This is a genomic window from Stenotrophomonas aracearum, assembly GCF_031834615.1.
Lineage (GTDB): Bacteria > Pseudomonadota > Gammaproteobacteria > Xanthomonadales > Xanthomonadaceae > Stenotrophomonas > Stenotrophomonas aracearum.
In genome coordinates, this window is record NZ_CP115543.1 from 4142914 (window position 1) to 4198944 (window position 56031).

The 56031-nt window shown below is 68.9% G+C and carries 53 protein-coding genes (2 of these 53 cut by a window edge); 9 read left to right on the forward strand and 44 right to left on the reverse strand.

The features are described 5' to 3' along the window. Positions 1-1018: the 3' portion of a monovalent cation:proton antiporter-2 (CPA2) family protein gene (locus tag PDM28_RS18535; protein WP_311183184.1), read on the forward strand. It extends 785 nt beyond the left edge of the window; the window shows 1018 of its 1803 coding nt (coding positions 786-1803); its start codon lies off the left edge, out of view; it ends in the stop codon at positions 1016-1018. Here the strand turns inward: PDM28_RS18535 and PDM28_RS18540 are convergent, their stop codons facing one another. From PDM28_RS18540 to PDM28_RS18640, 21 genes are all read right to left on the reverse strand, one after another. After that, positions 1019-4360: an ankyrin repeat domain-containing protein gene (locus tag PDM28_RS18540; protein ID WP_311183185.1), complete on the reverse strand. Its 3342-nt coding sequence runs from the start codon at positions 4358-4360 to the stop codon at positions 1019-1021. Continuing rightward, the gene (locus tag PDM28_RS18545; RefSeq protein ID WP_070207160.1) at positions 4357-4629 is read right to left on the reverse strand and encodes a YcgL domain-containing protein; all 273 of its coding nucleotides are present in this window, start codon (positions 4627-4629) and stop codon (positions 4357-4359) included. The genes PDM28_RS18540 and PDM28_RS18545 overlap by 4 nt, the downstream gene beginning before the upstream one ends. Positions 4630-4872: 243 nt before the next feature. Then, entirely contained in the window at positions 4873-5310 is a 438-nt protein-coding gene (locus PDM28_RS18550; RefSeq protein ID WP_102946227.1) for an excinuclease ATPase subunit, read from the reverse strand. 35 nt (positions 5311-5345) lie between these two features. Beyond that, the gene (locus tag PDM28_RS18555; protein WP_311183187.1) at positions 5346-6587 is read right to left on the reverse strand and encodes a beta-ketoacyl-ACP synthase; all 1242 of its coding nucleotides are present in this window, start codon (positions 6585-6587) and stop codon (positions 5346-5348) included. Then, positions 6587-7318 (reverse strand): 3-oxoacyl-ACP reductase FabG, encoded by a 732-nt coding sequence (fabG, locus tag PDM28_RS18560; protein WP_102946225.1) that lies wholly within the window; start codon positions 7316-7318, stop codon positions 6587-6589. Before fabG ends, PDM28_RS18555 begins: the two co-directional genes overlap by 1 nt. Next, the gene (locus PDM28_RS18565) at positions 7315-7770 is read right to left on the reverse strand and encodes a hotdog family protein (protein WP_102946224.1); all 456 of its coding nucleotides are present in this window, start codon (positions 7768-7770) and stop codon (positions 7315-7317) included. Before PDM28_RS18565 ends, fabG begins: the two co-directional genes overlap by 4 nt. 2 nt (positions 7771-7772) lie before the next feature. Continuing rightward, positions 7773-8960, reverse strand: coding sequence for a beta-ketoacyl-[acyl-carrier-protein] synthase family protein (locus PDM28_RS18570; protein ID WP_311183188.1), 1188 nt, complete (start codon positions 8958-8960; stop codon positions 7773-7775). Further along, positions 8957-9508 (reverse strand): DUF3261 domain-containing protein, encoded by a 552-nt coding sequence (locus PDM28_RS18575; RefSeq protein WP_311183189.1) that lies wholly within the window; start codon positions 9506-9508, stop codon positions 8957-8959. The genes PDM28_RS18570 and PDM28_RS18575 overlap by 4 nt, the downstream gene beginning before the upstream one ends. Further along, on the reverse strand, positions 9496-10737 hold the full coding sequence (locus tag PDM28_RS18580) for an NAD(P)/FAD-dependent oxidoreductase (RefSeq protein WP_425507615.1): 1242 nt from the start codon (positions 10735-10737) through the stop codon (positions 9496-9498). The genes PDM28_RS18575 and PDM28_RS18580 overlap by 13 nt, the downstream gene beginning before the upstream one ends. A 43-nt stretch (positions 10738-10780) precedes the next feature. After that, a complete protein-coding gene (locus PDM28_RS18585) occupies positions 10781-13150 on the reverse strand; it encodes an MMPL family transporter (protein WP_311183191.1) in 2370 nt (789 codons plus the stop codon). Continuing rightward, entirely contained in the window at positions 13143-13769 is a 627-nt protein-coding gene (locus PDM28_RS18590; RefSeq protein WP_311183192.1) for an outer membrane lipoprotein carrier protein LolA, read from the reverse strand. Before PDM28_RS18590 ends, PDM28_RS18585 begins: the two co-directional genes overlap by 8 nt. Further along, entirely contained in the window at positions 13766-14188 is a 423-nt protein-coding gene (locus PDM28_RS18595) for an acyl-CoA thioesterase (RefSeq protein ID WP_102946218.1), read from the reverse strand. The genes PDM28_RS18590 and PDM28_RS18595 overlap by 4 nt, the downstream gene beginning before the upstream one ends. Next, on the reverse strand, positions 14175-15737 hold the full coding sequence (locus PDM28_RS18600; RefSeq protein ID WP_102946217.1) for an HAL/PAL/TAL family ammonia-lyase: 1563 nt from the start codon (positions 15735-15737) through the stop codon (positions 14175-14177). The genes PDM28_RS18595 and PDM28_RS18600 overlap by 14 nt, the downstream gene beginning before the upstream one ends. Next, a complete protein-coding gene (locus tag PDM28_RS18605) occupies positions 15727-16674 on the reverse strand; it encodes a lysophospholipid acyltransferase family protein (protein ID WP_311183193.1) in 948 nt (315 codons plus the stop codon). The genes PDM28_RS18600 and PDM28_RS18605 overlap by 11 nt, the downstream gene beginning before the upstream one ends. Further along, complete coding sequence (locus tag PDM28_RS18610) at positions 16671-17426, reverse strand: glycosyltransferase family 2 protein (RefSeq protein WP_102946216.1); 756 nt, start codon at positions 17424-17426, stop codon at positions 16671-16673. The genes PDM28_RS18605 and PDM28_RS18610 overlap by 4 nt, the downstream gene beginning before the upstream one ends. Then, positions 17419-19107, reverse strand: a complete 1689-nt coding sequence (locus PDM28_RS18615) for an ApeI family dehydratase (protein ID WP_311183194.1) — start codon at positions 19105-19107, stop codon at positions 17419-17421. The genes PDM28_RS18610 and PDM28_RS18615 overlap by 8 nt, the downstream gene beginning before the upstream one ends. After that, the gene (locus PDM28_RS18620; RefSeq protein WP_311183195.1) at positions 19100-19651 is read right to left on the reverse strand and encodes a COG4648 family protein; all 552 of its coding nucleotides are present in this window, start codon (positions 19649-19651) and stop codon (positions 19100-19102) included. Before PDM28_RS18620 ends, PDM28_RS18615 begins: the two co-directional genes overlap by 8 nt. 22 nt (positions 19652-19673) lie before the next feature. Beyond that, complete coding sequence (locus PDM28_RS18625; RefSeq protein ID WP_311183196.1) at positions 19674-19931, reverse strand: acyl carrier protein; 258 nt, start codon at positions 19929-19931, stop codon at positions 19674-19676. Positions 19932-19950: 19 nt separating this feature from the next. After that, positions 19951-20211 (reverse strand): phosphopantetheine-binding protein, encoded by a 261-nt coding sequence (locus tag PDM28_RS18630; protein ID WP_102946212.1) that lies wholly within the window; start codon positions 20209-20211, stop codon positions 19951-19953. Continuing rightward, positions 20198-20995, reverse strand: coding sequence for a lysophospholipid acyltransferase family protein (locus tag PDM28_RS18635; RefSeq protein ID WP_311183197.1), 798 nt, complete (start codon positions 20993-20995; stop codon positions 20198-20200). The genes PDM28_RS18630 and PDM28_RS18635 overlap by 14 nt, the downstream gene beginning before the upstream one ends. Continuing rightward, positions 20988-21737, reverse strand: a complete 750-nt coding sequence (locus PDM28_RS18640) for a beta-ketoacyl synthase chain length factor (protein ID WP_102946210.1) — start codon at positions 21735-21737, stop codon at positions 20988-20990. Before PDM28_RS18640 ends, PDM28_RS18635 begins: the two co-directional genes overlap by 8 nt. A 96-nt stretch (positions 21738-21833) precedes the next feature. Here PDM28_RS18640 and PDM28_RS18645 point away from each other — a divergent pair, with 96 nt between their 5' ends. Further along, positions 21834-22856 carry a chorismate transformation FkbO/Hyg5 family protein gene (locus PDM28_RS18645; RefSeq protein WP_311183198.1) on the forward strand — a complete coding sequence of 341 codons (1023 nt, stop codon included), beginning with the start codon at positions 21834-21836 and terminating at the stop codon, positions 22854-22856. Between the two features lie 131 nt (positions 22857-22987). On the opposite strand, the gene cydB is transcribed toward PDM28_RS18645, so the two are convergent. Beyond that, entirely contained in the window at positions 22988-24001 is a 1014-nt protein-coding gene (cydB, locus tag PDM28_RS18650) for a cytochrome d ubiquinol oxidase subunit II (protein WP_311183199.1), read from the reverse strand. Between the two features lies 1 nt (position 24002). Next, entirely contained in the window at positions 24003-25400 is a 1398-nt protein-coding gene (locus PDM28_RS18655) for a cytochrome ubiquinol oxidase subunit I (RefSeq protein WP_311183200.1), read from the reverse strand. A 217-nt stretch (positions 25401-25617) separates the two neighbouring features. Here PDM28_RS18655 and PDM28_RS18660 point away from each other — a divergent pair, with 217 nt between their 5' ends. From PDM28_RS18660 to hemF, 4 genes are read left to right on the forward strand one after another with little or no spacing between them, the layout of a single operon-like run. Further along, the gene (locus tag PDM28_RS18660; RefSeq protein WP_311183201.1) at positions 25618-27984 is read left to right on the forward strand and encodes a S9 family peptidase; all 2367 of its coding nucleotides are present in this window, start codon (positions 25618-25620) and stop codon (positions 27982-27984) included. Then, complete coding sequence (locus tag PDM28_RS18665; protein WP_102946206.1) at positions 27981-28400, forward strand: NUDIX hydrolase; 420 nt, start codon at positions 27981-27983, stop codon at positions 28398-28400. The genes PDM28_RS18660 and PDM28_RS18665 overlap by 4 nt, the downstream gene beginning before the upstream one ends. 27 nt (positions 28401-28427) lie before the next feature. Beyond that, positions 28428-29051, forward strand: a complete 624-nt coding sequence (locus PDM28_RS18670) for a hypothetical protein (protein ID WP_311183202.1) — start codon at positions 28428-28430, stop codon at positions 29049-29051. Positions 29052-29088: 37 nt separating this feature from the next. After that, entirely contained in the window at positions 29089-29994 is a 906-nt protein-coding gene (gene hemF / locus PDM28_RS18675; protein ID WP_311183203.1) for an oxygen-dependent coproporphyrinogen oxidase, read from the forward strand. 16 nt (positions 29995-30010) lie between these two features. Here hemF and PDM28_RS18680 read toward each other — a convergent pair whose 3' ends face one another. From PDM28_RS18680 to polA, 3 genes are all read right to left on the reverse strand, one after another. Next, positions 30011-30523: a hypothetical protein gene (locus PDM28_RS18680; RefSeq protein WP_311183204.1), complete on the reverse strand. Its 513-nt coding sequence runs from the start codon at positions 30521-30523 to the stop codon at positions 30011-30013. A 161-nt stretch (positions 30524-30684) separates the two neighbouring features. After that, positions 30685-31167, reverse strand: coding sequence for a DUF421 domain-containing protein (locus PDM28_RS18685; RefSeq protein ID WP_311183205.1), 483 nt, complete (start codon positions 31165-31167; stop codon positions 30685-30687). Between the two features lie 326 nt (positions 31168-31493). Then, positions 31494-34265 (reverse strand): DNA polymerase I, encoded by a 2772-nt coding sequence (polA, locus tag PDM28_RS18690; RefSeq protein WP_311183206.1) that lies wholly within the window; start codon positions 34263-34265, stop codon positions 31494-31496. A 99-nt stretch (positions 34266-34364) separates the two neighbouring features. On the opposite strand from polA, the gene PDM28_RS18695 reads away from it, so the two are divergent. Beyond that, a complete protein-coding gene (locus PDM28_RS18695; RefSeq protein ID WP_070207170.1) occupies positions 34365-34649 on the forward strand; it encodes a DUF2782 domain-containing protein in 285 nt (94 codons plus the stop codon). A 19-nt stretch (positions 34650-34668) separates the two neighbouring features. Beyond that, positions 34669-34908 (forward strand): hypothetical protein, encoded by a 240-nt coding sequence (locus tag PDM28_RS18700; protein WP_311183208.1) that lies wholly within the window; start codon positions 34669-34671, stop codon positions 34906-34908. A 29-nt stretch (positions 34909-34937) separates the two neighbouring features. Here the strand turns inward: PDM28_RS18700 and PDM28_RS18705 are convergent, their stop codons facing one another. The 9 genes from PDM28_RS18705 to rpmB all read right to left on the reverse strand — a co-directional run bounded on the left by PDM28_RS18705 (position 34938) and on the right by rpmB (position 43576). After that, a complete protein-coding gene (locus tag PDM28_RS18705; protein WP_070207184.1) occupies positions 34938-35384 on the reverse strand; it encodes a universal stress protein in 447 nt (148 codons plus the stop codon). A 71-nt stretch (positions 35385-35455) separates the two neighbouring features. After that, complete coding sequence (locus PDM28_RS18710; RefSeq protein ID WP_311183209.1) at positions 35456-36817, reverse strand: hypothetical protein; 1362 nt, start codon at positions 36815-36817, stop codon at positions 35456-35458. Positions 36818-36902: 85 nt separating this feature from the next. Next, entirely contained in the window at positions 36903-37184 is a 282-nt protein-coding gene (locus PDM28_RS18715) for a hypothetical protein (protein WP_102946198.1), read from the reverse strand. Between the two features lie 155 nt (positions 37185-37339). Further along, complete coding sequence (locus PDM28_RS18720) at positions 37340-37894, reverse strand: hypothetical protein (RefSeq protein ID WP_311183210.1); 555 nt, start codon at positions 37892-37894, stop codon at positions 37340-37342. Positions 37895-37963: 69 nt separating this feature from the next. After that, complete coding sequence (gene uvrD, locus PDM28_RS18725; protein WP_102946196.1) at positions 37964-40156, reverse strand: DNA helicase II; 2193 nt, start codon at positions 40154-40156, stop codon at positions 37964-37966. Between the two features lie 60 nt (positions 40157-40216). Continuing rightward, entirely contained in the window at positions 40217-41593 is a 1377-nt protein-coding gene (locus PDM28_RS18730) for an FAD/NAD(P)-binding protein (protein ID WP_311183212.1), read from the reverse strand. 39 nt (positions 41594-41632) lie between these two features. After that, positions 41633-43051 (reverse strand): cardiolipin synthase, encoded by a 1419-nt coding sequence (gene cls, locus PDM28_RS18735; protein WP_102946194.1) that lies wholly within the window; start codon positions 43049-43051, stop codon positions 41633-41635. 110 nt (positions 43052-43161) lie between these two features. After that, positions 43162-43329 carry a 50S ribosomal protein L33 gene (gene rpmG, locus PDM28_RS18740; protein WP_170272460.1) on the reverse strand — a complete coding sequence of 56 codons (168 nt, stop codon included), beginning with the start codon at positions 43327-43329 and terminating at the stop codon, positions 43162-43164. Positions 43330-43339: 10 nt separating this feature from the next. After that, positions 43340-43576, reverse strand: a complete 237-nt coding sequence (rpmB, locus tag PDM28_RS18745; RefSeq protein WP_005411638.1) for a 50S ribosomal protein L28 — start codon at positions 43574-43576, stop codon at positions 43340-43342. A 298-nt stretch (positions 43577-43874) separates the two neighbouring features. Between rpmB and PDM28_RS18750 the strand changes: the two genes are divergently transcribed. After that, on the forward strand, positions 43875-45086 hold the full coding sequence (locus tag PDM28_RS18750) for a glycosyltransferase (RefSeq protein WP_311184733.1): 1212 nt from the start codon (positions 43875-43877) through the stop codon (positions 45084-45086). 192 nt (positions 45087-45278) lie between these two features. Here the strand turns inward: PDM28_RS18750 and PDM28_RS18755 are convergent, their stop codons facing one another. From PDM28_RS18755 to PDM28_RS18795, 9 genes are all read right to left on the reverse strand, one after another. Further along, a complete protein-coding gene (locus PDM28_RS18755; RefSeq protein ID WP_425507616.1) occupies positions 45279-48470 on the reverse strand; it encodes an efflux RND transporter permease subunit in 3192 nt (1063 codons plus the stop codon). Continuing rightward, positions 48460-49452: an efflux RND transporter periplasmic adaptor subunit gene (locus tag PDM28_RS18760; protein ID WP_311183213.1), complete on the reverse strand. Its 993-nt coding sequence runs from the start codon at positions 49450-49452 to the stop codon at positions 48460-48462. Before PDM28_RS18760 ends, PDM28_RS18755 begins: the two co-directional genes overlap by 11 nt. Then, the gene (locus PDM28_RS18765; RefSeq protein ID WP_311183214.1) at positions 49449-50765 is read right to left on the reverse strand and encodes a TolC family protein; all 1317 of its coding nucleotides are present in this window, start codon (positions 50763-50765) and stop codon (positions 49449-49451) included. Before PDM28_RS18765 ends, PDM28_RS18760 begins: the two co-directional genes overlap by 4 nt. Before the next feature lie 56 nt (positions 50766-50821). Next, on the reverse strand, positions 50822-51229 hold the full coding sequence (locus PDM28_RS18770; protein ID WP_311183215.1) for a CopL family metal-binding regulatory protein: 408 nt from the start codon (positions 51227-51229) through the stop codon (positions 50822-50824). A 58-nt stretch (positions 51230-51287) separates the two neighbouring features. Then, positions 51288-52508, reverse strand: coding sequence for a membrane-targeted effector domain-containing toxin (locus PDM28_RS18775; RefSeq protein ID WP_311183216.1), 1221 nt, complete (start codon positions 52506-52508; stop codon positions 51288-51290). A 141-nt stretch (positions 52509-52649) separates the two neighbouring features. Next, positions 52650-54428, reverse strand: a complete 1779-nt coding sequence (locus PDM28_RS18780; RefSeq protein ID WP_311183217.1) for a DUF885 domain-containing protein — start codon at positions 54426-54428, stop codon at positions 52650-52652. An 80-nt stretch (positions 54429-54508) separates the two neighbouring features. Beyond that, a complete protein-coding gene (locus tag PDM28_RS18785) occupies positions 54509-54850 on the reverse strand; it encodes a lipid-A-disaccharide synthase N-terminal domain-containing protein (RefSeq protein WP_070209275.1) in 342 nt (113 codons plus the stop codon). A gap of 2 nt (positions 54851-54852) precedes the next feature. Continuing rightward, positions 54853-55575: a glycosyltransferase family 2 protein gene (locus PDM28_RS18790; protein WP_311183218.1), complete on the reverse strand. Its 723-nt coding sequence runs from the start codon at positions 55573-55575 to the stop codon at positions 54853-54855. A gap of 86 nt (positions 55576-55661) precedes the next feature. Beyond that, positions 55662-56031, reverse strand: the 3' end of a protein-coding gene (locus tag PDM28_RS18795; RefSeq protein ID WP_311183220.1) for an SDR family NAD(P)-dependent oxidoreductase. It continues 596 nt past the right edge of the window; 370 of the gene's 966 nt are visible here — the last part of the coding sequence; its start codon lies off the right edge, out of view; its stop codon occupies positions 55662-55664.

Sequence of the window (56031 nt, forward strand, 5' to 3'; positions counted from 1 at the left end):
CGAACCGTTCAAGGGCCTGCTGCTGGGCCTGTTCTTCATCGCGGTGGGCATGGGCATCGACCTGGACCGCGTGATCGCCGAGCCGTGGGCGATCGCCATCGGGGTGGCGGTCCTGCTGGTGGTGAAGTTCGGTCTGCTGTTCGGCATCGGCAAGCTGGCGAAACTCAGTACCCGGCATGCCGTGCTGCTGGGCAGCGTGCTGTGGCTGGGCGGCGAGTTTGCCTTCGTGGTGTTCAATGAGGCGCAGCGCGCCAACCTGCTGGGCAATGCCAACCACGACCGGCTGGTGGCGATCGTCGGTCTGTCGATGGCGCTGACGCCGCTGCTGATGATCCTGCTGCTGCGACTGCTGGGCAGCGAGCACGAGTTGGCCAAGGACAAGCGCCCGGCCGACACCATCGACAACGGCGGCACCGAACCCACGGTGATGATTGCCGGCATGGGGCGTTTCGGCCAGATCGTCGCGCGCCTGCTGACCGCGCAGAAGATTCCCTTCGTGGCATTGGAAGCGAACCCGGACACCGTGTCGGACCTGCGCCGGTTCGGCAACAAGCTGTACTACGGCGACCCGACCCGACCGGAGATCCTGCGTGCGGCCGGCAGCGAGAACGTGCGGGTGTATGTAGTGACGCTGGACGACCCGGAGGCCAACATGCGCGCCACCCGGCTGATCCGGCGCATGTATCCGGACGCGGTGGTGCTGGCCCGCGCGCGCAATCGCCAGCATGCGTGGCGGTTGATGGACATGTCGGCCGAACCGTTCCGCGAGGTGTTCGGGTCCAGCCTGGACATGAGCGAACGCGTGCTGACGGCGCTGGGCATTTCCGAGGCCGTTGCAGCAGCGCACGTGAAGCAGTTCCGCGAACACGATGAGAAACTGCTGCGCGACCAGTACCTGGTCTATGACGACGAGGCTGCGGTGATGCAGACCTCACGCGATGCCAGGGCGGACCTGATGCGGTTGTTCGAAGCGGATGCCGAACGCGACGGCGGAACGGACAACGACCGCCGCGACTGATCAGCCGTTGTCGCGCAGGAACCGGGCCATCGAGGACACGCCCGGTACGCGCGGTTCGAATTCGCCGGCGACGTCGATGAAGCCGCGCATCACCGCGATCTCGCGCGGGCTGCGGTTGAGCGCATCGCGCACGTCCGGGTCGGCACCGGCGCGCAGCAGGCGCTGCACCAGCAGCGGCAACCCGTGCAGGGCGGCCAGGTGCAGCGGGCCAAAACCGCGCGGGTCGCGCGCGTCCAGCGACACGTCTTCATCCAGCAGGCGTTCCACCGCAGCCAGCACGACCTGTTCGTCGCAGGCGGTGCCGGGCTCGGCGCGGGCACCCAGCACCAGCAGCAGCGGCGTGACCGAACCGGCGGCCGCCTGGTCGGGCTCGGCACCGGCCAGCAGCAGCGTGTCCAGCAGCGCCAGCAGGCGCGAGCGGTCGCGGGCGCCGAAGCCGTACAGGGCTGCGCAGTGCAGCGGACCCAGCTGCTGCGCGTCGCCGGCATGAACGTTGGCACCGGCGGTGAGCAGGCGCGCGGCGATGTCGGGCAGGCCCAGCGCCGAGGCCAGCATCAGCACGGTCACCCCGCCCGGCAGGCGGTACTCCAGCTCGGCACCCGCATCGAGCAGGGCCGAGACGATGTCGATCTGGCGCATGCTGACCGCCGCCGACAACGGCGTGGCGCCGCTCGCCGCTGCGTGCTGCGGGTTGGCTCCGCGCGCCAGCAGCAGGTCGACCACGGCCAGGTGGCCACCGCCGGCGGCACGCAGCAGTGCGGTGCAGCCCTGCGCGTCGACCACGTCGATCGCAAAGCCCAGGTCGTTCAAACGGCGCACTGCATCGGCATCACCTGCCATCGCCGCGGCCGGCAGGTCGGCGGCGCGCAGCGCGCGGCCGGGCAGCGGCCACACGCGCCAGTCCAGCCAATCGGCGAGGTCGCGGCGGCCGATCGACAGCGCCACGCCCAACGGGGTCTGGCCGTCGGCGGCACGCGCTTCGGGCGAGGCGCCCTGCTGCACCAGCAGCTTCAGCGAGCCTTCGCGGGCCAGCGCGGTGGCCAGGTGCAGCGCGGTCATGCCGTGGCTGTCGCGCGCTTCACGGTCCACGCCCAGGGTAAGCAGGGCCTGCTGCAGGCGCAGCCAGCCCAGCCGCACCGCCAGCGACAGCGGCGGGTCGCCGGCCGGCGAGGCGGCGAACGGGTCGGCGCCACGCTCAAGCAGCTCCAGAGCCAGCTGTTCCAGTCCGCGCGCGGCCTGGTCGTGCTGCGCGCAGGCGGCCAGCAGGCGCGCCAGGCCGCCGGCACCGGCCGGCGACACGCCCCGGCGCAGCAGCACCTGCAGGGCGGGCACCGCGTCGACACCGCGCGCCAGCAGCGCGAACATCGGGGTGTCGCCACAGGCATCCAGCACTTCCGGCGCGGCGCCGTGCGCCAGCAGCCATTCCACCGCATGCGGGTCCAGCGCCAGCTCGGCGTCGTGCAGCAGGCCGCCCAGTTCTTCGGGATTGCACAGGCGCGCCAGGGTGGCCATGCCGTCGACGTTGCCGAAGCCCAGCGCTTCGCGCAGCAGGTCCAGCGGCGGGCGGTCCGGCAGGATCGGCGTGCCCGCGTCAGCGTCGCTGTCGGCGGCACTGGCCAGCCCATCGCTCACCGCGGCCGGCAGCGGGTAGCTGCGGTCCAGCAGCGAGACGATGGTCCAGCGCCCGGCGGCGGCGGCGATGTCCACCGCGCGGCGGCCCTGCGGATCCGGTACGTCCGCGGCAATGCCCAGGTCGAGCAGGCGGCGCACCAGCAGCGGCGACACGGTGTCGGCCATGCAGGCCAGCAGCACCGCGTTGCGCCCTTCCACGTCCACCGCGTGCAGGTCGGGTTTGTGCGGCAGCAGGTGTTCGACCACGGCGGCGCGACCGGCCCGGGCCGCTTCCAGCCACGGCGTGCGCGACAGCGCGTCGCGCGATTCCAGGTTGGCGCCGGCGGCCAGCAGGACCTCGATGATGTCCACGTGCCCGGCCAGTGCGGCTTCATGCAGCGCACTGCGGCGCTGGCGGTCGCGCGCGTCGGCGCGCGCCTTGTGCTTGAGCAGCAGCTGCACGCCGGCGGTGTCGTCTTCTTCGGTGCCGGCCGCAGCCAGCAGCACCGGGGTGCCCTCGGCCGGCTCGGTCCGCGCGCCACGCTCGAGCAGGAAACGCGCCAGGCGCCAGTTGCCGACCTGGCAGGCCACCGCCAGCGGCGACCAGCCGTCGTTGTTGAGCGCGTCCACTTCGGCGGCGGCGTCGCGCAGCAGCGCGGCCACGCCGGGGTCGGAACTGCGCGCGGCATGGTGCAGCGGGGTGTTGCCGTCGCTGTCGACCGCACGCGAATCGGCACCGTTGGCGAGCAGGGTCATCACCGCTTCGGGTCGACCGTGCCAGCTGTCGCGGGTGGCCGCCAGCAGCGGGGTCATGCCGCGGTGCGGGGTGTTCACGCCCACGCCGCGCGCGATCAGTTCGCGCAGCAGGCGCAGGTCCGGCAGCACCGCGGCCAGCACCACCAGGCTGCGCTGGTCGCGCCAGTTCGGATCCGGGAGGCCGTGCGGGTCGGCCCCGGCGGCCAGCAGCTGCAGGGCGCGGTCGACCCGACCACTGCGCGCAGCGTCGTACAGGGCGGGCAGGCGTTCGTGCTGGCCCAGCGGTTCCAGCGGCTGGCTGGCATCGTCCGGGTGCGCGGCAGCGGCGAAGGCGGCGCTCGCCGGTTCCAGCACGCTGCGGGTGGGCAGCGGGTCGGCCGGTGCAATGCGCTGCAGGGCGAAGTGGGCCAGCGGCGACCCGATCAGCACCAGCAGCGCGAACGGCCAGCGCAGGGTGTCCGGCAGCAGGCTCGGCCAGGCCGGCACCACCACCAGCGCGCAGACCGCGACCACCAGGCCGGCCACGATCAGCCCGCGCCAGGCGCTCAGGTCGCGCGCGGCCAGGGTGCGCCAGTGCCGCGCCAGGCTGCCGTCGCTACGTTCGATCTCATTCCAGAGCGGCCAGGTGCGCCATACGCCGAGCAGGGCGGCGCTGACCGCCACGCTCAGGCCGAGCACCGCGGCGAGGCTGCCGCTGTCGTGCAGTGCGGCCAGCGGCCAGGACACCAGCAGCGCAAACAGCGCCGGACCCAGCGCCCACAAGGCGCCGAGCGCCGGCAGGTCCTGCCGGCCCAGCTGCGGCAACGCAGGTACCGCACGGCTGCGCCGCCACCACGACACGCCCAGCGCGAACGCCGGCTGCGCCAGCGCCGCACCGAGCGCGGCCGGCACGCCGCCCAGCACCACGGCCAGCGACAACAGGCTGCCGACGGCAACGGCAATGGCGGCAGCGCGGGTGCGCAGGGCGTCACTCATCGCGGGTCATCGCGGCGCGGCACGCGCACCGGCGGGACCGGCGGCGGGGGCATCTGCAGGTGGAAACCGCGCTCGGCGAGGTTGGCGCGCACCTGGTCGACGTCGGCCAGGGCGAGGCGACGGTCCGGGGTCAGGGCGACTTCCAGCACGAATGCGAACGGCGCCAGCGTGGCTTTCAATGCATCCGGGATGGCATCGAAGGCGTCACGGGCGGCGAGGTAGACGTAGGTGTCCTGCTTGCGTTGGCTTTTGTAGACGTAGGCTTGCATTGCCCGCGGGGCGGTGGCCCTGGGAATAGATGCGTCGATTGTGTCGGAAACCACGCAAGTCCGATAGGTATCTGCCGCGTGGGGCGTCGGTTTTCAGGCGCGGGGCAGATTCAGGTTCATCAATGTGGTGGGGTTGTTCAGGTAGAGATTGCCGCCGTTGTGGTGGGCGGCGGCAATCCTGGGTCGCCGGCGCATGCATGGGCCGGCCAGCGGCCGGCGCTACCGGTGAAATTAGGCTTCGCCTCATTTCACCTTTGCGTACGTACCCTTCAGCGCGACCCCTGCGAGGATGGCGCCGGCATAGCATTCGTAGTTGGTGGTGCTCTTGAATTCGTTCTTCTTGTAGTAGCTGACGATGTCGACCACGGCATTGGCGCCGCGCGACTTCGCGCCGTCCTGCAGGGCCTTCAGGGCCGACAGCGCCACCCAGTTGCAGGCCACCTCGTCGCTCTTGTTGGCGGCGTTGGTCTTCTTGTTGGTCACGTCTTCACCCATCCGCTGCTGGACGTTGACCTTTTCGCCGGCCAGGTAGAAACGCACGCTGCCGTCGATACCGGCGGCCTTGGCTTCAGGGGATTCGATCAGGCTGCGCAGCGACTGCTCGACACGGGTTTCACGGGCGTGGGCGGTGCTGGCGACGGTGAGCAGGGCGGCAGCGGCAAACAGGGCAAAACGACGCATTCAACTTTCTCCTTGTTGTAAGTCGGGGGTGTTGCTCAGTCCTGCCAGCGGCGGAAGATCAACGAGGTGTTGATGCCGCCGAAGGCGAAGTTGTTGCTCATCACGTACTCAGGCTGCATGAGGCGGCCTTCGCCCCGGATGAAATCCAGCGCGCCGCAGCGCGGGTCGACCTCGTGCAGGTTCAGGGTCGGGGCGAACCAGCCTTCGCGCATCATCTCGATGGTGACCCAGGCTTCGAACGCGCCGCAGGCGCCGAGCATGTGGCCGACATAGCTCTTCAGCGAACTGATCGGCATGCCCGCGCCGAATACCTGGGCGGTGGCCTGGGTTTCGGCGATGTCGCCGTGCTCGGTGGCGGTGCCGTGCGCGTTGACGTAGCCGATCTGGCCCGGTTCCAGGCCCGCATCTTCCAACGCCAGGCGCATGGCCTGGGCCATGGTGTCGGCGGTCGGCTGGGTGACGTGCTGGCCGTCGCTGTTGGTGCCATAGCCGACCACTTCGGCCAGGATGGTGGCGCCGCGCGCCTGCGCGTGCTCCAGCTCTTCCAGGATCAGGGTGCCGGCGCCTTCGCCCAGCACCAGGCCATCGCGGTGCGCGTCGAACGGGCTGGGCGTGGTCTGCGGCGCATCGTTGCGCACGCTGGTGGCGAACAGGGTGTCGAACACCGCAGCAGCGGTGGCGTCGAGCTGTTCAGCGCCGCCGGTGACCATCACCGTCTGCTTGCCGCTGCGGATCGCTTCATAGCCCGACCCCACGCCCTGGCTGCCGGAGGTACAGGCGCTGGAGGTGGTGTAGACCCGCCCGGACAAGCCGAAGAACACGCCGATGTTCACCGGCGAGGTGTGGCTCATCATCTTCAGGTAGGTGGTGGCGCTGATGCCTTCGGTGGTGTGGTCGTGCAGCATGCGGCCGAATTCGGCGGTGGCTTCGTGGCTGCCCGACGAGGAGCCGTAGGCCACGCCGGCCAGGCCGCTGCGCAGCACCGGGTGGCCGAGCAGGCCGGCCGCTTCCAGCGCCAGTTCGGTGGCGCGCACCGACATCACCGCCACCTTGCCCATGCTGCGGGTGGTCTTGCGGTTGTAGTTGGACGGCAGTTCGTAATCCTGCGCCGGCGCAGCCAGGCGGGTGTTCAGGCCATCGAACACTTCCCACTCCGGGATGTAGCGCACCGCGTTGCGCTGTTCATGCAGGCGCGTGCGGATGCTCGGCCAGTCGTTGCCCAGCGGACTGATCGCGGCGGCACCGGTGACCACCACGCGACGTTCGGGACCGCGCATCAGACCATGCCTCCGTTCACCGAAATCACCTGGCGGGTGATGTACCCGGCCGATTCGGACAACAGGAACGAGACCGCGTGCGCGACCTCGTCCGGCTGGCCCATGCGGCCGGCGGGAATGAGCTTGAGTGCGTGGTCGAGCACCTCCTGGTTGACCATCTCGGTCTCGATCAGGCCGGGTGCCACGCAGTTGACGGTGATCGCGCGGCTGGCCAGTTCCAGTGCCAGCGCCTTGGTGGCGCCGATGATCCCGGCCTTGGCCGCACTGTAGTTGGTCTGGCCGCGGTTGCCGACCAGCCCCGAGACCGAGGACAGGGTGACGATGCGGCCGGGCCTGCGCCGCCGCACCATCGGCATCACCAGCGGGTGCAGCACGTTGTAGAAGCTGTCCAGGTTGGTGTGCACCACCGCGTCCCAGTCCTCGGCAGGCATGGCCGGGAACGCGCCATCACGTGCGATGCCGGCATTGCAGACCACGCCGTAATAGGTGCCGTGCGCCTCGATGTCCGCTTCCAGCGCGGTACGCGCAGCGTCGCGGTCGGAGACGTCGAACACCAGCACGCGCGCCTGCCGACCCAGTGCCTGGATCTGCGCGACTACCTGCTGTGCTTCCTCGACACGGCTGCGGCAATGCACCACCACGTCGAAGCCGTCGCGCGCGATTCGCAGCGCCACGGCGCGGCCGATGCCCCGGCTGGCGCCGGTCACCAGCACGGTCAAGTTCCCTGTCATGCCTCTCCACTCTCCAGATAGGCCATTGCATCGCGTGGTTCGAACACCGATACGTTGGCGACCGCCAATTCAACATCGCCTGCCAGGATCCGGCAGGCAAACATGCCCAGGCCATTTTCGCCCATCAGCTCGCACTGTGCCTCCACCCGCAGGCAGGTGCCCGGCGTGAAGGCCGGCTGGTGGGCGGTGTAGCGCCGCGTGCCGAGCAGGAACCCGATCGAGGGTTCGCGCCCTTCGGCGCGGGCCCGGCATCCGGCCCAGGCCGCAATCGCCTGCGCCATGTACTCCACGCCGACCCACGCCGGCACGCCGTCGGGGCCGGAGAACAGGCCCTGCGCGGGCACGTCCACCTCGACCACGATGGATTCGGGCTGCCAGTCGATGACCCGGTCGACCAGGCGCAGGCTGTCGCGGTGCGGCAGCACGCTTTCGATATCGGTGGGAAGCTGCATGCTCAACCCCGTGCCAGCGCCAGCACGGCATTGCTGCCGCCGAACGCGAAGGAATGGCTGAGCACGTGCTGCAGCGGGTGCGACGCGCGCGTGCCCGGGGCGACCAGGGCCAGCGTCGGCAATGCGTCGTCGGCCTCGCCGTCCCACCAGTGGGTGGGCAGGCGCTGGTCCGGATTGTCGGCCAGGGTCATCCAGCACAGCGCGGCTTCAATCGCACCGGAGGCCCCCAGGGTGTGCCCGGTCAGCGGCTTGGTCGAACTGGCCGGCACCTCGGTGCCCAGCACCTGCGCCACGGCCACGCTCTCCATGGCGTCGTTGTGACCGGTGGCGGTGCCATGCAGGTTCACATAGTCGACCTGCTGCGGCACCAGTCCGGCGCGGTCCAGTGCCTGCTGCATGGCATCGATGGCGCCGCGCGCCTGCGGGTCGGGCGCGGACATGTGATGCGCGTCGGACGACTCGCCCCAGCCCGACAGCCGCACCGGGCCCGGTTCGCGGGTCATCAGGAACAGGGCCGCGCCCTCACCGATGTTGATGCCGTTGCGGTGCCGCGAGAACGGGTTGCAGCGCGCCGCCGAGACCGACTCCAGCGCGCAGAAGCCGGCCACGGTGAAGCGGCACAGCGAGTCGGCGCCGCCGGCCACCACGGCGTCGACGACCCCGGCACGCAGCAGCCGCGCCGCCGACATCAGCGCCTTGGCGCTGGACGAACAGGCGGTGGAAATGGTCCAGGACGGCCCGGCGCTGCCGATGCGCTCGCGCACGAAGCGGGCCGAAGTGCCCATTTCCTGCTGCGCATAGTGGAAGTCATCGGGCCAGCGGCCTTCGTCGGCCTGCATGCGCAGGGCGTTCTCCGACTCGCCGATCCCCGAGGTGCTGGTGCCGATGATCACCGCCACGCGGTCGGCACCGTACTGCCTGATCGCCGCGTCCACGGCCGGGCGGATCTGCAGCAGCGCACCTTCCAGCAGCGCGTTGTTGCGCCCGCGCAGCGCCACCGGCAGGTCCGACAGGTCCGGCAGCGGGTCGGCCACCTCACCCAGCGCCAAGGTGCGCCCGGGGATCATCTGGTCGTTGTCACGGAGGCCACCGGGCTGGTCGGCGAACAGGCCGTCGCGCACCTGCGCGCGCCCACTGCCGAGTGCGCAGACCACGCCCAGCTCATTCAGATATACCGCCGTACTACTCACGATTCCGCCTGTCCCATGTCCAACGATTCGATGACCAGTTCATAGCCTTCGGCCAGGTTGCGCAGGCGCACGCGGCCGTTTTCCAGCGGTTCCAGCACCAGCCAGGCCTTGCCGTCCTGCTCCAGGCGACGCCTACCGCCGTCCTCGACCAGCGTCCATCCGGACGGCAGCGCCGCCCGGATGGCATCGGCCGGCCACAGCGCGAACTGAAGGTCGTCCAGCACGCGCTCGCCGCGCACCTGCGGTGGCAGCCAGGGTGCGCGGGTCTGTTCCAGCGTATGCCCGTCCCAGACCATGCGCACGCCGGTCTGTCCCATCGCCTGCACCGCCAGCCTGACCTGTTCGCCATCGGCTTCAAGCAGTGCGTCGAGCTCGCGTTCGTGACTGCCGAAGCGGAACTGCAGGCGCTGCTGCAGCTGCAACGGCTGCGCCAGCGCCGAGGGTGGCAGCTGCAGGGTCGGCAGCTGCACCCGCGGCACGGGCATGCGGGTGCTGGCGCAGGCGGCCAGCAGCAGGCACAACAGCAGGGTCAGGATCAGGCGCTGCACAGTTCCTCCAGCACCCGCAGGCGACGACCGCTGTCGTCGGCCACGTACGGATTGTTCGTGTCCCAGGCATAGCCGGCCAGGATCGAGGAGATCATGCGGCGGATCTCGGGCTGCTGGTCGGGATGGTAGATGATTTTCTGGAAGCCACCGGCGTACCACGCTTCGACGAAGCGGCGGAAGGTCTTCACGCCGGCGCGCAGCGGAATCGCGAACTCGCGCTCCCAGTCCACCTGTTCACCGGCATGGCGGCGGGCCAGGCAGTCGCTGGCCAGCTGCGCCGACTTGAAGGCGATGGTCACGCCGGAGGAAAACACCGGGTCGAGGAACTCGCCGGCATTGCCCAGCAGCGCGTAGCCCTCGCCCCACAGCGAGCTGACGTTGGCCGAGTAGCCGGTGATGGTGCGCACCGGCAGCACCGCCCACTCCGCGTCCTTGAGCAGGCGGGTCAGGTTGGGATCTTCGCCGACGATGGCCTGCAGCTTCTCCAGGTCGGTACCGGTGTACTTCTCGAAGAAGCTCGGCTCGGCGACCACGCCCAGCGAACAGCAGCCGTTGGAGAACGGAATGGTCCAGTACCACACGTCCACGTATTCGGGATGGGTGGTGATCAGGATCTTGTTGCGGTCGAAGCCGGCGTCGGCCGGGATGTTGTCGCGCACGTGGCAGAAGATCGCGCCACGCACCGGGAAGTTCGACGGCGACTCCAGCTTGAGCAGCCGTGGCAGCAGGCGCGCGAAGCCGCTGGCGTCGAGGATGAAACCGGCTTCGATGGTGTACTCGCTGCCGTCCGGGCGGCGCACCTGGACGCGGGCCGGGCTGCCCGGTTCGACCGAGAGCACTTCATCGCCGAAGCGCAGGGTGGTGCCCATGCGCTCGGCGCCGCGCGCGAGCACGTCGTCGAAGTTGGCGCGCTGTACCTGGTAGGTGGTGCCCCAGCCTGGTGAGAACTTGTCGCGGAAGTCGAATTCGGTGGTGCGCTCGCCACGCACGAACGCCGCGCCGTTCTTGTACTGGAAGCCGGCTTCCACCACATCCTGCAGCAGGCCGGCCGCTTCGATGTATTCCATGCTCTGCGGCAGCAGGCTCTCGCCGATGGAGAAGCGCGGGAACTGCTGGCGCTCCAGCATCAGCACCTGGCGGCCCTGCTTGCGGAGCATGGCAGCGGCAACCGAACCGGCAGGACCGGCGCCGATCACGAGGATTTCAGTTTTTTCCAGTGCTGCGTTCATCGATGCATCCATGATCAAGACAAAAGGGCTTCGGCGCGGTCGCTCAGTGCGGTGCGTCGTGCGGTTGAGGACGGAACAGCGGCGAGATCAGCCAGACCAGGCCGATGCCGAACAACAGGGTGAGACCGAATGCGCGCAGCGCCGGGGTCGCCGACAGGCCGAGCAGGCCGAACGACAGCCAGGTGCTGGCCGCGCCCACGCACACCGCCAGCCACGCACTGGCGTCGCCGCGGTGTTCGACCAGGAAGATGCCGTAGTCGATGCCCATGCCCAGCAGCAGCATCAGCGCCAGCACATTGAACAGCTGCAACGGCTGGCCGAACAGGCCGAGCAGGCCCAGGGTGAGCGCACCGGCGGCCAGGGTCGGAGCGAACACGCGCCAGGCCTGGGCGCGGTAACGCCAGTACAGCACCGCGAACACCAGCACGATGCCAACCAGCAGCAGCGCGCTCATCAGCTTGCGGTAGTGCTTGAGCAATGCGGAGAAATCGGCAGTGCGGTCGACCCAGCGTACACCGTCGATGCCGGTGGCCTGCGCTTCCAGCAGGCTCAGCGCGTCGGCGCGTGAGAGGTCGTCGACCATCACCACCGAGGCCATGCCCTGCCCCACTTCACCCAACCACAGGTGCCGGAACGGCATCGACGCCGGCGAGGCCAGGAACGCGTCGGCCTGCAGGTCCTGCGCGGCGTAAGCCGGTCGTTCCAGGCTTTCGCCGACCGTGTCGCCCACGGCAGCCAGCACCTGCGGTTCCACTTGTGCGGTCAGCGCAGCGTCGGCGTGCTGCCGCTGCACCGATGGCAGCCACTCGCTGAGGGCGCGATAGCCGCCGATCTGCTTGTCCGCCGACAGCACGCGCAGGCGGGCGACCAGGGCTTCCTCGCGCTCCAGTACCTGCTCGGCGCTGTCGCCCTGCACCAGATAGAACTGCGCGGGGCTGGGCATGCCCAGCATCTGGCTGATGCGGATCTGCTGGCTGATCAGCGACATCGGCGAGGACTGCAGGCTGCGCAGGTCGTCGTTGGGCTGCAGGCGCAGCATGCCCACGGCGGAAACCACCACCACTGCGCCGAGGAACAGGGCTACCGGGCGACGTCCGTGCAGGCGCGGCCAGCGCTCCAGCGTGGCGCCGAGCCAGCGTGCGAAGCGGGTGCTGCGGATCTCGCCGCCGTCCAGCCACGGGAACCAGAAGATCACCGTGAGGAAGGCCGCGGCCAGGCCCACCACCGAGAACAACGCCATCTGCCGCAGACCCGGGAATGGAGCCAGGCCAAGCGCCAGGTAGGCGAGCGCGCTGGTCAGCAATGCCAGCCACAACCCCGGCAGCAGGTGCCGCAGCAGCTTCCAGCGACGGTCGGCCGGTTCGGCCTGGCGCGAAGCGAACCAGTGGATGCCGTAGTCCTCGGCCACGCCGACCAGCGAGGCGCCGAACACCAGGGTCAGCACGTGCACCTTGCCGAACACCAGGACCGTCACCGCCAGCGCCACGCCGCAGCCGATCAGCAGCGAGGCGCCGACCAGCAGGATCGGCCGCAGCGAGCGGAACGCCAGCCACACCAGCAGCAGCACCGCCGCCAGCGAACCCCAGCCGATCGTATTGATTTCGCGGTTGGCCTGCACCGCTGCTGCTTCCGCATGCAGGGGTACGCCGGCGCGCAGCACGTCCAGGCCGGGCGCCTGTTTGCTCGCCGCTGCGGTGGCGGCGTCCAGCAACAGGTCGATATGGCGTTCGCCGTCCAGCTGGAAGGCCGACCCGGTGGTTTCGAACTGGAGTACCGACCAGTGCTTGCCGTCGGCTTCAAGCAGCCCGTCATCGCCCATGCGCAGGCCAGAGCCCACTGCGCGTTCCTGCCACCACTGCGGCCACAGCGACAACGGGTCCTGCCGCCATTCGGTCAGGCGCGGTGCGCCCATCGGACCGTACAGCGCGGCCAGCGCAGACTCGGACAGGCTTTCGGCGGATTCGTCCTGCAGGCGCTGGCGCTGCTGATCCGTAAGCAGGCGGTCGCGATAGGGCGCGTAGAACACGCGCGCCTGGTCGAACCAGCCTTCGATGGAGCCGGCCTCCCGTAGAGCGGGGCTCTGCCCCGCTTCCGTCATCGCCTCGGACACCGCATCGCGGAACGCCTGCTCGGCGGCCTTGGTCCGTGCTGCGTCGGCGCTACCCAGCATCACTACGACCTGGCGTGCATTGGCGTCGGCGATGCGGCGGGTCACGTCCGAGAGCAGGCGGTCATGCGCATCCTGCGGCAACAGCGCCAGGATATCGGTGTCGATCCGTGATTCCTGCTGCCACAACTGCCACTGCTGCACGCCCAGGCCGATCAGCACCAGCAGCCAGGCCACGGCCAGCCAGCGCCAGGCACGCTGCAGGCGACCGTTCTCGCGCCACGCCGAACTCAACGCCTCATTCAAACCGGCGGCCCTCGTCGGCGCTCAACTGCGCCGGGGTTTCGCTCAGGGCGGCAAAGTGGATGCGGGTAACGTCCTGGTTGGCTTCGGTGATCTGCACCTCGCGCACGTAGCGGTCGCCGCTCAGGCTGAGCGCGCTGAACACCTTGGCCAGCATCGCCGAGCGTGGGGTCAGCTGCATGCGCCAGCCGTTGTCCGGCAGCGCCTCCACCTTGACTACGAACTGCGCCGACAGCGCCTGTGCGTCGCCGCTCATCAGCGCGAACATGATCGCGTTGACCGAGCGCATCGCCGGCTGCTGGCGGCCGTCCAGTTCGACCCGGCTGCTGCCGTCGCGCTGGCGGCTGAGGATGCGGTCGCGGGTGACCACCACTTCGGAGGGGAACGGCTTGAGCGTGGTCCAGATCACGCCGCGATCCTGGGCCAGCACGAAGCGGCCCTGCGAACGCAGCGGGTTCTTGAAACCGGCCACCTGCTTGTCCTGGTTGAACTCGCCGCGCAGCACGCCCACCTTGGCTACGCGCTGCTTGACCAGGTCGACGTCTGCACCGGGCGCGGCGAACGCCGGCGCGCACACGGCCAGCAGCAACAGCACGCCCAGCGTGCGCAGGAAACGGTTCATGGCGCGTCTACTCCCAGCCGTTCCCACAGCACCGAGGGGCACAGGTACAGCATTTCGTTGGTGGCCGCATCGACTGCGACCTGGATGGTATGGGCGCGGGTCAGCACCTTGCCGGTGCCTGCGTCGAGGATCTCGTAGGCGATCTTCAGGCGGTTTTCCCATTCGGTGATGGTGGCGCGCACGCGCAGCGCCTGCCCGTACAGCAGCGGGCGGATGTACTTCACGCGCGCGTCGACCACCGGCCAGATGTAGCCGGAGTCGCGCATCTGCGGGTAGTCGTAGTCGTAGCGCTGCAGCAGCGCGCAGCGGGCCACTTCAAAATACTTGAAGTAGTTGCCGTGCCAGACCACGTGCATCGGATCGCAGTCGTGGAAGGTCGGCGACAGCGCGACCTCGAAGCTCAGGTCAGGCGTTGTCATACAGGCTCCAGCGCTGCCCGCGGATGTCATCCAGCAGGCCGCGCAGTTCGCCGTCCAGGGCACGGTCTTCCTCGACCAGCGCGATGCGCCCGCACAGGTCCTGGTACATGGCGGCCAGCTCGCCGTGCAGGGTGGCATTCATGCCCACGCGCTCGCGCAGGGCGACGCCCTGGCGCGCCGCGATCAGCATGCCGGCCACCACCTGTTCGGTCAGCTCGATCACGCGCAGGCAGTCGCGCGCGGCAATGGTGCCCATGCTGACCTTGTCCTGGTTGTGGCACTCGGTGGAGCGCGAGAACACCGAGGCTGGCATGGTCTGCTTCAGCGCTTCGGCGGTCCACGCCGAGACGCTGATCTGCAGCGCCTTCAGGCCGTGGTTGATCGGCGCGCGCTCGCCGGTGGAGGCCGACAGGTTGGCTGGCAACCCGTGGTTGAAGCGTGCGTCCACCACCAGCGCCAACTGCCGGTCGAGCAGGTCGGCCAGGTTGGCGATGGTGTTCTTCAAGGCATCCATGGCGAAGGCGATATGCCCGCCGTAGAAGTGGCCACCGTGCAGGATGCGCTCGCCGTCGGCGTCGATCAGCGGGTTGTCGTTGGCACTGTTGAGTTCGGTTTCGATCAGCTGGCGCAGGAACGGCAGCGCGTCCTGGACCACGCCGATCACGTGCGGCGCGCAACGCAGCGAGTAGCGGTCCTGCAGGCGTTGTTCGTTGCGCGGCGGGCGGTCGCTGTGCAGGTCGTCGCGCAGGCGCGCGGCAATCTGCATCTGGCCCGGGTGCGGCTTGGCTGCAAAGAGCATTTCGTCGAAATGATGTGCGTTGCCATCGCTGGCCAGCACGTTGAACGCGGTCAGGCGGGTGGCCAGGCGGGTCAGGTAATCGGCCCGTTCGTAGGCCAGGCAGGCCAGAGCGGTCATCACGGCGGTGCCGTTCATGATCGCCAGGCCTTCCTTGGGGCGCAGCCGCAGCGGCGCCATGCCGATCTCGGCCAGCACTTCGGCCGCCGGGCGGCGCGCGCCTTGGTACATCACCTCGCGCTCGCCACACAGCACGGCGGCCACGTACGACAGCGGGGTCAGGTCGCCACTGGCGCCGACCGAGCCTTCGGCCGGAATCAGCGGCAGCACGTCGTGGCGCAGCAACGTGGCCAGGCCCTGCAGCAGCGGATGGCTGACCCCGGACATGCCGCGTACCAGCGAGGCGAGGCGCGCAGCGATCACCGCGCGGGTTTCCTGCTCGTCCAGGAACCGGCCCAGGCCGCAGCCGTGGTACGTGAACAGGTGATGCGGCAGCTCGGCCACCAGTGCCGGCGGAATGTTCACCGTGCACGAGTCGCCATAGCCGGTGGTCACGCCGTAGATGACGCCGTCTTCGCGCAACAGGCGGTCGAGGAAGTCGGCGCCACGCTGGATGCGCGCGGTGAACGCGGGGTCGTCGGTGACGACCGCGTCAGCCTGGCGCTGCGACAGCGCAACCACGTCTTCGATGGTCAGCGGCGCGTCGCCGAAGCGGACCGTGCGTGCCGGAGTAGAGCCTGCGTTACGTGCCATGAGATGCCTGATCCCAGAAGGGGAAGAAGTTGAACCAGTCCAAGGGTGCTTCGGTGACCTGGAGTTCCAGCCACCGCGCGAAATGTTCGGCCTGCGCGGTCAGCGCGGCGTCGCGCGACCCGCGCGGCAGCACGATGCGGTCGCTGAAATGCTCGAAGCGCACGCGGTAGCCATTACCTTCATGCAGGCAGGCCATGCTGTACACCGGGCAGCCCAGCGCTGCCGCCAGCACATAGGCGCCGATCGGGAACTGCGCGGTGTGGCCCAGGAACGGCGCCGGCACGGTGCGACCGCCGCGCAGGGGCACGCGGTCGCCGACGATGGCGACGAAGCCGCCGGCCTGCACGCGACGTTGCAGTTCCACCGCGGTGGCCGGGCCCATGTCGGTGACCTGCATCAGTTCCACCGACGCCAGCGGGTCCAGCCGCTGCATCAGCCGGTTGAAGCGCTGCGCGTGCGCGGTGTGCACCAGCACCGTGATATGGAACCCCGGCACCTGTTCGGCCAGCACCTGGCACAGCTCCAGGCAGCCGATATGCGCGGTGAGGATCAGCCCGCCCTCGCGGCGCGCGATCTTTTCCAGCATCAGGTCGCGCTGCAGGTGGATGCGCTCGGGCGGGTAACGCCCGCCGAGGCCGAGCAGCTTGTCCAGCATCGTGTCGGCGAACAGCGCGAAATGCTTCAGGCTGGTCCAATACCCTGGGGCGCCGCCGAATACGCCTGTGTGCGCCTGCAGCCGCTGCAGGTACTGCAGCGAGGCGCGCCGCGCCACGCCGTTGCCCAGCCAGTGGCACAGCACCACCGGGTACACGCACAGCCGGAACGGCCAGCGCCCGAACCAGCGGTGCACCCCGCACAGGAACAGCACACCGGCCGCCGACGTGCTCTCGCCCAGGTCGGCCCAATGTGGGGCGTTGGCGGATGCTGGCGTATTCATGCTGCGCGGGTGCCCCTGCGGCGGCGCCACAGCAGGCGCGGTGCGCGCGCGAGCATGCCGAAGAACAGCCGGGTGTGCATGCGGCTGATACGGACGTTGTCGCGCCACACGTCGAAATGCGAAACGCCGTCACTGGGATAGGTCACCCGGGTCGGCACGCTGATCACCTGCACCTCCCGCCAGAACAGCCGCACCAGGATCTCGCTGTCGAAGTCCATGCGGCGGCCGATGGTTTCCTCGCCCACGAGCCGGATCACCGGCGCCAGCGGATAGACCCGGAAGCCACACATCGAATCGCGGATCTGCAGCGACAGCGTGTTGATCCAGACCCAGATGTGGGTGGCGTAGCGCCCATACAGGCGCGCCTTCGGCACGCTTTCGTCGTAGGCCGGCGTGCCGCAGATCACCGCATGCGGGTGCTGCCGGGCCAGTGCCTGGAACCGTGGAATGTCGCCCGGCTCGTGCTGGCCGTCGGCGTCGATCTGCAGCACGTGGCTGTACCCGCGCCGCGCCGCTTCGGCAAACCCGGCCAGCATCGCACCGCCCTTGCCCTGGTTGGTCGGCAACCGCAGCAGCGCAACGTGATCCGGCTGCGCGTCGGCGAGGTCCTGCAGCGTCGCCGCGCAGGCGGCGTGCGAGCCGTCATCGACCAGCAGGCAGGGCAGGCCGCTGGCAAGCACGCCCTGCACCACGGCGCCGATGGCGTGTTCGTGGTCGTAGACCGGAATCACCACCAGCGTGGCCTCACGCATCGCCGAACACCACCCGGCCACTGGCGTGCACACCGTGGTCGGAGACGTAACGGAAGCTGAGCACCGACTTGACCGCGTCCCAGCCGAGGGTCAGCTGCAGGCGGTCGCCCGGGCGCGCGACGTGCTGGAATTTCAGCGCATCCATGCGTTCGAAACGCGGCGGCATCGCGAACACTTCGCGTGCGTAGTGGATCGCCCAGTCCAGTTGGACCACCCCGGGCAGGATCTTCGCCTGTGGGAAGTGGCCGTCGAAGGCGACGAGGTCCGGTTCGAGCGGCAGCACCAGCAGCGCGGCGTCGGCGTCGCGTTGCTGCCACTGCGCGGAAGGCAGCAGCGGCCGGAACAGCGCTGCAAGCGCCACGGCGGTGGTCTTGCCCTGCGCGTTGTACGGCAGTTCGTCAACGAAACGCCAGCGCCGCGGCCGAGTGACCGCATCATGGCTCTGCGCCAGGTGTTCGCCCAGCTGCCGGGCGAACTGGCGGCGCGCGGCGTCGTCCCACTGTGCGGGATGGGCCGCACGCGGTACCACCACGGCGGCGAGCTGTTCGCGCGCGCCCGGCAGTACCAGCACGCGCACATCCTGCACCTGCGGGTGCGCGCGCAGCTGCTGTTCCAGCGCGTCGAGCGAGACCCTGCGCTCCTCGATCTTGACGATGCGGTCGACGCGTCCGAGCAGGCGGAAGCTCTGCCCGGCGTCGGCCTCGACGCGGTCCTGGGTCTGCCACCAGGCACTGTCGGCCAGGTGCGGCGACGACACTGACAGGCAGCCGTCTTCGATTCGCCACGCCACGCCCGGCAGCGGGTGCCACTGCGGCGCATCGGCACTCCAGCGACGCCACGCGATGCCGCCGGTTTCGCTGCTGCCGAACACTTCGGTCGGCGCCACGCCAAGCAGCGCGCGCGCCTGCAGGGCGGCTTCGACGGGTAGCGGGCCGCCGGAAGAAAACACCGCGCGCAGGCGTCCGTTCAACGCCGACCAGTCCAGCTGTTCGGGCAGCCGCTTGAGGTGGGCGGGCGTCGCCACCAGCACCGAAGGCTGTTCGGCCAGCGCACTGACCAGGTCTTCATGGAAGAACCGGCGCGGCTGGATCGGGCGCCCGGCCGCCAGCGGCCACAGCACGCGGAACAGCAGCCCGTAGATATGCTGGTGCGACACGGTGCCGTACACCTGCGCACCGTCGAGCTGGTCGCCGAAGGCGGCCTGCAGCGCGTCGACCTCGCGGGTGAGCTGGCGCAGGCGCTTGCCGATGGCGCTGGGCGCACCGGTGCTGCCGGAAGTGAACACCACCAGTTCCAGCGTGTCTTCGTCCAGCGCATCGAGCGGGCTGTCCGGGTCCACGTCGGCCAGGGACTGCAGCGGCGCATGTCGATCCGGCACATCCCCGGCAAACCCGTCCACGCGCGGGACCAGGCCGTCCAGCGTGGCCGGCAGGTTGTCGCCGCCCAGGAACACCCGTTTGCCGGCGTGCCACGCGCCCAGCAGGGCGGCAGCGAAGGCCAGGGTGTCGTCGAAGTACAGCGCCCAGTCGCGTCCCGGCGCGGCGGCGAACGCCTGCTGCCAGCCCAGCACCCGGGTGCGGAATTCCGCATGCCCCACGCGGCGGCCGTCGGCGTCGATGCCGACGATACGTCCGGGCTGCGGCACAACGACCATCTGGTCCAGCGCGATCCACTCAGCCATGCGCGTGCGCCGCCTTCACCCGTCGCCGCACCAGCCACTCACCTGCGAACAAGACACCCATCATCACGTACGCCAACAGTCCGTTGTAGAGCGCCCAGACCTGATTCGAGGCCCAGAACGCCGTGACCAGGGCCAGGGCCCCGTTGAGAACGAAAAAGCCGCACCACACCTGGGTGACGCGGCGGGTATAGAGCACCGCGAATGGCGGCAGGTCCGGCTCGGTCAACCGCGCCAGCCGCTCCACCGCGCTGGGCGGGAAACGCAGGCTGGTGGCGAAGATCACCAGCATGACGGCATTGACCAGGGCCGGGTACAACTTGAGGGGCAACGCCTGGTTGAACGCGGTGGCCAGCAGGGCCAGCAGGCCGGCACCGACCGCGGCCACCCACCACACCGGCTGGCGGGTGGTCAGCGCGCGCAGGGCGGCCAGGGCGAACAGCAGCAGCGCCATCCAGCGCGGCTCGAAGCGGCCGAGCGACAGGTACACCACCAGCGGGTACGCCAGCGACAGCACTGCAAACGCCGCGACCCGCACCCGGACCATGGTCGACCTTCAGCGGCAGCCGTCAGGCGGCCGCTTGCCCGGGCAGCAAGCCGTGCACGACATCGACGATGTCCTGGACGGTGCGTACCGACTTGAACGCTTCAGGTTGCAGGTTGCGACCCAGCAGTGGCTTGAGCTGCACGATCAGGTCGACCGCGTCGATGCTGTCGATGTCCAGGTCGTCGTACAGGCGGGCCTGCGGGGTGATGCGCACCGGTTCGATCTCAAAGCTGTCCTTGAGGATCTTGACGATGCGATCGAAAAGTGCGTTCTTGGTCATGACAAATCCTGACGCGCCGTTACGACGGCTGGCGTGCGGCGACGAATTCGCTCAAGGCACGCACGCTGGAAAAATGGCGACGGGTTTCTTCCGAATCGGCGGACAGGCTGACACCGTACTTTTTCTGCAGGGCCAAACCAAGCTCAAGCGCGTCGATGGAATCCAGCCCCAGGCCCTCGACGAACAGGGGCGCCTCGGCATCGATGTCGTCTGGAGCGATGTCTTCCAATGAAAGCGATGAAATGATCAATTCCTTGATCTCGTGCTCAAGTGCCTGCACGGCTTGGTTCTCCAGCGAAGTCAAAGTAATGGGCAAGGTGATCGGTCACGCGCCGGGCCGCCAAGGCATCCCCCCTGGGCGTGTCGTCTGCCCCGGTCAGGAACGGGGCGATCGGGAGATCCTCCCCGACTTCCAGCTGAACGTGAAAACGACGTGATGGCACACGATACCATTTCTGTCCCTTGGTCAGCGTGAGCGGGGTGCAGGTGATCCGCACCGGGGTGATGTCCAGCCGCCCCCGCACCGCAATGTTGGCGGCTCCCCGCTGCAGCCGCAGCGGCTGGCCCGGCTCGGTCCGGGTGCCCTCCGGGAAGATCACCAGGTTGCCCCCGGCGTGGACGGCGGCAATGCAGTCATCCACCAGTCCGGCGCCGTCGCTGTTGGCCACATAGCCCGCCGCACGGACCGGGCCGCGCATGAACGGGTTGCGCGCGACAGCATGCTTGACCACGCAGTCGGCGTTGGGCAGCAGCGACACCAGCAACACCACATCGATCAGGGTCGGATGGTTGGCCAGGATCAGCAGACCGTTGCGCTGCAGGCGCTCGCGCCCGTGGATCTCATAGGTCATCAGCCCCAGCCACCGCATCAGGGCCACATGACTGGCGAAACTGGACTGGACCAGCCGACGTGCCAGCACGCGTCTCCGGGCCGCCGGCAGCAGGAACAGCAACGGCAGCACCCCGCCCAGGACCAGCCCGCCGACCCCGAAGGCCGCGAAGCTGATGCCGGTGCCGACCACGCGCCAGGCGCGGTCGAGGCGGGCGGGCCAGCGCTCAGCCACGGCGCTGCCAGGTCCACTGCTGGCCGTCGGCCTGCAGCTGCAGGCGCGACTCGCCGGAAAGCAGGAAGCGCAGCGCCTCCAGACTGTGCGGCAGGACGCCGGCCGGACTGTCCGGCGTGCCGCTGTCCGAAGCCCCACCGCCCCAGCCCAGCGACAGCCGGGTACCGGGCACATCGGCCCGGGCCAGCCGCCAGCACCAGGCGAAGAACGGGTCCGGTTCGTCGGCGAAACCGGCGTACACGGCAGGCAACGGCGACTCATAGGCGATCACGCGCACTTCCGGGGCACCATCGGCGAGCAGGCCGAAGGCCTCCACGCAGGCGGCCTCGACCGTGCCGCGCCCGCCGGCCAGGGCCAGGTAGTTGCCACGCTGCCCGCGTGCAATGGAGTACAGCGCGGCCACCGCGTTGTGCACCGAGAGGCCGAAGGCGGTCGGCGACATGGGGGTGTCCTGGCGCAGGGTATCCAGCAACTCCATCGAGCGCGCCACGTCGCCATGGCGCGAGGCGAACACCAACGGCACCTGCCCTGCGTCGTCGGGCTGCTCGCACCAGCATGCGGCCTGGATGGCCATCCGCCCCAGGCGCTCGATGCGGCGGCGCTGCATGGGGGGAACCTCCGGCAGGGCGGGGGTGTCAGGGCCTTCGGGCAGGGTCGGCGCCATCGCCCACGCCTGCCATGCCGATTTCGTGGTCAGTCCCGGTGCCCAGGCCGACCAATCCACTACTGAGAACTCGATCATTCACGCCAACATGGTTGTCCAGCGTGACGGGACACGCCGCGAAAGGAGCGCACGCTATCATGCCACCCTTGGCACTGGCAGCTTTCACAATCTGAAATGAGTAGCACGATCCACAGCGCGGCGGCCGCGCAGGTCCCTTCTTCCTCGTCGGACCCGGCGCTGTTCCACGCGTTCTATGCCCCGGCCGAACGTCGCGACGCCCTCCTGGTCGATCCACGGACCCTGGCCGTGTTCGGATTTTCCGCTGACCAAGCCGCCTGCGACGACCCGCGCTGGCTGCAGGTGCCGCTGGCCGAACAGGGACCGGCACGGATCGAGGTCTGGCAGGGCGCCGGCCCGGTGCAGCACGGCGTGCGCGACGGGGTGCGCTGGTCGGCCACCGACACGCTGCTGTTCGGTGCGATCGAGATTGATGAAGTCGACAGCGATATCGAGTCGGCTGCGGCAGATGCCTATGCGCGCATGAGTGGTTTTCTGTCCACTTGCGGCTTCCCGCACCTGTTGCGGACCTGGAATTACCTGGATGCGGTGACCGAAGGCGAAGGCGACCAGGAGCGCTATCGGCGCTTCTGCGTGGGCCGGGTGCGTGGGCTGCGCGAGCTGGACGAGGCCGCGCTGCCGGCGGCGACCTGCATCGGCCGCTTCGACGGCGTGCGCCGGCTGCAGGTGTATTGGCTGGCCGCGCGTGAGCCGGGCCTGCCACTGGAGAACCCGCGCCAGGTCAGCGCGTTCCGCTACCCGCGCCAGTACGGGCCGCAGTCGCCGAGCTTCTCGCGTGCGCTGCTGCCGCCGCTGGCGACCGGCCTGCCGCTGCTGCAGTCGGGGACGGCCGCGATTGTCGGCCATGTGTCCCAGCACACCGGCTCGGTGGAAGAACAGCTGGCCGAGACCCTGACCAACCTGCAGAGCCTGGTGGATGCCGCGCGCGCGCAGCGACCGGCATTGCCGGCGCAGCTGGGCGTGGGCTCGCTGTTGAAGGTCTATGTGCGCCGGGCCGGGGACATGCCGGCGATCGCCGCGCGGATGGCCGAGCTGCCCGGGTCACCGGCGTTCGTGGTGCTGCACGCCGAGGTGTGTCGGGCCGAGCTGCTGGTGGAGATCGAAGGCCTGCACGGGTAGCGCGGCCGGGCAGAGCCCGGCGCTACGTCGCGATCTCATGCACCGCCTGGGCCGGCCCACGGCCGGCGCTACCGGGATCCACCGACCTGACGGTAGCGCCGGCCGTTGGCCGGCCCAGGGAGGGCGTGCGATCAGTGATACCCAGCGTCCGCGCGCACCTTGCCGCGGAACACCCGGTACGACCAAGCGGTGTACCCCAGGATCACCGGCAGCAGCACCACCAGCCCGACCAGGCTGAAGCCCATTGACGACGCCGGCGCGGCGGCTTGCCACAAGGTCATGCTCGGCGGCAGCAGGTACGGCCACATGCCCAGCACCAGCCCGATGAAGCCGAGCACGAACAGCGCCAGGGTCAACAGGAACGGCGGCAGGTCGCGGCGCGGGTGCATGGCGCTGCGCCACAGCGCCACTGCCACCGCCAACGTCAGCAACGGCACCGGCGACAACCACCAGAAGTTGCCGTCGCTGAACCAACGCGCCATCAGGCGCGAGTCCAGGAACGGCAGCCAGGCGCTGACCAGGCCCATGAACACGATCACCGCCACCACCAGCGGCCGGGTCAGGGTCCGTGCCACCGCCTGCTCGCGGCCTTCGGTCTTCAGGATCAGCCAGGTGCTGCCCAGCAGCGCGTAACCGAACACCACCGCTGCCCCGGTCAGCATCGAGAACGGGCTGAACCAGCCAAACGGCCCGCCCACGTAGTTGCCCTCCACCACCTGCAGGCCCTGCACCAGCGCGCCCAGGATCACGCCCTGCGCGAACGCGGCCAGCAGCGAGCCCAGCCCGAACGCCACGCTCCACAGCCGGCGCGAGCGGTGCGCCTTGAAGCGGAACTCGAACGCCACGCCGCGGAACACCAGCGCCACCACCAGCAGCAGCACCGGCAGGTACAGCGCCGACAGCAGCGCCGCGTAGGCCTTGGGGAAGGCCGCCATCAGCCCTGCCCCGCCCAGCACCAGCCAGGTCTCGTTGCCATCCCAGATCGGCGCGGCGGTGTTCATCATCACGTCGAGCTGTGCTTCATCCTCTGCCATCGGCGCGAGGATGCCGATGCCGAGCACGAAGCCGTCCAGCACCACGTACATCAGCACGCCAAAGCCGATCACCGCGAACCACGCCACCGGCAGCCAGGTCGTCATCTCCATGTCAGCGCTCCTCCAGCGGTTCATCGGCGCCGGACAGCGGCCGGGCCGGGGTATGGCTGCCGTCCTCGATGGGGGGCTGCGTATCGTGCGGCTTCGGGCCGGTGCGGATGATCTTCACCAGGTACCAGATGCCCCAGCCGAACACGAACGCGTAGCCGACGATATACACGCCCAGCGACAGCGCGGTCATCCACGCACTCTGCGGCCCCACCGCGTCGGCGGTGCGCAGCACGCCGTACACCACCCACGGCTGGCGGCCCATTTCGGTGACGAACCAGCCCGAGACCAGCGCGATGAAACCGCTGGGCAGCATCCAGTTCCAGCCGCGTACCAGCCAGCGCGACTCCAGCAGGCGCCCGCGCCACCACTGGAAGGCCGAGGCCCACGCCAGCAGCAGCATCAGCGTGCCCAGCCCGACCATGATCCGGAAGGCGTAGAACACCGGCACCACGGGCGGACGCTCGCTGGCCGGCACCGAGGTCAGCGGGTCGAAGGTGCCGTCCAGCGAATGGGTCAGGATCAGGCTGCCCAGGCGCGGGATGGCGATCTCGAAGTCGTTGCGCTCGGCTTTCTCATTGGGCACGGCGAACACGACCAGCGGCACGCCTTCGCCCTCGCCTTCCGCATGCCAGTGCGCTTCCACCGCGGCGATCTTCATCGGCTGGTGCTTGAGCGTGTTCAGGCCGTGCATGTCGCCGACGAAGATCTGCACCGGCACCGTCAGCGCGGCGAACGCAACCGCCGCCAGCAGCATGGTGCGCCCCGCTTCCACGTGTTTTCCTTTGCGCAGGTACCACGCGCCGACGCCGCCGATCACGAAACAGGTGGTGATGAACGAACCCAGCGCCATGTGCGCCAGCCGGTACGGGAAGGAGGGGTTGAACACCACCTGCCACCAGTCCTGCGGCACCACGATGCCGTCGATGATCGCGTGCCCGGCCGGGGTCTGCAGCCAGCTGTTGGAGGACAGGATCCAGAACGTGGAAACCAGCGTGCCCAGCGCCACCATGCAGGTGGAGAAGAAGTGCAGGCGCGGCGAGACCTTGCCCCAGCCGAACATCATCACGCCCAGGAAGCTGGCTTCCAGGAAGAACGCGGTGAGCACCTCGTAGGTGAGCAGCGGCCCGATCACGCTGCCGGCCACCTGGCTCAGGCGCGGCCAGTTGGTGCCGAACTGGAAGGCCATGACGATGCCGCTGACCACGCCCATCCCGAAGGACACCGCGAAGATCTTCTGCCAGAAGAAGTACAGCTCGCGCCAGATGGGCTTCTTCGTACGCAGCCACTGGCCCTCGACGAAGGCAAGCCAGCTGGCCGTACCGATGGTGAAGGCCGGGAACAGCACATGGAAACTGATGACGAACCCGAACTGGATCCGGGACAACAACAACGCGTCCAAGCGACGCCTCCGCACATTCTGGAATCCGCACCAGTCTGGGCCTGTTTTCGTGAAGAGGGCATGCGACTGGGTGACGCGCTGCTTCACTTTGTCGCAGGATGGGCGGGCAGCCACGCAGGGCGTGGCTCTACCGGGGTGGTTCCATTACCTGTGGCCCCCTCCCTGCGCGGGCCCGGCTGCTACGCTTGCCGGGTTTTCCTTCACGGTGCTGCCCGCAATGCCCAGAACGCTGCCCTTGTCCCTGCTGCTGCTTGCCGCCCTTGGCGGTACGGCCCATGCGGCACCGACGCCGATCACCATTGAACAGGCCATGGCCGACCCGGACTGGATCGGTCCGCCGGTCGAAAGCGCGTGGTGGTCCTGGAACAGCCAGCAGGTCGAGTACCAGCTCAAGCGCACCGGCAGCCCGGTCCGCGACACCTTCCGCCAGCCGGTCAACGGCGGCGCGGCGAGCCAGGTCGCCGATGACCAGCGCGGCAGCCTGGACGTCGAGAACCCGGTCTACGACAGCACCCGCCAGCGCGCCGCGTTCGTGCGCAACGGCGACGTGTTCCTGCGCGACCTGCGCAGCGGCGCGCTGACCCAGCTGACCCGCAGCACCGAGAAGGCCGGCGCGGTGGGCTTTGCCCGCGACGGCGGGGTGATCTGGCGCACGGGCCAGAACTGGTTCCACTGGACCGCCGCCGGTGGCGTGCAGCAGGTGGCCAGCCTGAAGGCCGAAAAGAACCCGGACGACGCGCCCAAGCCCGACGTGCTGCGCGACCAGCAGATGCGCACCCTGGCCACCCTGCGCAACGACCGCGCCCAGCGCGACGCGTTGAAGGCGCAGGAAGCCAGCTGGCGCCGCGCCGACAGCACCCGCGCGCCGGGCCCGGTCTACCTCGGCGCCGAGGTGGAGATCGTCGACAGCGCGCTGTCGCCGGACACCCGCAGCCTGATCGTGGTGACCAAGCCGAAGGGCTTCGACGAAGGCCGCGGCGGCAAGATGCCGAAGTACGTGACCGAGTCGGGCTATGAGGAATTCGAAGACACCCGCACCCGCGTCGGCCGCAATGACCCGGAACCGAACGCGCTGTGGCTGGTCGACGCGGTCACCGGCACGGTCAAGCCGCTGTCGCTGGACGGCCTGCCGGGCATCGGCACCGACCCGCTGGCGGCGCTGCGCAAGGCGGCCGGCAAGGACGCGCTGAAGGGCAACCGCCCGGTGCAGGTCCTGGGCGGCCCCGGCGCGCCCGGCATCCGCTGGAGCAACGACGGCCAGCAGGCTGCGATCCTGCTGCGCGCCAACGACAACAAGGACCGCTGGATCGCCAGCGTGAGCCCGGCCGAGGCGAAGCTGCAGACCCGCCACCGCCTGACCGACAACGCCTGGATCAACTGGGGCTTCAACGACTTCGGCTGGTCCAGCGACAACCGCACGCTGTGGCTGCTGTCGGAAGAATCCGGCTACTCGCACCTGTACACCCAGCAGGGCACGGCCAAGCCGCAGGCGTTGACCAGCGGCAAGTGGGAAACCTCGATGCCGGTGCCCAGCGCCGACGGCCATGGCTTCTACGTGCTGTGCAACCAGCAGGCCCCGGGCGACTACGAAGTCTGCGCGGTGGACACCGCTTCGCGCCAGGTGCGTGAGCTGACCTCGCTCAACGGCGTGGAAGACTTCTCGCTGTCGCCGGACGGCCAGCAGCTGCTGGTGCGCTACTCCGGTGCCTACCTGCCGGCACAGCTGGCGGTGGTGCCCAGCGCCGGTGGCCAGGCCAAGGTGCTGACCGACACCCGCACGGCCGCCTTCAAGGCCCGCGAGTGGATCCAGCCGAAGCTGGTGCAGGTGCCGTCGAAGCACGGTGCCGGCGTGGTCTGGGCCAAGTACTACGGCCCGGAGAAGCTGGAACCCGGCAAGAAGTACCCGATCGCCATGTTCGTGCACGGCGCCGGCTACCTGCAGAACGTGCACCAGCGCTACCCGGCCTACTTCCGTGAGCAGATGTTCCACAACCTGCTGGTGCAGCAGGGCTACGTGGTGCTGGACATGGACTACCGCGGCAGCGAAGGCTACGGCCGCGACTGGCGCACCGCGATCTACCGCAACATGGGCCACCCGGAGCTGGAAGACCACAAGGACGGCCTGGAGTGGCTGGTGGCGACCCAGCAGGGTGACCGCGACCACGCCGGCATCTACGGCGGCTCCTACGGCGGCTTCATGACCTTCATGGCGCTGTTCCGTTCGCCGGGCACCTTCAAGGCTGGCGCCGCGCTGCGCCCGGTGGTCGACTGGCACCAGTACAACCACGGCTACACCGCCAACATCCTCAACACCCCGGACATCGACCCGGAGGCGTACCGTAAATCGTCGCCGATCGAGTACGCCGAAGGCCTGCAGGACCACCTGCTGATCGCACACGGGATGATGGACGACAACGTGTTCTTCCAGGACTCGGTCAACCTGACCCAGAAGCTGATCGAGCTGCACAAGGACAACTGGAGCATCGCGCCCTACCCGCTGGAACGCCACGGCTATGTCCGTGCCGACTCCTGGCTGGACCAGTACAAGCGCATCCTCAAGCTGTTCAACGAGAACCTGAAGTGAGCCATGCCGCGGTGACGATACGGATCGTCGCCGCGGTCATCACCGACCCCGCGCAGCGGGTGCTGGTGGTGCGCAAGCACGGCTCGGCGGTGTTCATCCAGCCCGGCGGCAAGCCGGAGCCGGGCGAGGCGCCGCTGGCCGCGCTGGCGCGCGAGCTGGACGAAGAACTGGGCGTGCAGCTGGATCCCGCCACGGCGGTGCCGCTGGGCACCTTCAGCGACTGGGCCGTGCATGAGACCGGCTGCCGGGTGCAGGCCGAGGTGTGGTGGGCCCGGGTGTCGGGCACCCCACGGGCCCGCGCCGAGATCGCCGAGCTGGCCTGGGTGCCGCTGCGGCCCCCGCACGGGCACCGCTTGGCACCCTTGAGCGAAGACCATATCCTGCCGGCGGCCGCGCGCGTCATTGCGTCGGGCTGACCCCACCGCCACCTGCCAGGACACCGGATGTCTTCGACGCTTCCCCCGCTTCTGCCTTCCGCTGCCGCCGCAGCGGCGGCCCGCCCCACGGGCGAGGCCGCGCCCCGCTTCCTCGGCCCGATGGCCAAATCGATCCTGGTGATGTGCATTGTCTCGGCGGTGTGCTGGGCCGGCTGTGTCGTGCTTGCCCTGCTGCTGCACAACTCGGCATGGCTGCAGGAACAGCTGCACGGTGCGGACCTGTCGTGGGTACCCCCATCGCTGCGCTGGTTCGGCCGCCACGCGGTTGCGGTGAACCTGGGGCTGTTCGCCCTGTGCGTGGCCGGCGCCGTGGCCTGCTGGGGCCTGCTGCGCCGTCAGCGCTGGGCGCTGTGGACCTTCATGGCGCTGCTGGTGCTCACCGCCCTGCTCAACTTCGTGGGCGTGTGGGTTATCGACGAGATCTTCCGCTACCTGATCGTGCACCTGCCGGGCCACATGGACCCTGCAGACGCCGACCAGGTGCGCACCGACCTGCGCCTGCAGCGCGTGCTTTACACCGGTATCACCGTGATGACCGCGCTGTCCTTCGCCGCCCTGCACGCCTGGCTGCTGCTGCGCCTGCAGCGCCCCGACGTCCAGCGCTGGTTCAACCGCAACGCGTCCACGTAGCGCCGGGCTCTGCCCGGCCGTGCGGTACATTACCGGCATGAACGATTTCGAGCGCGTCCGCGCCTACCTCACCGACCTGCAGGACCGCATCTGCGCCGCAGTGGAAACCGCCGACGGCCAGGCCCGCTTCGCCGAAGACCTCTGGCAGCGTGCCGAGGGCGGTGGCGGGCGCACCCGCATCCTGCGCGACGGCGCGGTGTTCGAGCAGGCCGGCATCGGGTTCTCGGACGTGTCCGGCACCCGCCTGCCGCCGTCGGCCTCGGCCAACCGGCCGGAACTGGCTGGGGCCTCGTGGCGCGCCACCGGCGTGTCGCTGGTGTTCCACCCGCTGAATCCCTACCTGCCCACCACCCACGCCAACGTGCGCTACTTCAGCGCCGAGCGCGACGGCGAGCAGGTCGCTTCCTGGTTCGGCGGTGGCTTCGACCTGACCCCGTTCTACCCGTTCGACGAGGACGTGCAGCACTGGCACCAGGTCGCCCATGACCTGTGCGCGCCGTTCGGCGAGGAGCGTTATGCGGCGCACAAGCGCTGGTGCGACGAGTACTTCTTCCTGCGCCACCGCAATGAAACGCGCGGCGTAGGTGGATTGTTCTTCGACGACCTGCATGGCGACTTCGAGCACGACTTCGCCTACCTGCGCGCAGTCGGCGACGGCTTCCTGGACGCCTACCTGCCGATCGTGGAGCGCCGCAAGGACACCGCCCACGGCGAGCGCGAGCGCGAGTTCCAGCTGTACCGACGTGGCCGCTATGTGGAATTCAACCTGGTCTACGACCGCGGCACCCTGTTCGGCCTGCAGAGCGGCGGGCGCAGCGAGAGCATCCTGATGAGCCTGCCCCCGCGCGTGCGCTGGGAATACGGTTTCCAGCCCGAGCCCGGCAGCGCCGAAGCGCGGCTGGGCGATTACCTGGTGCCGCGCGACTGGCTCAACCTCGGTTGAAGCCAGCCGCTGGAGATCAGCCGCTCTGCGTTTGGTTCCGTCGGCGCAGCTGCGCGGCGTGGGCATCCTGCAGTTCGATCTTTTTCTCCGCGTAGTGCTCCACGGCGTGCCGCGCCAGGGTGATGGCGGTGCATTCTTCGTCGTCGAACAAACCACCGCCGCAGTAGACGCGGCCGGACGCCGAAAAGTCCGCGTGTCGCTGCAGTATCCGGTGCAGATGCTCCTGGGCGGCGTCCAGCTTGCGTTGCGTGCGCTCGCGCCGCTCCAGCTGCTTCTGCAGTTTCCGCTCCTGCTTGAGCGGGTGCGGGGGCACGGAGAACGGCCGCCAGCTGCGCGCCCGGTTTTCCACCTGCAACGGCACCGCACGCGACGGCGGCAGCAGATGCGGTGCGTGCTGGATCGGCGGAATGCGCACGGCTTCGTCGTAGGTGGGCGGCGGCTCTTCGCGGAGGCGGGTCGCGGTGGAGCGTGTGGTGTAGACGGCGACCCAGGGGCGCAGCGTGGAAGCAGTGGGGGAGTCGAGGGGCATGGCAGGCATCTCCGTTGCATGGGCCACCCGGGCGGCGGCCCTGATGCGGCCGATTTCAGCAGGGGAAATGCAGGAGCGCTTTCAGGATTCGATCTGTCGTCACTGGCGGAAATCGCATGGTGAGGGACCGCCTGGGTCGGCCAGCGGCCGACGCTACCGGATCACGACGACTTTTCGCGGGGCACGATGGTGATGTGGCCGTTGATTTCGAGCAGTGCCATGGCGACTTCGCTGATATGGGTGCAGCCCTGCTGGCGCATCGCTGCGTCCAGGTCCTGCAGGGTGACGAGCTCGCGCCGCAGCACCGACTCCAGCACCTTGCCGTCGCGGGCGATCAGCACCGGCTCGCCTTCCACCAGCCGCTCCACGCGCCGGCTGCGGGTGCTCAGCCAGCCCACGCCGTAGTTGAGCAGGATCAGCGTGGCGGCCAGCAGCAGGCCGCCGCCCAGGGAGGTGTCCTGGCCCAGCAGCGCGTTCTGCACCGCGTTGCCCAGCAGCACGATCAGCAGCACGTCGAACGGGGTGATCTGGCCCAGCGCGCGCTTGCCCGAGAGCCGCACCATGCCCAGCACCACCACGTACACCACTACCGCGCGCAGGATGAATTCCCACCAGGGCATGGCCAGGTCGAACAGGTCGGTCATGCGGGACGTCCGAAGGATGATGCGGCGAGCATATCGGTCGGGGCTGTCTGGGGGCCGTAAATAAAAAGCCCCGCCGACCAGGGGGAGGTCAGCGGGGCCGGGGAACGGGCGCTTGGGGAGGAGCCCCCGTTCCGAGATCTGCTCCAGGGGATGGGAGAGATCCACAACAGGCGTTGCGCCTGTCGAGGTCTATAAAAGCACCTCGAACATTGATGATTCGTGAAGGGGGCCAATTAATACTGCAGTGAATCTTGAAACATTCATCCAAGAGTCAGTTTTTGGCCCTGCCGTGAACCAATTCAGCTTTTTCAACGCGATTTCCGGGCTTAATGCGCCTCGTCCCAGTTATCGCCGACGCCGGCGTCGACCACCAGTGGAACGCGCAACTGAGCAGAAGACGACATTAGTTCGACCACCTGCGAGCGCAAGGTTTCCAGAAACTCGCTTTCGGTTTCGAATACCAGTTCGTCGTGGACCTGCAGAATCATCCGCGCGCGACCGCCCTGCCCCTGCAGCCAGTCGTCCACCTTCACCATGGCGCGCTTGATGATGTCCGCCGCGGTGCCCTGCATGGGCGCGTTGATCGCGGCGCGCTCGGCACCGGCGCGCAGGCCCTGATTGCGGGCGTGGATGTCGTTCAGGTACAGCCGGCGGCCTTCGATGGTTTCCACGTAGCCCTGGTCGCGGGCCTGCTGGCGCATGCGTTCCATGAAGTCGCGCACGCCCGGATAGCGGCTGAAGTACAGCGCCACGTAGTCCTGCGCCTGGCCCCGGTCGATGCCCAGGTTGCGGGCCAGGCCGAACGCGCTCATGCCGTACATCAGGCCGAAGTTGATCGCCTTGGCCGCACGCCGCTCGTTCGGGGTGACCTCGTCCAGCGCGCGGCTGAATACTTCGGCGGCGGTGGCGCGGTGCACGTCCACGCCCTGCTCGAAGGCGCGGACCAGGCCCGGGTCCTCGGACAGGTGGGCCATGATCCGCAGTTCGATCTGCGAGTAGTCGCAGGCCAGCAGCTTGTGCCCCGGCGGGGCCACGAAGGCGCGGCGGATGCGGCGGCCGTCCTCGGTGCGGATCGGGATGTTCTGCAGGTTCGGGTCGGACGAGGACAACCGACCGGTGGCCGCGCCGGACTGGTGGTAGCTGGTGTGAACGCGGCCGGTGTCGGGGTTGACCATTTCCGGCAGCTTGTCGGTGTACGTGCTGCGCAGCTTGGCCAGGCCCCGGTACTCCAGGATCACCCGCGGCAGCTCGTGCTGCTCGGCGATCGCCTCCAGCGCCTCTTCATTGGTGCTGGGCTGGCCCTTGGGCGTCTTCACCAGTGCCGGCAGCTTCAGCTCGTCGAACAGCACTGCCTGCAGCTGCTTGGGCGAGTCCAGGCTGAAGGTGTGCCCGGCCAGCTCGGTGGCCTTCTGCTGGGCAGCCAGCATGCGCGCGCCCAGGTCCTGGCTCTGCCGGCGCAGCTCGGCGCTGTCGATGTAGACCCCGTTGGCCTCGATCCGGGCCAGCACCGGCACCAGCGGCATTTCGATGCTGCGGTACACGTTGTCCAGCGGGGCCGAGGCCAGCAGCTGCGGCTGCAGCACCCGGTGCAGGCGCAGGGTGATGTCGGCGTCTTCGGCCGCGTAGCGGCTGGCTTCGTCGAGCCCCACCTGCGAGAACGGGATCTGCTTGGCGCCCTTGCCGGCCACGTCCTCGAACTTGATGGTGGTGTAGCCCAGGTAGCGCATCGCCAGCGAATCCATGTCGTGGCGGGTGGCGGTGGAGTTGAGCACGAAGCTCTCGAGCATGGTGTCGTCGTGGTAGCCCTGCACGTCCACGCCGTGGCGCCGCAGTACATGCAGGTCGTACTTGCCGTGCTGGCCGAGCTTCTTCTTCTCCGGGTTCTCCAGCACCGGGCGCAGCGCGTCCAGTACCTGCTGGCGCGGCAGCTGCGCCGGGGCGCCGGGGTAGTCATGCCCGACCGGGATGTAGGCGGCCTTGCCCGGCTCCACCGCCAGGCTGATCCCGACCAGGTTGGCGCGCATCGCGTCGAGCGCGTCGGTTTCGGTGTCGAAGGCGATCAGCTCGGCCGCTGCGGCACGGGCGACCCAGGCCTGCAGCTGCTCGGTGGTGAGCACGGTTTCGTACTCGCCCGGGGCCGACAGCGCCGGGTCGAGCGTGGTGGCCGGTTCGCCGGCCGGTGATTTCGCATAACCGGCGGCGGTGCCGCGCAGGCTCACCGGCGCCTCGCTGGCCGCGGTGGCGGCCGCAGCCGGGCCGCCGAGCTCCTTCAGCGCCTGGGTGAAGCCATAGCGCAGGTACAGCTCGCCCAGCACCGGCACGTCCGGGTCGCGCAGCGGCAGGGTCTGCGAAGTGGCGTCCAGCGACACATCGGTGCGGATGGTGACCAGCTCGCGGTTCAGCGGCAGGCGCTCCAGCGCGGCGCGCAGGTTCTCGCCGATCTTGCCCTTCATGCCCGGCGCGGCGGCCATCACCCCGTCCAGGTGCTGGTACTCGGCCAGCCACTTGGCGGCGGTCTTGGGACCGCACTTCTCCACGCCCGGAACGTTGTCCACGGCGTCGCCCATCAGTGCCAGCAGGTCGACGATCTGGTCGGCGCGCACGCCGAACTTCTCCATCACCGCCGCGTCCGAGTCCATCCGGCTGCCGGTCATGGTGTTGACCAGTTCGATGCCCGGGCGGACCAGCTGGGCGAAGTCCTTGTCGCCGGTGGAAATGGTGACCGTCATGCCCTCGCGGTGGCCCTGCAGGGCCAGGGTGCCGATCACATCGTCGGCTTCCACGCCGGGAATGCGCAGGATGGTCAGGCCCAGCGCCTCGACGATCTGGCACATGGGTTCGATCTGGGGGCGCAGGTCGTCCGGCATCGGCGGACGGTTGGCCTTGTAGTCGGCATACAGATCGTCACGGAAGGTCTTGCCGGGGGCGTCGACCACGAAGGCGACGTACTCCGGGCGCTCCTTGAGGGTGGCGCGCAGCATGTTGACCACGCCGAACAGCGCGCCGGTGGGTTCACCGGCCGCGTTGGTCAGCGGCGGAAGCGCGTGGAACGCGCGATACAGGTAACTGGACCCGTCAATCAGGACTAATCGGCTCATGCGACGATTCTACGCGCCCGACCGTGACCGATCGCGGCACCGGCATCACGGGGCATGGGGCATAATCACGGCTCCCCCCCGCCCCAGGAACCCCGGTCCATGAAGACACTGATGCTGGCAGGTCTGCTTGTGTTGGCTGGTTGTGCGACCACCGGCGGTGCCGGCGTTCCCCCGGTCGACGTGACCGGGGCCGATGTTGCCAAGCGCACCATGGACAACGGCGACACCATCGAGGAGTACCGGGTGGGCGGCCAGCTCCGCATGGTCAAGGTCACGCCCTCGCGCGGGGCCCCGTATTACATGTACGAAGGCAACAGGACCGGCGGCGTGGACCGCAGCAAGGACGGAACCGCGCCGGTGTACTGGAAGCTCTACAGCTGGTGAGCAGGGCCCGTAGTACCCGATGAATACGCCGGAACGTCGCAAGCCCATCGATCCCGCCGCGCTGCGTGAGGGGCTCAGTGCCGAGCAGCGCCATACGGTGGACACGCTGGAGCAGTTCGGCTGGCAGCTGCGTTTCGTTCGCCGCCCGATTTTCCGCGACGCGGTGCCGGTGCTGTACGACCGCAGCGGGCAGAAGTACGTGGTGGTACAGGCCGATGGCACGCTCGATGAATCGCAGACGCTGAAGATCCGTCCGTGAGGCAGTGCCGGGCAGAGCCCGGCACTACGTCAGCGAATGACCAGCACCGGCACCGTACTGCGCGCAAGCACCTCGGCGGTCTGGCTGCCCAGCAGTACCCGGGTCACGCCGCGGCGGCCGTGCGAGGTCATCACGATCAGGTCGCTGTTGCGCTCGGTGGCGGTGTCGATGATGCCGTCGGCAGCGTAGCGGTCGAGCACGTGCAGGGTGGTCGAACGCAGCCCCTGCGCTTCGCATGCGGCCTTGGCCGGGGCCAGGATCTTCGACGCGGTCTCTTCCCGGTCGGCCTTGTACTCGGGGCTGTTCATGTAGCCCACGCTCCAGCCCATGGCGTCGTACATGCCGACCGCCCACGGCTCGGACACGGTGACGATGTCGACCTCCGCATCCAGGTCGCGGGCCAGCTCCAGGCCCTTGAGCAGGCCCTTTTCGGACAGCTCCGAACCGTCGGTGGCAATCAGGATCCGCTTGTACATGGCACGCTCCTTGGCAGTGGCGATGGGACCACCATTGCACACCCGGCGTGCAGGCGATGCCTTGAGCACGATCAATCGGTCCGCGACAGCCGTGCGTGGACCCGCTCCAGGGCCGTGTGCCCGCGCGCGGCCGCAACCGGCCCGAGGACAGCAGTGAGCGCGCCGGCGACCGATTGCCGGACCTGGCGCGCGCGCGACGGATCGGCCTGGATCCACTCGTGGATCTGGGCGGGGGCGAACCGCGCCACCAGCGCGTTGCGGCGTTCGACCAGCCGCTGCGCCATCGCCTGCGGCGTGGGCCATTCCGCCGCCGTGGGCCAATGGCACTCGATCACCCGGGCGATCGCAGCATGCGGCACCAGGGCCAGGCGGTAGCCCATCTCGGCCAGGGTGTCGGCCACCGCCGGATCCGGCGCCACCGGTGGGCGGAACGGGGCGGCAACACTCTCGGACTGGAAGCCGTAAGGCCAGGCCAGGATGTCCTGCAGATTGCCGGGGTCCGGCCCGAACGCATCGAATTCGGCGACGTTGGAAGCAAATGCGTCCGGTATCGGGAACAGGGAGGGTGGTCGCTGCGCCATGGCCACCGTGCGGCTGTCGGCCCTGGGCAGCATGGCCCCCGACTGCGGGTGGCGGAAGCCGAGCGGACCGCTCGAGCCGAAGTCCAGCGACATCCCGACCCGCGCGCCGTCGCGCACGGTGTAGCCGAAGTTCTCCAGCCGGTAGTTGAGCTGGTCCCAGTTGCCCAGCCAGCGTGACACCACGTAATGGCGCAGCTGTTCACAGCGCAGGTCCACCGGCAGCATGCGGTTCATCGCGTCCAACGCGTCGAAGCGGGCCTGGTCGGTAGCCGCATGCCGTCGCGCGTCGGCGCCCTGCAGGGCCCACCAGTCGACCCCCGCCCCGCGCAGCAGGGCGGCGTTGTCGGCCACGGCCTTCGCATGCCAGGCGCGCAATGCGTCGTAGCCGCGACGCGCGTCGGGATCGCCCGCCGCCGCCTCATCGGCCGCCGCATCGCTGAGCAGGAAGTCGCCCAGGTCCTGGAACGCGGTGTCGTAGCGGGTGCCCACGTGCTGTCCGGTGCCGGCCAGGCCCTCCGCCGCCGACACCACTGCGTGGTCGGGCGCCAGCAACCCGGTCAGCTGGAACAGCGTGCCCAGGCTGACTTCGATGGCACTGCTGGCGCTGTCGGCGGTGGCCTTGACCCGCCAGCGCTCTTGGTCGCGCATGACCATCACCGCCGGCTGGCTGCCCGCGCCCTGCCAAGGCGTGGCCGGGCAGCGCGCCAGATCGAGCGGGCGCGGGCCAAGTGGCTCTACGTTGCTGACCTGTTCGAGCGGCAACCGGGGCGACAGCCCGCGCGCGGGCGGCAGGCCGCTCCGCCTCGACGGCGCAGGCGGCGATGACGCATCGAAGACGGTGTTGGGAATCAAGGGGCGCACCCGTCATGAACAGGGCACGGACACTAGCAGTGTCTGTCGACGTTGCCGGTTCGGACTGCGTGCAAAGTGCCTGCGCTTACGGTGCAGCAAGCCGTCGCCGACGCGGTGGACGGCTGCGGGTGGCCACCAGCACGACGACGACCACGCTGGCGGCGGTCAGCCAGAACACCCAGCCGCCCAACATCAGGTCCCGGGTCACCCCTGGCGGCGCGCAGCGCAGCTGCAACAGGTCCAGGTGGCCGCCGCTGTCCAGGCACGCGGCCACCTGGTCGAACAGGGCCAGCACCGGTGCTGCCCAGCCCGCCGACAATGTCAGCGCGACCAGTGCCGCCATCAGGTACGGGATTCCCTTGTTCATGTGCGCGCTCCCAGCAGACAGCGCCAGACTCTGGGCGCGTCGCCGGGGCGCTTCAAGGAGCACGCGACGAACCGGGTGAAATCCGGGATGAGTCGCGTTACCGCAGGGGCGAAGCTGGCGGGCGGGAGCGGGAATGACCCCGCCCCGCGCCGGAGTCAGGCGACCTGCACGATCCGCGCGCCCTGGCACAGCGGATAGGTGGCCACCAGCTCGGCAATGCGCTCGCGCATCGTCTCGAACGAGGCACCATACAGGTACAGCGCGGTTTCGCTCGGACCCTGCCACCAGCTGCAGACTTCGCCGTGGCCGTCGATGCGTTCCACGATCTGGTCAAACACGTAGTTCGAGTCGCACTGTTCGTAGACCTCGTCCGGCAGGTCGGTGCCGTTGAGGTACAGCGCCAGGCCTTCGGTGCTGCCGAATGCCAGGTCCGGTTCGCCTTCGCGCTGGACCAGCGAGCCCTTGGGCGCGCCAAGCTGTTCCAGCGCCTCGATCAGGTTGGGCAGCGCGGCGCCGTCGTGCAGCAGGATCTCGAGATCCCCGTACTCGACTTCGCCGTCTTCGGTGATCGCGGTGCCACCGCCCATGATCTCGCCGATGCCGGCGCCTTCCAGCATCGCATCGAGCGGATCCTCGAAAAGCTGCAGGCGATGTTCGGGCTGCAGGCGGGCATTCAATTTGACGTTGAGGGAGAGCGGGGTCGTGGACATGGAATGAGCCGACAAGGAAGGTTGGTGGAATGGTTGGGTACGTTGCGCGTCGTCCGTGACGTGCCGTGGTCAGATCACCGTCAGGTTGGCGTACGCCATCACCAGCCACTTGCTGCCGGCCTCGGCGAACTCCACCTGCACGCGCGCGTGCGCGCCGCTGCCTTCGTAGTCGGTGACCATGCCTTCGCCGAAGCGGGCGTGGGTGACCAGCGCGCCGAGCTTGAGCGGCGGCGCTTCCAGCGCGGCGTGGCCGGCCGGGCGGCTGGCGCCCAGCGAGGCACTGCGCGAGACCTGCACCTTGGGGCGCACTTCGTTGAGCAGCTCGCGTGGAATCTCACGCAGGAAGCGCGAGGGCACGTTGTAGTTTTCCTGGCCGTGGATGCGGCGCGACTCGGCGTAGCTCAGCACCAGCTTCTGGCGTGCGCGGGTGATGCCCACGTAGGCCAGGCGACGCTCCTCTTCGAGGCGACCACTTTCTTCCAGCGAACGCGCGCTCGGGAACAGCCCGTCTTCCATGCCGGCCAGGAACACCAGCGGGAACTCCAGCCCCTTGGCCGAATGCAGGGTCATCAGCTGCACGCCCTCCTCGCCCGCCTGGGCCTGGCCTTCGCCGGCCTCCAGCGAGGCGTAGGACAGGAACGCGACCAGTTCGCTCATGGTCTCGCCGGTTTCCTCGATGTCGTCCTCGCGCCGGGTGAAGCGCGAGGCCACCGAGACCAGTTCGTCCAGGTTGTCGGCGCGCGATTCGGAATCCAGCGCGTTGCGGCTTTCCTTGGACCAGTGTTCGCGCAGGCCGGAACGGATCAACACGTGGTCGATGCGTTCGGCCAGGGTCATCTCACCGGCCTCGTGCTCCAGCTGGTTGACCAGGGTGAGGAAGCCGGCCAGCGCGTTGCGTGCGCGTGCGGCCAGTTCGTTGCCCTGGGTGGTCAGCATGGTGGCCTCCCACAGCGAGATCGCCTGGCTGCGCGCCAGCCGGCGCACTTCGTCCAGGGTGCGGTCGCCAATGCCGCGGGTGGGCGTGTTGACCGCACGTTCGAAGGCCGCGTCGTCATTGCGGTTGGTCATCAACCGCAGGTACGCCAGCGCGTCCTTGATTTCGGCACGCTCGAAGAAGCGCATGCCGCCGTACACCCGGTACGGCACCTGCTCGGAGAGCAGCGCTTCTTCGAACGCACGCGACTGCGCATTGCTGCGGTAAAGCACGGCGGCGTCGCCATAGCTGCCACCGTCGCGCACCCACTGGCGCGCGCGCTCGACCACGTACCGCGCCTCGTCCATTTCGTTGTAGGCCGCATACAGGTCGATCGGTTCGCCGTCGCCGCTGTCGGTCCACAGTTCCTTGCCGATCCGGTCCGGGTTGTGCGCGATCACCGCGTTGGCCGCGCCCAGGATGTTGGCACTGGAGCGGTAGTTCTGCTCCAGGCGCACGGTCTGCGCGCCCGGGAAATCCTTCAGGAAGCGCTGTACGTTCTCGACCTTGGCGCCGCGCCAGCCGTAGATGGCCTGGTCGTCGTCGCCGACCACGAACACGTGGCCGCTGTCGCCCGCCAGCACGCGGACGAAGGCGTACTGGATGGCGTTGGTGTCCTGGAATTCGTCCACCAGGATCTCGCGGAAGCGCGAACGGTAGTGGGCCAGCAACGCCGGGTTGTCGCGCAGCAGTTCGTGCGCGCGCAGCAGCAGTTCGGCGAAGTCGACCAGGCCGGCGCGGTCGCAGCGCTCCTGGTAGGCCGCGTAGGCCTGGCGCATGGTTTCCAGCCAGGCGTCGTTCGGCTCCGGCTGGATGTGCTGCGGGCGACGACCTTCGTCCTTCTGCTCGTTGATCCACCACGCGATCTGCTTGGGCGGATGCTTGCTGTCGTCGATCTCCAGCTGCTGCACCACGCGCTTGACCAGGCGCAGCTGGTCGTCCGAGTCCAGCACCTGGAAGCTGTCGGGCAGCTTGGCGTCCTGGTAGTGCAGGCGCAGCAGGCGGTGGGCCAGGCCGTGGAAGGTGCCGATCCACGCACCGCGGCTGCCGTGCGGCAGCTGCACGTCGATGCGGTGGCGCATTTCGCCGGCGGCCTTGTTGGTGAAGGTCACCGCGAAAATGCCATGGGTGGGCACGCCGCAGACTTCATGCAGCCAGGCGATGCGGTGGGTCAGTACGCGGGTCTTGCCGGAGCCGGCACCGGCAAGCACCAGATGGTGGCCGGGCGGTGCGGACACAGCCTCGCGCTGGGCGGGGTTGAGCCCGTCGAGCAAATGGGAAACATCCATGCGCGCATTTTACCCCGTCGGCTGCCGCCGCAGGCGTGAACCCTGCAACCGGTTCAGGCGCTACTGCGCATTCACTGCAGCCGCCTGCGCCTGCACCCGCAGTTCGGGAATCGCCAGGCTTTCCCACAGGGTGCCGATGCGCAGGCTGCCGATCACCTGGACGTTCGGGTGCGGCTCGCCCTGCGCCGTGCGCAGGTGGCCGGACGCATCGCTGTCCAGGCCCAGCCCGTGCGGGCCGGGGCGGGCGTGGTCGTCGGCCAGCAGCTGCTGTACCAGCGGGTTGCGCATGCCCAGCGCGCGGGTTTCCACGCCGGTGGCGTTGATCACCGCGCTCACGCTCAGGGGTGCCAAACCGCCCCGCGCACTGTGTGCGTGCAGCTGCAGGGTGTTGCCCTGCATCAGCAGCGCGTCCAGCCGGGCCCGGTGGCGCTGCAGCTGGCCGGATTGCTCCAGCGTTTCCAGCTGGGCGTGCACGCTCTCGGCGATGCGGTGGCGGTGCACGTCCCAGTAACGCACCACGTGGCGCAGGAAGCGGCGCTGGTCGGCCTCGTCCATGCCCTGCCACAGCGCCTGCCCGAGCGGGCGCAGGCGGTCCATTACCGCCTGCCACGGCACACCCTGTGCCTCGGCGTCTCGCGCATGGCCGCGCAGGGCGCGCAGGCGCGCGCGCAGCGGCAGCGCCAGCAGCGGCTGCGGGTCGAAGTCGGCACTGGCGCCATGCGCATGCGGCAATGGCAGCAGCGCATGCCGGGACAGCACGTGGATGCGACCGCGATGGCCGGCGGCGGCCAGGGCAAGTGCGCTGTCGGCCATGCTCAGGCCGGAGCCGATGATCGCGAGGTCGTCGTCGCCGGCCAGCAGGCGCACACCGTCGTAATCCCAGGCATCGACCACGCGGCCTGGCGGCGGGGCCTCGGCTCCGGGAACGGGCAGCGGTCGCATGCTGTTGCCGCAGGCGAGCACCACCTGGCGGACCTGCCAGGTGTCGCCGTCGGCGAGCCGCAGTTCGCACAGCGGCTCGCTTGGGTGCAGTGTCACTACGGCATCGTGCACGACCTGGAGCTGGGCCGGGCTGGCGGCCTGGGCCTCGTCGAGGCGGTGCTGAAGGTAAGCGGCGTAGTGGCGACGCGGCACGAAGGTGTCGGCCAACACCTCGCGCGGCACCCCCGGCAGCGCATCGGCCTGCAGCAGGTAATCGAGGAAATCACCGGGCAGGTCCGGCAGCGCGCTCATTTTTGCCGCCGGCACATTCAGCAGGTGCTCGGGCCACGGCGTGGCATAGGCGATGCCCTGCGCCAGCGTGGAGGCGGGCTCGAACAGCGCGATCTGCATGCCGGTGGTGGCATTGCGCAGCGCGTTCAGCGCCACCAGCGTGCCGGCGGCGCCGCCACCGATGATGGCCAGGCCTGCCTGGCGCGTGGAATCAGATGCAGTCATGCGCTGCATTGTAGGTCATGGGGGTGATGCGTCTGTGCGCTACATCAAGGCATCGGCCAGCCGTGCAATGCCTTCGCGGCTGCGCCGCCATGCCGGGCGCTGGCGCCACGCATCGAGGTCGAGCTGACGCGACTGGCGCAGGTAGTCGGCCTCGATGTCGATCAGCTGCCGCACCAGCGTCGGCGCGTAGCAGAGCATGCCGATCTCTGCATTGAGCGCGAACGAGCGGATGTCCAGGTTGATCGAGCCGACCAGCGCGATGTCGTCATCCACGGTGAGGTGCTTGGCGTGCAGGAAGTGCGGTTCGTACAGCGCGATGCGCACGCCGGCGCGCAGCAGTTCGTCGTAATACGCCTCCTGCGCCCACGCGGTGAGGTGCTGGTTGTTGCTCGCCGACAGGATCAGCTGCACCTGCACGCCGGACAACGCGGCGATGCGCAGCGCGCTGAGCGTGGCTTCGTCGGGCACGAAGTACGGCGTGACCAGCACGATGCGCCGACGCGCCAGGTGGATCAGCGCGTTCACCGCGTCGCGCGCATTGCTGAAGGGATACGCCGGGCCGCTGGGAAGCAGCTGGGTGGGCACGTCGTCGGCGCAGACCGGCTCGACCATCATCACTTCCAGGCGCTGGCCGGTTTCCATGTACCAGTCGCTGGCGAACACTGCTTCCAGGTGCGCCACCGCCGGACCGCGCACGCGTGCGACCAGTTCGCGGTTGGGAAAGCCCGGCACGAACTCGGCCTGGGCCAGGTTCTGCGAGCCGATGTAGCCGACCCGGTTGTCGATCACCGCGATCTTGCGGTGGTTGCGCAGGTCCATGCGGCCGCTGCGTCGCCAGCGCAGGCCGCCGGGCAGCATCGCGCGCACGTCCACGTCCACCGCCTGCAGGCGGTGGCGGTAGCGGCGCAGGCCACGCTTGGCACCCACCGCGTCCAGCAGCAGGCGGCACTGCACGCCACGCGCGGCAGCCCGCTGCAGGGCCTGGGCGATCAACTCGCCGACCCCATCGTCGAACATCAGGTAGTACAGCAGGTGGACGCGGTCGCGGGCCTGGTCGATGTCGTCCAGCAGGGCCTGCAGCGAGCCGTCGTAGTCGGTCAGCAGCTCGACCGCATTGCCGTGCACCGGCATGAAATCGCCCTGGCGCTCCACCAGCGGCACCATTTCCGCCGTGGCGGTGTCGGGCAGCGGCGTCCAGCGCAGCGGCGGCTGCAGGGCCTGTTCCTCACGGATCACCTGCGAGGCCTCTGCCTGGCGCTGCACGCGCTGGCGCGACAGCCACGGGTGGCCGAACAGCAGGTACAGCGGCAACCCCAGCAGCGGCACGAACCCGACCAGCAGCAGCCAGCTGCGCGCGGCCCCCGGCGTGGTGCGGCTGGGAATCCACAACAGCGCCGCCAGCCGGATCAGCCAGTCCAGCAGCAGCAACCAGGAACCCAGCAGCCATTCGAACAGCATCGGTTCGCCCGTGTCGGGGTGTGCGGGCATTCTGCCATGCGTGGCCGGAAACGAAAGAACCCGCCGGAAGGCGGGTTCGTTCGTTGGCACTCAGGCAATCCGGTGACGGATTACTTGATCTTGCCTTCCTTGTACGGGACGTGCTTGCGCACGACCGGATCGTACTTCGAGAATTCCATCTTCCCGGGGGTGTTCTTCTTGTTCTTGTCGGTCGTGTAGAAGTGACCGGTACCGGCGGTCGAAATCATACGGACCTTATCGCGCTTGCCTGCCATGATCGTCTACTCCTCAGACCTTTTCGCCGCGCGCACGCAGCTCAGCCAGAACGGAATCGATGCCGTTCTTGTCGATGGTGCGCAGTGCATGCGCGGAAACACGAAGCTTGACCCAGCGGTTCTCGCTGGCAACCCAGAAGCGGCGCTCGTGCAGGTTGGGCAGGAAACGACGACGGGTCTTGTTGTTGGCGTGCGAGACGTTGTTACCCGTCTGCACTCGCTTGCCGGAAACTTGGCATACGCGGGACATTGCGCACCTCGATGAAAGTATGTGTCAGCCCATAGCCCGGGCGACGGCGGCCTCGACGGTTTCCCGCCACACGTCATGAGAATCAAAGGGTTACGCTGACGAGGGCCGGCCGGATGACGTGTTCCCGGCCGCCAATCCGGACAAATCCGGATACAGCGAGCCGCGCATTATGCAGCAGCAGCCCCGGCAGCGCAAGTTGTCCACAGATCCGGGAACGGGCCTGCCTGAACAGGACACCCGCCTGCACACGGCAGTCGCAGCCCCTGGCGATACTGGCCGCTCCATGAAGGAGAACAAGATGCGGCTGCTTGCAGTGACCTATGGAACCGAAGGCGACACGCGGCCGCTGGTGATGCTTTGCCATGGGCTGCAGGGAGCGGGGCATGAGGTGATGTTGCTGGCCGAAGGCGGAACGTTGGGCACGGCACAGGCGCTGGGTGTGCCGCATGCGGCGCTGGAGGGCGACATCCATGATGAGGTGGTGGCGCTGGTGTCGCGGGGCAACAACCTGGCGGCGGCGTCACGGGGCCTGGCGCGGATGGCGCAGCGGCACGTGCCGGCGTGGATGCGGCAGGCCGATGCGGCGGCGGCCGGTTGCGATGCGGTGCTGACCGGCGGGCTGGCGGCGTTCGTGGGCATGAGCGTGGCCGAGCACCATGGGGTGCCGGCCATCGGGACCGGCATGATTCCGCTGACGCCCACCGGTGACTTCCCGTCGCCGTTCCTGCCGCGGGTGTCGCTGCCGGGCGCGTTCAACCGGTTGAGCTACAGCCTGGTCAATCATGCGGTGTGGCGGACGTTCCGCAAGCCGATCAACGCGGCGCGCAAGGCAATGGGCATGGCCGCGCGACGCTCGCTCTGGCACGACCTGCCGATGCTGTACGGCATCTCGCCCAGCCTGATGCCACCGCCTGGCGACTGGCCGGCAGATCACCATGTGTGTGGGCAATGGCGCGCGCCGGATGTGGACTGGCACCCAGAGCCTGCACTTCAGGCGTTCCTGGACGCAGGCCCTGCCCCTGTCTATCTGGGCTTTGGCAGCATGACCGGCTTCGACCGCAGCGTGATGCCGTCACTGCTGCAGGCGTTGGCACCGCGACGCGTGCTCTTGTTTCCCGGCTGGGCCGGCGTGCCGGACGGACCGTTGCCTGCGAATGTATTCGTGGTCGGCCCTACCCCGCACGAAGCGCTGTTCCCGCGCTGCGCGATGGTGGTTCACCACGGTGGCAGCGGCACTACGCACTCTGCATGTCGTGCGGGCGTGCCGTCGCTGGTCATGCCATTTGCGGCAGACCAGTTCTTCTGGGCAGCACGGCTGCAGGCCCTGGGCGTTGCACCTGCGCCTCTGTCACAGAAGCGGTTGGACAGCGACACGTTGGCTCGTTCCATTGCATACGCCGAACAAGGGAGCGTGCGATCACGGGCAGCGGCGCTGGGAGACGCCATGGCGTTGGAAAACGGCGTTTCGACAGCTGTCAGGCTCATTACAGGCATGCACCCAGATCGGTAGCGCCGAAGAGAACGGCAGGAGCCGTTCTCAACGTCGCGTAGCGACGGCCCGAAGGGTGGCCGCCAGGATGGCGGGCATAACGTTGGCCGGCCCACGGGATGCGTGCTCCACGCTGTCATTCACGACGATTGTGGAACGCATTGAGCATCGCTTGGGCCGGCCAGCGGCCGGCGCTACCGGAGTCTTTCGACATCAGGTGGCGTTTTTTCGGTGCAGCCACCGGTACAGCACCGGCAGCACCAGCAGGGTGAGCAGCGTGGAGGAGACGATGCCGCCGATCACTACCGTGGCCAGTGGGCGCTGTACTTCCGAGCCGGCGCCGACGTTGAAGGCCATCGGCACGAAGCCGAGTGAGGCCACCAGCGCGGTCATCAGCACCGGGCGCAGGCGACCCAGCGCCCCTTCGCGCACTGCATCCAGCAGCGGCATGCCGCCTTCGCGCAGGCTGCGCACGAAGCTGATCATCACCAGGCCGTTGAGCACCGCCACGCCGGACAGCGCGATGAAGCCCACACCGGCCGAGATCGACAGCGGAATGCCGCGCGCGGCCAGCGCGAGTACGCCGCCAGTGAGGGCCAGCGGCACGCCGCTGAACACGATGGCCGCGTCCTTGACCGACCCGAACGCCCAGAACAGCAGCGCGAAGATCACGATCAACGTAACCGGCACCACGATCGCCAGGCGCTGGCTGGCCGAGATCAGCTGTTCGAAGCTGCCGCCGTATTCGATCCAGTAGCCGTTGGGCACCTGCACGTCGCGGGTGATCGCCTGCTGCAGGTCGCTGACGAAACTGCCGAGGTCGCGGTCGCGCACGTTGGCGGTGACCACGATGCGGCGCTTGCCGTTTTCACGGTTGATCTGGTTCGGGCCTTCGCTGTTGGCCAGGGTGGCCAGTTCGCGCAGCGGCACGGTGCGCGCGGTGCCGCTGGTCCAGCCGCCGGCCTGGCTGGATTCGTCGGCATCGCCCCCGTCCAACGCCGGCGCGAGCGATACCGGCAGGTCAGCCAGCGCGGCCGGGTCCTGCCGGAGCGCCTCGGGCAGGCGCACCACGATGTCGAAGCGGCGGTCGCCTTCGAACAGCTGCCCCGCCACCTGCCCGCCCACGGCGGTGGCGACGGTGGACTGCACCTGGCCAGGGTTGAGCCCGTAGCCTGCCAGTGCACTGCGGTTGGGCGTCACGGTGAGCAGTGGCAGGCCGCTGGTTTCCTCTACCCGCACATCGGCTGCGCCAGGCACGCTTCCGGCCACGCTGGCGATTCGCTTGCCGACCGACAACAAGGTCTCCAGGTCGTCACCGAACAACATCACCGCCACGTCCGCACGCACGCCCGAGATCAACTCATTGGTGCGCATCTGGATCGGCTGGGTGAACTCGTAGTTGTTGCCTGGCAGCTGCTCCACCGCCGTTTCCAGCTCGGCCAGCAGGGCGGCGCGCGGCTTGCGCGGGTCCGGCCACGCCTTGCGCGGTTTCATCATGATGAAGGTATCGGCCACCGACGGCGGCATCGGGTCGGAGGCGACCTCGGGCGTACCGATCTTGGAGAACACCTTGCTCACTTCCGGGAACTGCACCAGGCGGGTCTCGATCAGCTTCTGCATCTCGATCGACTGGCTCAGGCTGGTACCGGGAATGCGCATGGCATGCATGGCCACGTCGCCCTCGTCCAGGTTGGGTACGAACTCGCTGCCCAGACGGGTGGCGAGCAGTCCGCAGCCAACCACCAGCACCAGCGCACCGGCGACCATCCAGCGTCCACGTCGCAGCGCGAAGGCCAACAGCGGCTCATAGCGCCGACGCACCCAGGCCATCACGCGGTTCTCCTTTTCCTGCACGTTGCCGCCCAGGAACAGCGCGATGGCGGCCGGCACGAAGGTCAGCGCCAGCAGCATCGCACCGCTCAGCGCCAGCACCACGGTGATTGCCATGGGGTGGAACATTTTTCCTTCCACGCCCGACAACGCGAAGATCGGCAGGTATACCGCGGTGATGATGCCCAGCCCGAACAGGCTGGGACGGATCACCTCGGCGGTGGCGCTGGCGGTTTCGGCAAAGCGCTCCTCACGGGTCATGGCCCGACCCAGCGCATGCTGGCGTTCGCCGAAGCGGCGCAGGCAGTTCTCGATGATGATGACCGCGCCGTCGACGATCAGGCCGAAATCCAGCGCGCCCAGGCTCATCAGGTTGGCCGAGACCCCACCGCGCGCCATGCCGGTAAGGGTAAACAGCATGGCCAGCGGAATCACCGCGGCCGTGATCAGCGCGGCGCGGAAATTGCCGAGCAGCAGGAACAGCACCACGATCACCAGCAGCGCACCTTCCACCAGGTTTTTTGCGACGGTCTGGATGGTGCGGTCGACCAGCGCGGTGCGGTCGTAGCTGGCGGTGACGGTGACGCCTTCGGGCAGGCTGCGTTGCGCCTGCTCCAGCCTGGCTGCGGCGGCCTGGGCCACTTCACGGCTGTTGGCGCCGATCAGCATCACCACGGTGCCCATCACCACTTCGTGTCCGTTCTGGGTGGCGGCACCACTGCGCAGCTCGGGCCCGTCGGCGACCTCGGCCACGTCGTGCACGTGGATCGGCACGCCTTCGCGACGGGCCAGCACGATGTTTCCGATCTCTTCCAGGTTGGCGACCTGGCCGGGAATGCGCACCAGGAACTGCTGGCCGTTGCGCTCGATGTAGCCGGCGCCGACATTCTGGTTGTTGCTCTCCACCGCCTGGGCCACGTCTTCCAGGGTGAAGCCCAGCGCGCGCAGGCGCGCCGGGTCGGGCGTGATGTGCACCTGGCGCTGGAATCCGCCGATGGTGTTGACCTCGGTCACCCCTGGCACGTTGCGCAGCTGCGGACGGATCACCCAGTCCTGCAGGGTGCGCAGGTCGGTGGCGGTGTAGGCGCTGCCATCGGGTTTGCGCGCCGCCGGATCGGCGTCGATGGTGTACATGAAGATCTCGCCGAGGCCGGTGGAGATCGGCCCCAGCTGCGGGTCCAGCCCGGCCGGGATCTGCGACTTCACCTGCTGCAGGCGCTCGGCGACCTGTTGCCGCGCGAAGTAGATGTCCGTGCCGTCCTCGAACACCACCGTGACCTGCGACAGCCCATAGCGCGACAACGAGCGCGCCTGCTCCATGCGCGGCAGGCCGGCCATCACCGTTTCCACCGGGTAGGTGATGCGCTGTTCGGCCTCCAGTGGCGAGTAGCCCGGCGCGGCGGTGTTGATCTGCACCTGGACGTTGGTGATGTCCGGCGTGGCATCGATCGGCAGCTTGGTGAAACTCCAGACACCCACCGCGATCAACGCGGCGGTGAGGCTCATCATCAGCCAGCGATGCGCGATGGAGGCGGCAATGATGCGTTCAAGCAACGCGGGGCGCTCAGTGTTCATGCGCGGCCCCTGCCTTGCCGATGTCGGCCTTCACCACGTAGCTCTGTTCGACCACGACGTTCTCGCCCACGGCCAGGCCTTCAAGTACCTCGACCTGCGTGGCGTCGCGCGCGCCCAGCCGCACGCTGCGCGCGGTGTAGGTGTCGCCGGTGCGTACGAACACCACGTCCTTGCCTTCCAGCGTCTGCAGTGCGCTCAGCGGCACCACCTGGGCGGCCGGCCGGGTGGCGACCACGATGCGCGCCTTCACCGCCGCACCGGGCCGCCACAGGCCGTCGTCGTTGCGAAGGGTGGCGCGGGCCACCGTGCTCTGGCTGGCGGTGGCCGTGCCCGGCAACACGCGTTCCAGCGTGGTCGCCTGGGTGACGCCGTCGGTCATGCGCGAGACGGTGACCGGCACGCCGGCGGTGATGTGCTGGGTGTCATTGCCGAAGATGTGCAGGTCGACCCACAGCGTGGACAGATCGCCGATCTCGAACAGCGGGGTGCCCTCGCCCGCCACGCCACCGACCTGGGCCTGGCGCGCCAGCACCACGCCGCTGATCGGTGCGCTCACCGTGTAGGTGGTGAGGCTGAGGTTGCTCTCGATGCTGGCGAGGACCTGGCCGGCCTGGACCGTGTCGCCGACGTTGGCCCGCAGCGAACGGATCGGCCCGGGGAAGCGTGCCATCACCTGGGCCACGCGTCCGTCCACCGGGGTCAGCAGGCCCTGCACATCGTGCTCGTCGGCAATCGTGCCGGCGGCGACGGGCGCAACCCGGATGCCCGACTGTTCGGCCATGGCAGCGGGAATGACCGTACTCTCCGGCGCATCGTCATGCTCGTCCCCGCGTAGCGACACGCCATGCGTGTCCTCGGCGTGCCCGTCACCCTCGCCCTCCCCGGCAGCCGGCGGTGCATCCCTGCCACACCCCGAAAGCGCAGACAGGCACAGCAGCAGGAAAGCAATGCGCGATGCGCGCGACGTAATGGAGAAGTTCATGGACGGTCTTCCTCTGACGTGGCGGCGAGCATGCTCTGCCCGGTAAGGCGCTGGATCTCGATCAGGCCGGTCTGCGCAGCGATTGCCGCTTCCAGCTGGCGCTGCCGCGCTTCGATGCGCATGGCCTGCAGCTGGGCCCACTCCATGTAACTGATCGCTCCCGCACGCCAGGCCTTTTCGGCGGCGTTTTCAGCGCGCTGGAGTTGCGGCAGCACATCGCGCGCCATCCGCTGCACTTCCAGCCGTGAGGTTTCGTAGCGACCGTGTGCTTCGGCCAGGGTGGCGTACAGCTGCAGCGCGCGCGCTTCGCGCTCCACGCCGTTGAGCGCGAGTTCGGCTTCAGCAGCGCGGATCTCCGGCGCGGCACGCGCGACGCTGCCCAGCGCCAGGCTGAAGCCGCCGACCAGTGAGGTGTCGCGGCTGTCGCGGCTGTTGCGCACACCGACCTGCCAGTTGAAGTCCGGCCGCGCCTGGGTGCGCGCCAGCTGCAGCTGCGCGTCGCGTACCCGGCGTTCGCCGGCCAGCACCGCCAGTTCCGGGGTGCGCTGCAGTTCGTCGGCCAGCACCTCGAACGGCTGCAGTGCCGGCAACTGCATCGGGTCGCCGCTGACCACGTCGAAACCGGGTTCGCGCTCGCGCCACAGTGCAGCCAGGGCCACGCGCGCGGCGCGGTCGGCCTGCAACGCGCGGCCGCGGTCCACTTCGGCCTGGGCCAGCATGGCCTGGGCGGTCAGCAGCACCGACTCGGGCGAGGCACCGGCCTGCAGCCGCAGCCGCGCGGCTGCCACCGCGCGGCGTCGCTGCTCGATGTCGGTCTGGGCAATGGCCAGCTGCGCGCGCGCTTCGGTGATGGCCAGGTAGCGCTGGGCCACCGCCGCCATCAGGTCCAGGCGGGCGATCTCGCGCTGCGGCGCGAGGGCGTCCAGATTGGCCTGGGCCAGCTCGCGACGGGCGTCGAGCTTGCCGCCCCGCTCCAGCACGCCGGCCAGGCTGACGGTAAGTTCGGCGGCGTCGAAGCCACGGCTGGCGCCACTGCCCAGTGCGTTCTCCAGCTCAACACCAACAGTGAGCGGCGGGCCGAAGGCGGCGGCGTCGCGGCGGGCCTCCCAGATCGGGCGTTGCGCATCGGCCAGGCGCAGGTCCGGGTGCTGCCGCGCGACGCGGGCGATGGCCTGCTCCAGGCTGAGCGGGGTGGCCGACGGTGCGGCGACTGCGGGGGGAACATCGACGAACGGGGTAACAGGCGTGCTGCCCTGCGCATGCGCGCACGGCACGAACGCAATGGCAGCAACGGCTGCCAGACGCATCCACATGGGGTATCTCCGAGTTGCGGTTCAAAGGTGACGTCGCGGCATCGCGCCGCGTGGGGTCACACCGCTATCGGGGGGCGCAGCAGGCTCTCGGGTGGCTGCGCCAGCAGCTGCGCGGTCAAGCCGGTCGGCACCGCATGTGCGGGCGCCGCCGGCAACGACCAGGCCGAGGCGGCCAGCGGCAGCACGCCGCCATGGCCATGGCACTGCCCGCAATGCACCAGCGCGTGCAGCAGGCGCGCGCCGTCGTCGTCATCGTCGTGGTTGGCGTCACTGTCGTCGTCCGCTGCACCGCTCGCCGGCGGTGCATGCGACGCCGCATGCGCCTGCCCGGTCACGTCGGCATGCGACAACGCGTGCAGGTCACCCAGGGCCGAGGCCAGCGCACCACCGGCCGTGCCAAGCAGCAGCACCACCAGCATCAGCAGGCGGAGCGGCAGCGACAGGTGGCGGCGCAGGCGGGGCATCATCGGCGCAGGGTAGCCGCGCCGATGTCCGTTACACAATCGCAGCGGCGGCGGCCGTTCATGCCGTGCGCGCCGTTGCGGGGGCATAGCGGGCCTGGTGCAGGTCGTGCTGGCGCAGGGCTTCACCCGCGCTGCATGGGCCCGGTGTCGACTTGCGCGCGCGGCCGTCGCAGGTCGGCACCTGCAGCAGGTAGTCGCACTGTACCGTGCCGTCACTGCGGCCCAGGCTGCCCGGTACGGTGCGTACCGGGTCGCAGCCGACCCGCACCCGGTGCGAGAAGGATGGGCTGATGTCCTCCACCCGCAGGCTTGGCACACCCAGGCGTTCACCCAACCCGATCGTGTCGTTGAAGTCACCGGCGTGCGCGTCGCCGACCAGCGCCACCCAGCGCTGCATGGGCGCAGTGCCGCGTTGCTGCCGCTGGTCGTGCGCGATGCGCTGGGCGGCGACGTGGTTCATGACCTTGATGCGCAGCTCCAGCGAATCCAACCCTGTCGCTCCCTGCGCACCCCCCAGGTGGTAGCTGGCCATCAGGTCCAGCGCGACGATGCGGATGCCCGCATCCGCCGCCGCCTGCACCAGGGCCCCGAAGGTGGCGCCGCTGGCCGCGTGGGTGTTGTGGCCCATGTCCTGCGCGGCCAGGAAGCGCCCCAGTGCAGGTGACGGGGTTCCGGTGCGATGCAGCTGCCTGAGGTCGTCGCCGTGGATGTCGTCCTGCAGGTGTTCCAGGTACAGCGTGGTCACGCCCAGCTTCCGGAGCGTGTCCATGTGGTCGATCAACAGGCGCTTGCTGCCTTGGGCAGCATGGTTTTCGCCGATCACCAGCCCGTTGGAGCACTGATAAAGCCGTTCCAGCAGTCTGGCGTGGCTGGAGGGCGGCGCGAGGTCGGGCCACGGGCGGCGCACGCCGAGCGCCTGCGCCGGGGCACCCAGCGCGGCATCCACCAGTTGCGCGCGCGTGGTGAAGAAGCTCTCGATCGCGCTGCGCTCGTCGCGGTCCTGCAACGGCATCGCGTACTGCGAGTCGAGCAGGCGGCGATACTTCTGCATCAACGGGACCAGCACCTGCACATGGCCGGACGGCACGGCGAAGCGCTGCAACGGGTCGGGCTTGGGCGGGCGTGGGGGTGCCGTGTCCGGCCGATGCGCCGTCGCGCCGGCGCCAGGCCGGTTATGTACTTCGAGCAGGCGCGGCGTCGCGGCGGGACGACGACGCGCCGCGCGCGGGGAGAGCGAAGAAATCAGACGGTACTTCAGTGCGGACAGGGCATCCAGCATGGTCGAGCTCCTTATGGGGGTCGACCAGCCTAGCCATCTGCCGGGCGCGCTCTGCGACGCGCTAAGCAGTTTCCGCATCGTGCCGGAAGGCCATGTGCCGATGCGTGCGCCAGCGCACATCGGTCATGGCCATTGCCGACATCAGGGGGCGCGGTTCGCGTCGATGTACGCGCGGATCTGTGCATCCAGCACCGGCAACGGCACCGAGCCCTGCTTGAGCACGGCGTCGTGGAAGGCCTTGACGTCGAAGCGTTCGCCCAGTGCCTTCTCCGCTTCACCACGCAGGCGCACGATCGCGATCTCCCCCAGCTTGTAGCTCAGCGCCTGGCCCGGCCAGGAGATGTAGCGGTCCACTTCGGTGGTGACTTCGTGTTCGCTCAGCGCGGTGTGGTCGCGCAGGTAGGCCAGCGCCTGCTCGCGGGTCCAGCCCTTGTGGTGCACGCCGGTGTCGATCACCAGGCGCGCGGCGCGCCACATTTCATAGGTCAGGCGACCGAAGTCCTCGTACGGGGTTTCGTAGATGCCCATTTCGATGCCGAGCCGTTCGCTGTACAGCCCCCAGCCCTCGCCATACGCGGAAATGTAGGCGTTGCGGCGGAACTCGGGCTGTTCGCCCTGCTCGGCGGCCAGCGCGCCCTGCAGCGCATGGCCCGGGTCGGACTCGTGCAGGGTCAGCGCCGGAAGGTTGTACAGCGGACGCGCCGGCAGGTTGTAGGTGTTCACCCAGTAGGTGCCCATGCCGCCACGGCCTGCGGTCCAGAACGGAGCGATGTCCGGCGGCACCGGGACGATGGTGAATCGCGCGCGCGGCAGGGTCATGTACTTGCCGATCACCCCGTCCACGCGCTTGGAGATCCATGCGGCGCGGTGCAGCAGCTCGTCCGGGGTCTTGGCGTAGAACTGCGGGTCGGTGCGCAGGAAGGTCAGGAACTCGGCGAAGCTGCCCTTGAACCCGACCTGCTTGATGACGTCGTTCATTTCCTTCTGGATGCGCGCCACTTCCTTCAGGCCGATCTCGTGGATCTGCTGCGGGGTGAGGTCGAGCGTGGTGTACTCGTGGATCTGCTGCTGGTAGTACGCCTTGCCGTCCGGCATCGCTTCGGCGGCCAGAGTGGTGCGCGCCTGCGGCACGTATTCGCTGACGAAGAAGGTGCGCAGCTTGGCGAACGCGGGCACCACGCTGCCGCTGATCGCCTGGCGGACCTGGGCCTGCAGTTCGGCCTGCTCGGCCGCCGGAATGCTGGCCGGCAGCTTCCTGAAAGGCGCGTATAGAGGCGACTGGGTCGGGTCCTTCAGCTCGGACACGGTGGCGATGGAGACCTCGCGGCCGTCGAGCACGGCCTGCGGCACGCTGAAACCGCGCTTGAGGCCGGCGCGCATGTTCTCCGTCTGCTGGTCGAAGTAACGCGGCACATCGTTGAGCTTGGCGATGTAGTTGCGGTAGTCCTTGGCGGTCTTCATCTCACGGCGCGCCATGAACGAGATGCCGGACCAGAACGAGGAGTCCGAATTGAACGGCATTTCGTACGCGCGCAGGCGCACGTCGGCGGCGAGGTTGTAGACCTGGTCGCGGTAGATGGCGTAGTTGACCTGGTTGGTCGGCGAGAGCGCCTTGGTGTCGAGCGTGTCGAGCTGGGCCAGCACGTCGTCCCAGACCACCAGGCGCGCCTGCTGCGCGGCCGCGCCCACGTCGGGCATGCGGGTGGCATTGGCCGGGCCGTCACTGTCTTCGCTGGCCTCACCGCCGCCGGTCTGGCGCCAGGCCCATTCCTTCTCGTAGATGGCCCGGAACGCGGCGTCGGCCGGGGATTCAGCGGCCAGGCTGGCCGGCGCGGCGGCCGTGGCCGGCGGTGCGGCCTGCACGGCGTGGGCAGGAAGGGCCAGGGCGAGCAGCAACGCGGCAACGAGCGGTGATTTCACGATCAGGGGTTCCCGGGGGACGGCAAACCCCGATCATGGCATCCCGGTCTGGCCCGCGCATGGACCGATTGTCATGCACGTCAATGCTCCGCGCGATCCCGCTTCCAGCCCCGGTGCTGGATATCCAGCTTCAGGCTGTACAACGCCGTGAACGCCGGGAACAGGTTCTGCAGCACGCCGACCGAGTCCTGCTTGGCCGAAAACAGGAAGTAGCTCAGCGTCATCAGGCTGCCGACCACGCTCATGTACCAGAACAGGCGCGGGATCACCGGCTTGCCGGCGCGGCGCGAGGCCACGAACTGGACCAGCCAGCGGCCGCCGAACATCAGCGCACCGGTGTAGCCGATCAGCTTCCAGCCGGTCACGTGCAGCCCGGTCCAGAACAGCCAGGTCAGCGGTTGGTCGAGCCAGTGCAGGGCCATCATCAACGCTCTTCCACGGCGGTGCGCCGGCTGCGCGTAATCAGCCAGGCCACCCCGCGCAGGTCGCGGATGCCCACCAGCGCGCGGCCCAGGTTGTTGTACTTGGACACCCCGGCGGTTCGGTGGCGGTGGTTGACCGGCACGCTCACGGTTTTCCAGCCGGCCCGCTGCATCAGCGCCGGCAGGTAGCGGTGCATGTGGTCGAAATACGGCAGGTCCAGGAAGGCTTCGCGCTCGAACAGCTTGATGCCGCAGCCGGTGTCGGGGGTGTCGTCGCGCAGCATGCGCGCACGGATCGCATTGGCCCACTTGCTGGCCCAGCGCTTGCTGCCGCTGTCCTGGCGGTTGACCCGCCAGCCGGCGAACAGCTTGACCTGTGCTTCGGCGGCGGCACGGGCGGCCAGCAGCCTGGGAATATCGGCCGGATCGTTCTGGCCGTCGCCGTCGAGGGTAGCGATCCACGGCGCGCGCGCCTGCTTGACGCCGTTGCGCACGGCCGTGCTCTGCCCGCTCTGGGTCACATGGTGCAGCACCCGCAGTTCCGGGTTGGCGGCCTTCAGCGATTCGAGCACAGCCAGGGTGTCGTCGCGCGAGTGGTCGTCGATGTAGACGATCTCGAAGGCGATGTGTCCGCGCAGCGCAGCGGTGATCTCGTCGATCAACGGCTGTACGTTGTCGCGCTCATTGAACACCGGGACGACGACCGACAACTGGGGGTGGCTCATGTTCGGGCTCTGCGAGGGGCAAGCGTGAAAAAGACCGCGCATTTTCCGCAATCAAGGTTATCCGAAGATGAACCTGAGGTTGTGAGTCAGGCGCGAACCCCGAAATAATCGCGGCACCAGGCCACCACCGGCGGCAACCCGCGCTCGATGGGCGTGGCCGGTTCATAGCCGAACGCGTCATGCGCACGGTGCGTGTCGGCCATGGTGCGGACCATGTCGCCGGGCTGCATCGGCTTGTACACCTTGTGCGCCGGGCGTCCTGCGGCATCCTCGATGATCCCGATGAAACGCTCGAGCTCGATCGGGGTGTGGTTGCCCAGGTTGAACACGCGGTGCGGCACGTCGTCACTGGACGGATGCGCCAGCGCGCCGAGGATACCGGCCACGATGTCGGAAACATGTGTGAAGTCGCGCTGCATGCGGCCTTCGTTGAACACCTCGATCGGGCGTCCGGCC

Excerpts from the sequence above, each read along its gene's own strand:
- PDM28_RS18760 (WP_311183213.1), bottom strand. The coding sequence starts at position 49,452 with ATGAACTTCTCCATTACGTCGCGCGCATCGCGCATTGCTTTCCTGCTG.
- PDM28_RS18660 (WP_311183201.1), top strand. The coding sequence starts at position 25,618 with ATGCCCAGAACGCTGCCCTTGTCCCTGCTGCTGCTTGCCGCCCTTGGC.
- PDM28_RS18790 (WP_311183218.1), bottom strand. The coding sequence starts at position 55,575 with ATGAGCCACCCCCAGTTGTCGGTCGTCGTCCCGGTGTTCAATGAGCGC.
- PDM28_RS18605 (WP_311183193.1), bottom strand. The coding sequence starts at position 16,674 with ATGAATACGCCAGCATCCGCCAACGCCCCACATTGGGCCGACCTGGGC.
- PDM28_RS18720 (WP_311183210.1), bottom strand. The coding sequence starts at position 37,894 with ATGTCCACGACCCCGCTCTCCCTCAACGTCAAATTGAATGCCCGCCTG.
- PDM28_RS18620 (WP_311183195.1), bottom strand. The coding sequence starts at position 19,651 with ATGGTCCGGGTGCGGGTCGCGGCGTTTGCAGTGCTGTCGCTGGCGTAC.
- PDM28_RS18615 (WP_311183194.1), bottom strand. The coding sequence starts at position 19,107 with ATGGCTGAGTGGATCGCGCTGGACCAGATGGTCGTTGTGCCGCAGCCC.
- PDM28_RS18695 (WP_070207170.1), top strand. The coding sequence starts at position 34,365 with ATGAAGACACTGATGCTGGCAGGTCTGCTTGTGTTGGCTGGTTGTGCG.
- PDM28_RS18755 (WP_425507616.1), bottom strand. The coding sequence starts at position 48,470 with ATGAACACTGAGCGCCCCGCGTTGCTTGAACGCATCATTGCCGCCTCC.
- PDM28_RS18680 (WP_311183204.1), bottom strand. The coding sequence starts at position 30,523 with ATGCCCCTCGACTCCCCCACTGCTTCCACGCTGCGCCCCTGGGTCGCC.
- hemF (WP_311183203.1), top strand. The coding sequence starts at position 29,089 with ATGAACGATTTCGAGCGCGTCCGCGCCTACCTCACCGACCTGCAGGAC.
- PDM28_RS18580 (WP_425507615.1), bottom strand. The coding sequence starts at position 10,737 with ATGAACGCAGCACTGGAAAAAACTGAAATCCTCGTGATCGGCGCCGGT.
- PDM28_RS18550 (WP_102946227.1), bottom strand. The coding sequence starts at position 5,310 with ATGCGTCGTTTTGCCCTGTTTGCCGCTGCCGCCCTGCTCACCGTCGCC.
- PDM28_RS18730 (WP_311183212.1), bottom strand. The coding sequence starts at position 41,593 with ATGACTGCATCTGATTCCACGCGCCAGGCAGGCCTGGCCATCATCGGT.
- PDM28_RS18590 (WP_311183192.1), bottom strand. The coding sequence starts at position 13,769 with ATGAACCGTTTCCTGCGCACGCTGGGCGTGCTGTTGCTGCTGGCCGTG.
- PDM28_RS18600 (WP_102946217.1), bottom strand. The coding sequence starts at position 15,737 with ATGGCACGTAACGCAGGCTCTACTCCGGCACGCACGGTCCGCTTCGGC.
- PDM28_RS18540 (WP_311183185.1), bottom strand. The coding sequence starts at position 4,360 with ATGAGTGACGCCCTGCGCACCCGCGCTGCCGCCATTGCCGTTGCCGTC.
- PDM28_RS18770 (WP_311183215.1), bottom strand. The coding sequence starts at position 51,229 with ATGCCCCGCCTGCGCCGCCACCTGTCGCTGCCGCTCCGCCTGCTGATG.
- PDM28_RS18715 (WP_102946198.1), bottom strand. The coding sequence starts at position 37,184 with ATGAACAAGGGAATCCCGTACCTGATGGCGGCACTGGTCGCGCTGACA.
- PDM28_RS18775 (WP_311183216.1), bottom strand. The coding sequence starts at position 52,508 with ATGCTGGATGCCCTGTCCGCACTGAAGTACCGTCTGATTTCTTCGCTC.
- rpmB (WP_005411638.1), bottom strand. The coding sequence starts at position 43,576 with ATGTCCCGCGTATGCCAAGTTTCCGGCAAGCGAGTGCAGACGGGTAAC.
- PDM28_RS18595 (WP_102946218.1), bottom strand. The coding sequence starts at position 14,188 with ATGACAACGCCTGACCTGAGCTTCGAGGTCGCGCTGTCGCCGACCTTC.
- PDM28_RS18685 (WP_311183205.1), bottom strand. The coding sequence starts at position 31,167 with ATGACCGACCTGTTCGACCTGGCCATGCCCTGGTGGGAATTCATCCTG.
- PDM28_RS18565 (WP_102946224.1), bottom strand. The coding sequence starts at position 7,770 with ATGCAGCTTCCCACCGATATCGAAAGCGTGCTGCCGCACCGCGACAGC.
- PDM28_RS18610 (WP_102946216.1), bottom strand. The coding sequence starts at position 17,426 with ATGCGTGAGGCCACGCTGGTGGTGATTCCGGTCTACGACCACGAACAC.
- fabG (WP_102946225.1), bottom strand. The coding sequence starts at position 7,318 with ATGACAGGGAACTTGACCGTGCTGGTGACCGGCGCCAGCCGGGGCATC.
- PDM28_RS18705 (WP_070207184.1), bottom strand. The coding sequence starts at position 35,384 with ATGTACAAGCGGATCCTGATTGCCACCGACGGTTCGGAGCTGTCCGAA.
- uvrD (WP_102946196.1), bottom strand. The coding sequence starts at position 40,156 with ATGGATGTTTCCCATTTGCTCGACGGGCTCAACCCCGCCCAGCGCGAG.
- PDM28_RS18670 (WP_311183202.1), top strand. The coding sequence starts at position 28,428 with ATGTCTTCGACGCTTCCCCCGCTTCTGCCTTCCGCTGCCGCCGCAGCG.
- PDM28_RS18625 (WP_311183196.1), bottom strand. The coding sequence starts at position 19,931 with ATGACCAAGAACGCACTTTTCGATCGCATCGTCAAGATCCTCAAGGAC.
- PDM28_RS18645 (WP_311183198.1), top strand. The coding sequence starts at position 21,834 with ATGAGTAGCACGATCCACAGCGCGGCGGCCGCGCAGGTCCCTTCTTCC.
- PDM28_RS18555 (WP_311183187.1), bottom strand. The coding sequence starts at position 6,587 with ATGCGCGGTCCCGAACGTCGCGTGGTGGTCACCGGTGCCGCCGCGATC.
- polA (WP_311183206.1), bottom strand. The coding sequence starts at position 34,265 with ATGAGCCGATTAGTCCTGATTGACGGGTCCAGTTACCTGTATCGCGCG.
- PDM28_RS18545 (WP_070207160.1), bottom strand. The coding sequence starts at position 4,629 with ATGCAAGCCTACGTCTACAAAAGCCAACGCAAGCAGGACACCTACGTC.
- cydB (WP_311183199.1), bottom strand. The coding sequence starts at position 24,001 with ATGGAGATGACGACCTGGCTGCCGGTGGCGTGGTTCGCGGTGATCGGC.
- PDM28_RS18765 (WP_311183214.1), bottom strand. The coding sequence starts at position 50,765 with ATGTGGATGCGTCTGGCAGCCGTTGCTGCCATTGCGTTCGTGCCGTGC.
- cls (WP_102946194.1), bottom strand. The coding sequence starts at position 43,051 with ATGCTGTTCGAATGGCTGCTGGGTTCCTGGTTGCTGCTGCTGGACTGG.
- PDM28_RS18640 (WP_102946210.1), bottom strand. The coding sequence starts at position 21,737 with ATGATCGAGTTCTCAGTAGTGGATTGGTCGGCCTGGGCACCGGGACTG.
- PDM28_RS18750 (WP_311184733.1), top strand. The coding sequence starts at position 43,875 with ATGCGGCTGCTTGCAGTGACCTATGGAACCGAAGGCGACACGCGGCCG.
- PDM28_RS18785 (WP_070209275.1), bottom strand. The coding sequence starts at position 54,850 with ATGGCCCTGCACTGGCTCGACCAACCGCTGACCTGGCTGTTCTGGACC.
- PDM28_RS18700 (WP_311183208.1), top strand. The coding sequence starts at position 34,669 with ATGAATACGCCGGAACGTCGCAAGCCCATCGATCCCGCCGCGCTGCGT.